This is a genomic window from uncultured Treponema sp. (assembly GCF_946187725.1).
In the GTDB taxonomy this organism is placed as follows: Bacteria; Spirochaetota; Spirochaetia; order Treponematales; family Treponemataceae; genus Treponema_D.
Genome location: NZ_CAMHSK010000006.1, coordinates 1 through 57,671, shown reverse-complemented (window position 1 = coordinate 57,671; position 57,671 = coordinate 1). Strand labels below are relative to the sequence as shown.

The following is a 57,671-nucleotide window of genomic DNA, read 5'->3' as shown; positions in this document are numbered from 1 at the left end:
AGTCCGTGTGAGAGTTTTTGCTTAAATCTGCCCCCGTAACGCCCCCGCATGTGGTCTCAAAGAAAGTTTCTTTTTGTGCGGATTTATCGCTTCGGGAAAGAAGTTCCTGTGCTGAAGCGACCAGAAATCCCGGAATCTTGAGCGATTTCGGTGAAAGAGTGTATGACTTTATCGATTCTTTGAATTCTTCCTGTTTGCTTTCGAACCACCACGCAAACATTTTCATTTTGCCGTCGGTCAGAATTTCGCTTTCGTCGTAGGCTTTGTCTGATTTTATTCCTGCTGAAAAAAGAATCCTGCTTCCTGAATATTCCGCTGGGGAAAGACGGCCTGAATGTGCGTGAAGGTTTTCTTCAAAAGTTGAGCCTTTTATATGCGTCTGAAAAGCGGGATAGCCCAAATCCAAACCAGCACAGAAAATCTCGTTTGCGCCAATGAAACGGGCAAAATCCCATGCCGTTGTGGAGACGGAGCCGCCGGCAATTAAAGCGCCCTTGCTCCCGATTTGCTTTTCGATGTACTGACCAAGCGGAAAAAGGGACGCGCACATGATGATTTCTTTGCATTGAAATCTGAAAACTGCCGGATAAGCGGCACTTTCTGTAATAAGAATGCTTGACGGTGATGAAAGCCCTGCGATGTGCCGCCAGGCGTAATACTGCGGGTCTGCCAGCACGATAAAATCGGGTTCAACCCCGGCACGCAGGCAGGCTCTCAAAGCCGTGTCAACTGCAATCAGAATTGCGCGCTTTTTGATTTTTGCCAAATGAGGCAGAAGTTCCTGTAATGTCGGCCCTGCCGCAAGAATCACGCATGGAAGGTCTTTTGGGCACGAATTTTTTAAAGCGGTTATGCCTCGTTTTTCGGCAAGAAAATGAAGGTTTCGGCAAGTGTTTTTGAGCCAGAGTTTTGAAAATTTTTCGAGCGTCGATGAATTGATTTCGACCTTGCGCTTATTACGCTCAATCAGTGAATGCAGGGCTTTGAAATAATCCGCTGAGTGCGCGGACTGTGAAGCGTTTTCGGAGATTGCGGTGTGATTGAGGCCACCCGTTTGTTCAATAAGGCTCACGACGGCATCAATCCCGGTGCCCAGTGCAATTATGAAATTTGCGTGCGAGAAGAGCGGCGACCAGTCAACGAGCGAAAGTGCGGTAAAAAAGTAGCGCGGGTCGCTTTCGATTAGGATGATTGTGTCGTTCGGAAAAAGTTTTGCGTATTCAATAGCGGTATAGCCTAGCCCGAATGAAAAAAAGGCCGTGGCATAGCAGTCTGAAATGGAAGATTTTGCCGCTTTTGCTGCCTGTTCTGCTTCGCGCAGCGGATTGTATGCCGAGTGAAGGAATTTCCCGCCGTCTTTTGCCGTGGGGATGCCTTGTTTTGATTGAAGAATTTCGATTGGAGCCACGAGATGCGGCGGAATGTCTTCTGGAATGTCACCTGCGTTTTGCAGAGAGAACATTTTGGCCAGTTCGGGAAATCGTTGCATGAAAAGAACGAGATTTTTATTCCAGATAGAGTTCAATTTCCATGTTCTCCGTGAGAGGTGTGCCAGCCGGCGGTTCCTGAAATTTGACCCAGCCGTCGCCGTTGATTTTAATTTTGATGTTTTTGTAGTCGAGAAGTGGAAGAAGCTGCCGTTTTGAAACACCACGGAAATCTGGAACGGAATCTCCGAGCACGATTGGCACTGTGCCCGCGATTGATACAGAGCCCGGATGTGCAAGACTTGAAGCGTTTCCTCGGCTCATGCCAAGCTGATCGACAATTACATCGGCTGCCTTTGCAATTACCGGGGCAACGATTCTGCCAGCGTAAGTTTCGCCCTTTGCTTTTTCAATTACGATGTAAAGAATGATTTCCGGGTCATTGATAGGGAAAATTGCCATACAGTTTGAAACGAAATCAGTCTTTGAGTAAGCACCTGTGGTTGGATCGGCCATCTGTGCGGTTCCCGTTTTGACACCGATGGAAACATCTTTGAGGTCTGCACGATGACCTGTACCGCTTGTGGCAACGGTCTCCATGCAGTCGAGGATGTAATCCGTGGTAGATTTTTGGAAAACCCTGTCGCGCAGGACTGGAGCGTGAGTGAATTCTTCGTGGCCTTCGTTGTCAGTGATTTTGCTGACAAAAGTGAGCTGAACTGGCACACCGCCATTTGCGATTGCCGTTGCCGCCTGAACCATTTGAATGGCACTGACCGTGATTTCCTGACCGATTGCGATTGTCGGTTTTGAGCGGGCTGACCACAGTCTGTCATTTGGACTTCGCAAAACACCCGGAGTTTCACCAGCGATTTCTGTTCCCGGTTTTTCTCCGAATCCGAGCTGATGAAGTTTTGCAAGGAATGGCTCAGAATCAATTTTTTCGCTCATTTGCGCAAGGGCGTCGTTACATGAGTATTTGAGTGCATCGCGTGCGGTTTCCCAGCCATGATGGTCAAGACAGGTGATTTTGATAGTTTCACGGCCAGTTTTTTTGGCATAAACACCGTCGCACAAAAAGATGTCTTGAGGTGTGATTGAGCCAGTGTCCAAAAATGAAGCGACTGAAAAAATCTTGAAAACTGAACCAGGTTCGTAGCTGTCACTTGCCGGCTTGTTCTTTAACTCTGTTTTTGAGGCACTTGAAAAGTCATTGAGATTTGCGGAAGGAAGGCTTATATAGGAAAGAACTTCACCAGTTTTTGCTTCTGCCGCAATCAGCATGAGAGATTCGGCCTGAGTGTCGTCCATTGCCTCGTGGGCAATTTTTTCAAGATTGGACTGAAGGTTTGCATCAATCGTGAGGTAAATGTTTTTGCCCTGGACTGCTTCACCGTTTTCGCCTGGTGGCGGAAGCAGGATGTCCTTCATGGAATATTCGATGCCGGCAAGCCCCTGTCCGTCTTTACCGACAAAGCCGATAAGCTGAGATGCAAGTTCATTTTCTGGATAGACACGCCCCTGCAGCCTGTCGAATTTTACAACAGCACCAAAGCCGTTTTTCTGACAGATTTTTCTTAATTTTTCGTAAGTGTTTGAATCAATCTGTTTTTTTATGTAAACAAAAGAAGAATTGTCTGATTTAGAGATAAGTTCGAAAATGTCTTTTTCACTTTCGTTGATGACTGGCGCGACAAGTTCGGCAAAAAAATCTTTGTTTTTGATTGACTGCGGAGACGCACCGAAATCATAGAATGCTGCCGGAACTGCGAGTGCCTTACCGTTCCTGTCAAGAATCGAACCGCGCTGAATTTCCTGCTTTTCAACGAGAGGAGCTGGCGGCTCTGTAAAAGCAAAAAAAGCGTATTCAATGACGGTGTAGACTGAAAAAAGAACAGCACAGACAATCAGAAAAATTAGAGGAGCTTTTTTGATATATCCGTTTACTTGCATAAAACCTTTCCCAAAATATTCCGCTCGGAGACAAAACCATAAGACCTTGAATCCACAGATACTGCGTGATTGTCACCAACTGCGAGAATGTAGCCTTCTGGCACGGATGAAGAATCTTTGAGATTGAGATACTGAATCTGACTCAAAGGAATCGAAAAATCCCCTGCCTGTAAAATATAATTATAATCGCTATCTCTTAAAATTTCTAGTTTATCTCCGCCCAGCGCAACGCATCTTTTTACGACTATCTTATTGTTATATAAGTAAATAACGACATCACCCGATTTTGGCTTTTTCCATTGAAGCAAAAGTTTGTCTCCGTAAGGCTCGCAAAGTCCGTAAGCGCATTTTGAAACAAAAAGCCGCTCACCGTCCTTGATGGCCGGAAACATGGATTCGCCGGAAACCGTAAGAATTTCAAAGACGAAGAGTTTGAGAAGAAGTCCGAAAAGAAGCCCGATGCAGACAATGAGACACAAAATTTTGTTCTGGCGGGAGAATTTGACCCGTTCTGGCAATAAATCTTTTTCCATAGTGATTTTCGACTGTGTTCCCAAAGGACACTTCGAATCTTCCTTAATTTACTAATTTACTAATTTACTACTTTTTTTCTTCCGATAAAAGATGTATGGAGATAATAAGTTTTGTCGGTTCTTCGGCTGCTGTAAAAAAGACATCGGTTGGAACAAACATAAATTTTCCTCGCTTGCCAAAGGTCTCAAAGAAAAAGGAATATCGTCCGCTCGTGACGAAAAGTTCACCGTCTTTTTCTTCATCATCTGTGGCCGTAAAAATTGAAAAAAGTCATTCCAGGACAGAACGACAGTTCGCTTATGTCGGAATTGCTAAAATCTTCTCCATGCTTGCCTGTCTTGCAGTTCTGATTCTTGTTCCGTATACGATTTTCAATCTTCTTTCATATCTGGATAATCACACTACCTCACTTTCTTACGATTCACTTTCTGCCTATGAATTTGAAACGCTCAATTCAGCAATGTCGCGCTTTGCAATGGACGGCACGCTGACTGATAATATAGATGAAAATGGCAATGTTCTTTCTGAAGACGGCTCAGTTTTGAGTGCAGCGAGTGTCGGCCTTGGAGAGACAGTAACTTTCCAGACTTACACGGTTAAAGCAGGGGATTCAATCAGCACGATTTCACGCAAATTCGGACTTTCAAACATTTCAACTTTGATTGCCGTGAATGACATTTCGAATGTGCGCACTCTTCGTTCAGGGCAGAAACTCAGGATTCCTTCAACTGACGGACTAGTTTATAAGGTTGTCGCAGGGGATTCGCTCAATTCTCTTTCTGTAAAATACCATGTCAGCGTTGAGGAAATTCTTGACGCAAATGATTTGGATTCGGACACGCTCACAAAGGGAATGGAACTCTTTATTCCGGGCGCAAAACTTGATTCAGCTTCACTCAAAAAGGCAATGGGCGAGCTTTTTGTCTATCCGATTACAGCTGCATGGCGGCTCACATCACGATTCGGACCGAGAAAGGACCCGTTTACAGGAGTTGCTTCAAATCACACTGGAATCGACATGGCGTGCCCGACAGGAACCCCGATTCGCGCGGCGATGAGCGGAAAAGTCGTTTATGTCGGCTGGTCAAACATCTTCGGAAATTATGTAATCATCAGTCATGGAAACGGATATCAGTCATTGTACGGTCACATGTCAAAAACTCTTGTAAAAAAAGGGCAGGGCGTGGATCAGAACACAAGGATTGGCCTTGTTGGCTCGACCGGATATTCGACAGGGCCGCACCTTCACTTTACGGTCTACAAAAACGGAAATCTTGTTGACCCGCTTTCTTTGCTGAAAAAATAAAAGAAGTGTGCTATAATATGCTTATGGATTTTGTTTGTATTTGTAATCATTGCGGAAAGACTATCGAGCGAAAATTCATTTATTGTCCCTGGTGCGGCAAGGAAAATGCTGAGCCGGGTGATGAATCCGTCCTTGAAAATGTTTTTAAGCAGCTTGAAGCACGGCAGTCTAACGACAGAATCAGCCGCGTCAAAAAAATCGAAAGCAAAATCGCCGAAATCGAAAAAGGTTTAAGGGAGTTAGGAATTAACAATTAGCTTTTAGCAATTTTGGCGCAAGCCTCTCGTAACGCCCTCCAATTTCTCTGCTAAGAATAGTGGTTATATAGATGAAAAAAAAGTTTGCGTGTTTATTATCATTTTTTCTCTTTCCGTTTTCCACTTTTCACTTTCTTTCTGCTCAAGTCAAATTTGAAAATCCTCAGATTAATGCGGAGGACAAGGTTCTTTTTACGGTGAGTCATAAACTTGGCGGCACGGTCTCTTATAAGACTCTTTTTCTTGCCGATGCGACTCAAACTGAATCTACCCGGATTTTAACTTGCTTTCCTGAGAGGATGGAGCTTCTTTCGGGCGGGGCGGTTCTTCAGGTTCGTAATCGTTACGGCATGGCGCGTTATTCGGTTGCTGATTCTACTTTGAGCTGGGTTAAGCGCGAAGAATCCATTCCTGCTGATGCAAAGGCGCTTTTACCGCAAGCGGTGAGTCCTGACGGAAAATGGGCCTGCTATGTCAAAAAGACTGACGCGGCTACAGGCAAGCTTTTCCTCAAAAATATGTCTACTCTCGAAGAATTTCTTCTTAATGACAAGTGTGATTTTGATTACGATGAAATTCCTGCAAAATGGGCGGGCGATGGCAGCGTTTTTGTTTACGAAAAAGGCGGAAATCTTTATTTTGGCGACCCCAAGGCGGTTTATCAAAAAGTTCAGATGGGTGAAGAATTCCGCAAAATCGGCGAGGGCACAATCAATTCTGTCTCATGGGCGAACGGGAAGTACCTCATCTACATAAACCGTGATTTGGTCTACAAAATCAGTGCGAAGGAACTTTATACACGCGGGCTTTATGCTCCAATGGTCGGAATCGGAATCGTAATCGGTCGGCTTCCACTTGGATTTGATGCGCGCAAGGACAGATTTTGGGTCAGTCCGCTCGTGAATCAAATCGTTACGGTTACATCAAATTCTGTCGTTTCAAGCTATCAGGTGAATGGAACGGCATCTTCTTATCTTACAAGCGTTTATTCTAAGCCTTTTAAGGATGTTTCGGGTTCTGCCGTTGATTATGATGTTTTTTTCTGCGGTGACGGGAGTCAGATTCTCTGGGTAAATTTAATCGGAATCAATGACGGTAAGCGTAATTCTACGGTTTACAGGCTTTCTCACGAGTTAAAAGAACTGAACCGCGTCGAAAATGCGACTCACCCAGTTCTTTCACCGGACGGTCGGAAAATTGCCTTTGCCTCTCAGAAATTTGCTTTTGTGTACGATTTGGGCGCGTGGATTGAATTGGGGCGGCTTGACGGCGAAAAGGTTCATTCTTTTGCCTGGAACGGTTCTTCGACTCTTTATGTGGGCGGCGAATCGACAGTGCGTGAATGGAATGCGGTTAGCGGCAAATTTCAAAAGGAAGGGAAGGTGCTCTTTTTGTCCGCTGCAGAAACCGCATTCTGGAAGCCAAAGGCAGAAAACATTATCTGTGCGCAAAGTGCAATCAACAAGGCCACATTTTATGACTATGATTATTTCAAAAATGTTTGGCAGGCAAGCACCGAAGATTCGCGCACTTCTTTTGAATTCATGAAAAAGGCGGAAGTTGAAGTTTATGCGGTTCAAAATGCTCATTACCGCGTTTACACAGGTCTGACCGACAATAAGCTTTACGATAATGCGCTTTATGTCAGGAATTTTGCTGGAACTGGCACTTCTTATGCTCTTTATCCAGAAACGGTCAAACCAAGCCCTGAGCGAAAAAGAGTGGCTCTCATATTCGATGCTTTGGACAGTGCGGACGGTCTTACTCATATCCTTTCTGTTCTGGCAAATTACGGCATAAAGGCGACCTTCTTTTTGAACGGTGAATTCATCCGCCGCTATCCAATGGAATGCAAGCAGATTATCGAAAGCGGTCATGACTGTGCTTCGATGTATTTTTCTGCTGCTGATTTGACGGAGAAGGGCTTTATCATTGACGAAGAATTCATTCGCCGTGGATTGGCCCGCAACGAAGATGAATTTTATGCTGCGACTGGGCGTGAACTTTCTTTGATGTGGCACGCTCCTTTTTACAAATCAAACTCTCAGATAAAAAAAGCCGGTGAATTGAGCGGATACAAGTACATTGAGGCTGGTCGGCTTGCACTTGATTCTTTCACTTTAGAAAAGGCTGCTGACGGCAAAAAATGGTATCTCGGTGCAAAAGATTTGGTCAAACTCTATGTTGATAATGCCACTCCAGACATGATTATTCCGATTAACATTGGTGTCACGGATGGAACGCGCACTGACTATCTTTACGAAAAACTTTCCCTCTTAATCGGAAATTTCCTTGATGAAGGATACGAATTCACTCTCGTGCGTAAATTGAAGTAAATGATGTGCAATAAGCCGTGTGCAAGCGTGATTGATTTGTGTTATAATGCCACTTATGGATATTTACGATGTAACTGACGACTTTATTGATGAAGAAACTAAGCGGGCAAAAAAGGATTCTGCATCGAGCAAAAAAAAGCCCGGAATAAAATATATCTCTGATTTTGACGATTTTTTTGAAAAGGCTGAGCGAGAAAAGAAATCTCCTTCTGAAGGCAAAAAAATCAGAAAATTCGAAAATCCCTTCAAAATCTTCATGCGGATGTCTCGTTTTGGCAAGACCTTCGTACTTTCTTCGTTGGGCGTGATTGTTTTTGCAATCCTGATTTGCGTTTTCATTTCTTATTCATCTGATTTTAAAAATACCGGAAATGTTAAGGCTCTTTCTCTTGAGCAGGAATCTGAACTTTCGGTGCTGCTTGATTCACTGTATCCAGAGCAGCGGACTTCAATCTTAAAGGAACTTCCTTATTCGGTTAACAAGGCGAATCTTGATGTTTGGGCTGGTGCGGCGATTCTTATTGATGCTTCAAACGGTTGCGTTCTTTTTGAGAAAAATGCCGATGAAATCATTCCTCCAGCTTCAATTGCCAAACTCTTCGTAATGTACATTGTTTTCAAGGATGTCGCGGACGGAAAAATCACCCTTGATGATGTGGTGACTCTTCCAGAACGAAGCTGGGCAATCAACATGCCGAAAGACGCTTCGCTCATGTTTTTGGGGCAGGGGCAGATTGTAACTCTCCGTGAACTTTTGAAGGGACTGGCCGTTGCTTCCGGTAACGATGCGGCACTTGCCGTTGCAGACTACATTTCCGGCAGCACAAAGGCTTTTGTCGAGCGAATGAATCAGGAATGTGCAGCACTTGGCCTTACTCATACACACTTTGTCGAGCCAAGCGGTTATGATGAAAACAATCTGACTACGGCACGCGAACTTGCCGCTTTCTGCTGTGAGTATATAAAAAGATTTCCTCAGTCTGTCGAAGAATTCCACAGTGCGCCGAGCATCCGTTATCCGCTCGAAAAAAATCTTCCGTCATGGCAAAAATCAAAAGGGGATTCAACTGCAATCTATCAGCGAAATACGAACCCGCTTCTGGGCGTAATGGAAGGCTGCGATGGAATCAAAACCGGTTTCATCTACGAAAGTCGCTACAATCTTGCTCTCACGGCAAAGCGAAACGGAGTGCGGTTCATTTCAATCACTATGAAAGGAACAGGAATCGGCTCAAAACAGGGAAATGCGGGCAGGGTCCACGACGGAACAGAAATGATGGAATGGGCTTTTTCAAATTTTGCTGATTTCAATCCGAGCGGAACCTTGCCTGAATTCTATGCGATTCCTGCAATCGGTTCAAAAAACACTGCCGGAAAATTCGTAAAACTGATTCCTGCCTGGAGCAGCACAATCACGGTTCCTCATGTTTCGGGGGAATCTGCAAGTGCTGATGCTCAGAGCGTAAAAGCAACTGTAAACATTCCGCGCTTCATTTATGGTGGAGTTGAAGCTGGCCGGCAGTACGGTCAAATTCAATACATGCTTGGTGATGTCGTGCTTGAAACAGTGCCTCTTGTTGCAGACAGAACTTATGAAAGGGCGGGCATTTTCGGTCAGGCTTTGGGTGCTCTCGTGAGCTGGCGACTTTAATAACTTCAGGTTTTTCTATATACTTCTCGTCATGGCACAGAATACAATCGGAACAATTTTTAAGGTAACAACTTTTGGAGAAAGCCACGGTGCGGGATTGGGCTGCATTGTTGACGGCGTTCCTTCTGGAATCAAAATCGACGAAAACAGGATTCAGGCCGCATTAGATAGACGAAAGCCAGGCCAGAGCTTTGGTGGTAAAAACAACGCTTCCGTTACTGCCCGAAAAGAAGACGACAAGGCTGAGCTTTTGAGCGGCATTTTCGAAGGCAAGAGCGAAGGCACTCCGATTGGAATTGTAATCCGTAATACAAGCCAACATTCAAAGGATTATGGAAATCTTGCGTACACATTCAGACCCGGACACGCTGATTTTGCTTTCCAGTCAAAATATGGATTCCGTGATTACAGGGGCGGTGGTCGTTCAAGTGGTCGGGAAACTGCGGCTCGTGTTGCGGCAGGTGCAATCGCGCTCCAGGTGCTCGAAAATCTTTGCAATATAAAGATTATGGCTTACACAGAGCGTGCGGCGGGCGTTTCAATCTCTAAGGTTGATTTTGCTCAAATTGAACAGAATGCCTTGCGTGCCCCGGATAATGAAGCCGCTGCCAAAATGAACGCAAAAATCGAAGAAATTCGTGCGAATAAAGACAGCGCAGGCGGCATAATTGCCTGTCGTGTGAGCGGCTTGCCGGCCGGTTTGGGAGAGCCTGTCTTTGGAAAACTTGATGCGGAACTTGCCAGGGCGATTTTGAGCGTTGGTGCCGTAAAAGGTATTGAATTTGGTGCAGGATTTTCTGCCGCTGATTCTACAGGCAGCAAAAATAATGACAAAATGCGTGTTGATTCAGAAGGAAAGCCTGTCTTTGAAACGAATAATGCGGGCGGAATCCTCGGTGGAATCTCAAACGGCAACGATATTTTCTTCCGTGTGGCAGTAAAGCCTGTGCCGAGCATTTTCCAGGAGCAGAAAACAATTTCCGTTGACGAAGCGGGCAAATACACTGACAGTGATTTGGTGATTGAAGGCCGCCATGATGTCTGCCTTTGTCCGAGAATCGTTCCTGTAATCGAAGCAATGACAGCAATTGTTCTTGCTGATTTGATGCTTCAGAATCGTGCAAGCAGAATATAGTTTTTTGGGGCGTTGCGAGGCCGTGAAAGCGCGATTTTTGCCCCGCAGAAGGGGTAGCCGATTCTTTAGATGAGGCGTAGGGGAAGACTTTCCCCTTACTTTTTCATTTCCCGTCTGATGAAAAAGAATGCCACGACCGCTGCCGTCAAGCCTGTGAGTCCGTTTGAAATGCACATTGCCATTCCCACGCCCGAAATGCCGACTTTTGCATACAGGGCGGGAATTTTCATAAAGAGCAGAAGAACCGGGATTCTATAAACAAAAAGCCTTGCTATGTTCAAAATCATGCTGATTTTTGTTTTCCCGAATCCATAGAGAAGCCCCATTACGCTCGAATTTACAGCAATTAAAATCGTGTCCAGTCGTTCCCAATAGTAAATCTGGTCAATTTCATGTGCGAATGCGGCGTTCCCTTTTGCAAATACTCCGATTATTGCGAGACGAAAAATCCCGGTCAGAATAAAAAATACAAGGGCATAACTCAGTGCAAGAATGAGCGTTCGGTAAAAAAAGGAAATCGCCCGCTTAACATTATTGTTTCCGATATTGTTTGAAATCAGGCTTGATTCAGCTTCCTGAAAACCGCCGATTGGATTGGTCGCAAGCCCGCAGATTCTGTCGCTTACCCCCAGTGCACCAACGACTGTCGTTCCCAAAGTCGCACATAGTGAGTTGACCAGTGTTTTTCCGAATGCAAAGATGAATTTCTCAAAAAAGACCGGGATGCTCAGATTCGCAAGCGGGGCGAGAAAATTCGACTTAAACTGGCAGCTTTTGAAACTCAGGCGGAAGGGATTGTTTTTTGAAGCAAGTTTGGCGACAGCAATCAGAGTGAGCGTAAAATGTGCCGTAATTGTTGCAAGGGGAAGAAAATAGATTCCGTTTTCGCGGTCTAAGATTCCCTTTTCTATCAATTGTATTGTCAGAATGTTGAGAGAGGTTTTGATTCCAAGAACGAGAAGATTTCCGAACATTATGATTTTTGTGCTTCCGCGTGATTTTTGGACTGCAAAAAAAATCGTGTTGATGAACTGGAAGATTACGCTGGTCACAACGAGGTCTGAATAAATTGTCCCCTGTAAAAGCAGTTCTTCTGGCATTTTTAAGAGCTGCAAAAGAGGGTACATGAGTGGAATTGTGAGGGCAAGAATTACAAGTGATATGATGATTGCAGAAAAGAAGAGCGTGCTTATCTGGCTTTTTACTTTTTCCATGTCGCCGCTTCCGAAAGAGCGTGCGACAAGAATACCGCCACCGATTGAAAGGGCACTCGCCACAGCCATAATCATTTTTTCGAGCTGGGCGACAAAACTCACTGTGGAAACCGTGTTCGCGCTCATGCTGGACGCGATAAAAGTGTCAATGAGCTGAAAAAATTGCCCCACGCAGGCGTAGAATACAAGTGGAAGCGAAATCGTAAGAATCGCCTTGAGCTGATTGCCGGAAAGCATCAGCTCGCGACGGCGAAGTTCTTTTTCAGAGATTGGAGCCGTATTTTTCATTGCCTAATTATAGAAGAAAAAGGCTCCGAAAATCTCTGTAAATTTTGCCGTGTTTTTGGATTATGTTGTTATCGAAGGATTTTTTCGCCTCGATCCATTGCCGTGAGACCGGTTTTACATAATTCAAGAATTCCGTATGGCTCAAGAAGGCGGATAAGGCTTGAAATTTTGTCTTCGCTACCAGTTGCTTCAACGATTACAGAATTTTGAGCGACATCGATGATGTGTGCACGGAAAATGTTACAAGTTTCGATGATGACCGCACGGTCTGTGCCTGAAGCTTTTACCTTGATGAGAGCCATTTCACGCTGAGTGGTGTTTTCTTTGTGGCAGTGGCTGATTGAAATTACTTCGACGAGCTTAGAAAGCTGTTTTTTTATCTGCTCAAGAACATATTCGTCACCCTGAACGACGATTGTCATTCGTGACTGTCCTGGATTTCCTGTTTCACATACTGTGAGAGAGTCAATGTTGAATCCGCGTCGGCTGAAGAGTCCTGAAACACGGCTCAAAACGCCTGCATGGTCTTCAACTAAAACTGAAAGTACATATTTTTTCATATGCGCGATTATAGCATATTTTAAATGTAGTTTCCATACCGCGATGAAAAGTCTCAGAAAATTTAAGTTTTTTGTTATAGCCGATTAACAAAAAATTCGCTATATTTATTCTATATTATAGGAGTTACAAAATGGCAAAAAATCTTACGCCAATGACATTGCTCTGCGGTTATCTCGGTGCTGGAAAAACCACATTGCTCAATAAAGTTCTTAACAATCAGGAAGGATACAAAGTCGCCGTAATTGTAAATGATATCGGTGAAGTCAATGTTGATGCACGGCTTATTGCTGCTGGTGCAAAAATCACTGATACAAGTGACATCGTTCCTCTTACAAATGGATGTATCTGCTGTACATTGAAGAGTGCACTCGCACAGAATATCGAAAATCTCATCAAAACTGGCAAATACGATTACATCATGATTGAAGCTTCTGGTGTCTGTGAGCCAATGCCAATTGCTCAGGAACTTGAACTTATCAAAAACGGCAAACTTGACAATGTTGTCGGTGTTGTTGATGCAGCCCGCCTTGTTGATGAATTTGCTGGCGGTGACAAACTTCTTGCAAAAGAGGCAATTGGCGAAGAAGACATTGAATCGCTTTTGGTTCAGCAGATTGAGTTCTGTTCAACTCTCGTTATCAACAAAAAGGACCTGGTTACAGAAGATCAGTTTAAGAAAGTCCGCAAGGTAATTGAAGTGCTTCATCCAGGCGTAAAAATCATCGAAACAAGTCACGGTGATGTTCCTGTAAGCGATATTCTTGCAACCGGCAGTTTTGATTTCGAAGGCGTTTATGCAAGTGCCGGCTGGTGTAAGCAGCTTGAAGAAGGCGAAATTGACGATGACGATGATGAAGAAGATGAGCACGAACATCATCATCACGATCATGATAATCCTGAGCACGGTGAAGAAGGTCATGTTTGTGACGAAGAATGTGAGCACCATCACCACGACCATGATGAACATGATGAGCACGGACATCATCACCATCATCATGAGCACAAGCACGATGGTGACAGCGGAGCCGATGAAGATGAATACGGAATCGGAACATTCATTTACTATCGCCGCAAGCCGTTTGACCGCCAGAAACTTGATGAATATGCAAACCGATGGCCAAAAAACATCATCCGCTGCAAAGGTCTTCTTTGGTTCAGTGATGAAGAAGAAATGGCTTATGTATTCGAAACCTCAGGCCGCCAGATTCAGGCCGGCTATTCTGGTCAGTGGATTGCCTGTGCGCCCAAAAAAGAGCAGGAAAAGATTCTTGCTACAAATCCTGAAATCAAAAAGGAATGGGATGAAAAAGTCGGCGACCGCATGGTAAAACTCTGCATCATCGGTCAGAACCTAGACAAAAAAGCCATCTCCGCCGACCTGGATGCTTGTCTGGCATAAAAATTATCGTCTCCTAGCGTATGCGCCCAAAGCATAGCTTTGGGCGAGACTCGCTTAAATCGCATCTCATGCGATTTAACGGCTTCGCCGCCGCTCGCTACATATGGAAGCCTTCGCCGAGGTAAATCTCGCGGGCTTCTGGGCTGTCGATGATTTCCTGTTTGGTGCCCTGAATCAAAATCTGACCGGTGCTTACGATAATGGCTCGGTCAGTAATTTCAAGCGTATCCCGGACATTGTGGTCTGTAATCAGAACGCCAATTCCTCTGTTCGCGAGCAATTTTATCATTCCTTTGATGTCGGCGACCGCAATCGGGTCAATTCCTGCGAATGGTTCGTCCAAAAGAAGAAATTTCGGTTCAATTGCGAGTGAGCGAGCAATTTCCGTTCTGCGGCGTTCTCCACCCGAAAGAGTGTAGGCGAGCTGCTTTCTGATTCTTCCAATCGCAAATTCTTCTATTAATTCTTCAAGTTTTTGTTTTTTTTCTTTTCGTGTCAAATCAGGACGGGTTTCCAGAATTGACCAGATGTTTTCTTCAACAGTGAGCTTTTTAAAAACACTTGGTTCCTGCGGCAGATAAGAAATTCCAAGTTGAGCACGCTTGAACATCGGCAGCGGAGTGATTCTCTTGTTATCCAGAAAAATTTCACCTGAAGTGGGCTTGTAGAAGCCGACAATCATGTAGAAACTTGTTGTTTTTCCGGCTCCGTTTGGCCCCAAAAGACCGAGAACTTCTCCTGTGTGCATCTGAAAATCAACACCCTGAACGACTTTCTTTTTACCGAACGACTTGTAAAGAGAACTGACTCTCAAGGTGTGATAAGGTTTTCCTTCAGAATCAACCGGTTCAGTTTCTTCTGAATCGAATGACTCGCTTTCAGTAGAATTATCCGGGGGCGTTACGGGGGCAGGGCCACCGTTAGAAGGGGTAGCGGAAAACGCGTCAGCGGTTGGAGCGAGGGGGAATGTCGCTTCGCTAACGAGTTTTGCGTCCGATTCTATTGATTGAGGTTCGCAAAACTCGCTTCCCCCTTCAAAAGTCTCTGTATTTTCAATTCCATCAATTTCTTCGTCGCTCATTCTTTCTTCACCTTATCGTTTTCAGTTTTTGATTCTTTGGTTTCAAGGGCTGATTTTTCGTTTTCTTCGGACTTTGAAGACTCAGCATTTTCTGTCTTTTCTTTTGCCTGTGCATCCTGATTAAGAATGTCCGTTATGGAAGGAAGTTCCGGCTTTTCGTCACCACCTTCTGATTTTTCTTCAGGCTGCTTTTCTTCGTCTTTTTTAGGCTCTTCTTTCTTTGAATCGGTGACAGTTCCGCTTACCCTGCCCGAAAGCGTGATTTCCTGCGATTCGAGGTTCAGCACGATTTCCTGGGCGCGGAAAGTATCATCGCCCTGAACGATTTTTGGGTTTCCGCTCATTTCAAGCATTTGAGCGGCTTTTCGGTAGATTGCAAATGCGGCCGTACAAGTGTTGTTTTTTTGTTTGAGGGTAACGCCAATCTGCATCGTGGCGATTTCTTTGTTCTGGTTGTATTCAATGATTTGCGAATCGATTGTGACATCGTTTTCAAGGTCAATCATGTGCACTGAATCTTCGAGGCGTGCCAGTTTTGTCTGCCTGTCGTAGCGCAATTTGCCGCAGGTGAAGTCCATTTTTGTCTCTGTGTTTTTGCCTTCGACGCTGCCTTCCGCTGTGATGTATCGAAAATCGTCGCCGTTCAGTATGATTGAGTCCGCTTTGATTTCCATTGTGCTGGTTTTTACGAAAGCATTCCCGATGAGTTTTGTGTCGTCATTTTTGCTTCCCGAAACGCCTGTCATGGAATCTGCCTGAAATTTAATTTCTTCGGAATGAACAAGCGGATTTGCGAGAATTAATGGAAATAAAATGCAAAATTTTGTGAGAAGATTTTTATTCATCTTCGGTTGATTCCTTTGTTTCAGTTTCTGTTTCTTCTGAATCACTTGTGTTAATTGTGCCGGAAACGCTGTCTGCAAAAGAAAAAGTTTTGCTTACTCCGCTTGCAGAAAATCCGTATCCTGACATTTCGATGTCTTTTTTAATCAGTTTGACTTCGCTGCTCTTTCCACTGGTGATTTGTTCGGTTTTTTTGTTGAAATTGAGAGAATCTGCGGAAATCTGCATGTCTTGTTTGGGCAGATTAAGCTGAATTTCGCCGTAGAGAGTGTAAATTTCTTTTTTGATGTTGGCCGAAATGAGCTGGCATGAACCGCTTGTTTCTTCTTTTCCTTCTGAATCGAAGGTTTCAAATTCTGCATTTTTGGCGAAAACTGAATTGTCGCTCTTGTATTGCTCCAGCTGCTCTGCTTTGAGGCTGACATTTTTTTTGCTGGATTCATATTTTGAATAGGTGGCGTTTTTGAAACTGAATTCTGGAATAGAATCTTCGGAATTTTCGCTTTTAAGATAGTTTAATGAGCATGAAAAAGAGAAAATTGTGAGAAAAATGATAAGAATTGAATATGAATTTTTCATCGTTTGCATTATGATTTTAACATTAAGATTTGTTTGTTTCAACGGAGGTTTTTTCAAGTTGATTCAGTCAATGTCGCACTTTTGAAGACAATCTTAATTTTTATTTTACAATTAAAGACTTAGGGTGTATAATACAGTTATGGCAGACTTATTAACCGATGCAGAATTTGATATGTTCCGAAAAGTCATTTATGACGAAAGCGGAATTACTTTCTCGGCAACAAACCGCTCAATTCTTGACAGTCGTTTGAAGGAAAAGCTGAGGGAAAAGCAACTTGACTCTATAGAAGAATATTATCGACTCGTCATGTCAAACAAAGAAGAGATGAAGATCATGCTCGACTCTGTTACGACAAACCTTACGAGATTTTTCCGTAATCAGCCTCATTTTGATGCACTTGTAAACTATGTAATTCCTCATGTTATTGAGAATAAGCGCAAAACGGGTGACACCACTATCCGAATCTGGAGTGCAGGCTGCTCAACGGGTGAAGAACCTTACACTATTGCAATGATTCTTGCTGATGTTCTTCCTCCGCCATATAAATTCCAGATTACAGCTTCTGATATCTCCCTCAAATGTCTCATGACTGGGCAGGCAGGTTTCTATCCTGAAGCCCGAATAACTGGAATTCCGCAAAAGTATCTCGACCGCTTCTTTACAAAGAACGAGCGCGGATATCAGGTCAAACGAGAGCTCATGCAGACCATCAAATTCGACTACCATAACTTGCGAAACGATTCTGGTGCGCGCAATCTTGATGTTGTTTTCTGCCGGAATGTTCTCATCTATTTTGATGAACCTGCACAAAAGAATGTAATCGACCGATTCTGGAATTCAATGGCTCCAAATTCATACCTGTTTATCGGTCATTCAGAAAGTCTGTTCGGTATGGAAACAAAATTCGAATTCTTGAAGACCGACTGGGCTTGTCTGTATCAAAAGCATGTCTAAGCTAGCCTTTTGATTTCAGGCTTTTAGGCAAATTGGGAGGAGATTAATGGAAGATATTTCTGTTGCTATATGTGATGACTCGGCGCTCATGCGCAATCTTATTTCTCGCGTAATTGATGAAACTGAAGGCCTTTCTGTTGCAGGAAAGGCTATGAACGGGCAGTTCCTTGTCGAAAAGCTGGCTTTGTTCAAGCCGGATGTCATCATTCTTGACATTGAAATGCCAGTAATGACCGGCGTTGAATTCCTCAAGTGGCGCAAACAGAATAAAATCGATATTCCTGTCATCATTCTTTCGAGTATCGCCGAAAAGGGTGCTGCTGTCACAATCGAGTGTCTTGAACTTGGTGCTGCTGATTTTATCACAAAACCGAACGGTTCTATCTCTGCCGACATCAGTTCTGTTTCAGACAGACTCATTGAACTTATTGCTTCTTACGGTGGCTCTTATGCTCGCCGTCACGGAAAGCAGGTTCGTGGCAGTGATTTCTTCTCAAATCTCGGTTCTGACCGTCTCGTTGAGCGAAAACTTGCATCAAAGATGGGTGCTGATAAGGCAAAAGAGTTCCTTGCAAGCACAGCGGCAAAACCTGCTGCTTCAGCTAGTGCTCTTTCGTCAGCTCCAGCAAAAGGTCCTGCTGTTATTGAGCCTCTGCGCAAACCTGGCAAAATCGAGGTCATTGCAATCGGTATTTCTACGGGTGGACCAAATGCCCTTCGTGATGTGTTTAAGATGATTGACCCGCATTTAAAGCAGCCAGTTCTTGTTGTTCAGCATATGCCGGCGGGTTTCACAAAAGAATTCGCCAATTCTCTCAATAAAATCTGTGCCCTCAATGTAAAAGAGGCAGAAGATAATGAGCCAATCGAAAGCGGAAACATCTACATCGCTCCGGGTAACTATCATATCTATGTTGAGCAGACCAATCTTGGCAAAAAGATGTTGCGTCTTTCACAGGAACCGCAGCGAAACGGTCACAGGCCTTCTGCAGATGTTCTTTTTGAATCAGTTGCCAAAATCTATCAGAACCGTGCTCTTGGCGTAATCATGACTGGCATGGGTAAAGATGGTGCTGTTGAGCTTGCCGAAATGCGAAAACAGGGTGCATGGACTTTGGGCCAGGATGAAGCGAGTGCAATCGTCTATGGAATGCCAAAAGTCGCATACGAACTGGGCGGTGTTCAAAAACAGGTTTCGCTCGAAAAAATGGCTGACGAAATCAGTAAGTTGGCAAGAGAAAACGCTTAAATCTTTGGTATTTTGAATCTTTTAAAATGAAAAGCGGGAGCAGGATTGATATTAATCTTGCCCCCGTTTTTTTTATTTGCTCAGAAGTCTGAAGCAGTGTAGTTTTGGATTGTAGACAACTCCGAATCCGTCTTCTTCGCTAGGTGCGCGTCCTTTGAGGAAGAAATCTTCAAGAAGTTTTACATAATATGCGGCAACTTTATCATCTGAATTTGCGACGGCAAGTTTGCAGAATTTATCATGTGCCTCTGCATATTCTTCACGGTCAAAGTTTTGCATTGCTTTTTCCCAGACAGCGACATATTCAAGAAGATTTTCGCTCGCTTCTGCCTTGAGTGAAAGCGGTTCGTAAAGCGTGAGCGGGGTCGTAACATTTACAACCTGGACTTTATCGAGTCTGCGGCACAGAATCTCTTCGCCCAGTTGTTTGTAAGTTGCTTCACTCACTAGAATACCGAAGGTGGAATACTGCTTGTTTACGCCTTCAAGACGGCTTGCAAGGTTTACATTGTTTCCCATCATTGTGTAATTCTTTTTATTTTCGCTTCCCATGTAGCCAGCAATCATTTCACCGGAGTTGATGCCAATTCGCGTAAAGATTTCCTTTCGGTTTTGAACCATGATTTTGAATGCAGAGTAAAGGGAATCGCTCATTCCGACTGGTTGTGGTCCATTAGCGATATTCCGGATTTCCTGATTCATAACCTTTTCTGCGGCCTTCATTTTGAGTGCAGCCTTTACCGCACGAGTGGCATGGTCATCCATTTTGAGCGGCGCACCTACAAGAGCGATAATAGCATCTCCCTCGTATTTGTCGATTGTGCCGCCTTCTGCCATGATTATGTCGCTCATTTTTGTGAGGTAATAATTGAGAAGCGCAACCAGTTCACTAGCCGTAAGAAGCTCAGAGAAAGAAGAGAACTTCTGGATATCAGTGAAGATTGCAGTCATCTCACGATTTTCACCGCCAAGCTTGAAACTGTCAGGATTTGCAACAATCTGATTAACGACATCTTTTGAAAGACACTGACTGAATGCATTCGTTATGAATTTTTTGTCTTTTGAAGCTGTAAGGAATCCAAGAACGATTACGGAAATGTATGCCAGAATTGAAGAGAAGAGCGGAACCGTTTCACCGACAAAGGTTCTTGTTATGATGTAATAGGCAAGCAGAATTCCAGTGCCGACAAAAATCATAATTAGCCCGATTATGACTTTTCCGACCGTCGATTTCATTTTTTTTGCGGCCAATACAAGAAGAGTCGTTAAAATCAGGGCATAAATGATTGAAATGTACGGCGGAATTTCACTTGTAAAGTCACCATTCAAAATCTGGTTGATTATAGTGTAGTGTACGCCGGGAAGAGGATACTGAGATTCGTACGGATTTACGCCGTAATCGGATGTGCTTGTTGCACAGGTTCCGATAATGCAGATTGCTGATGCAAGCTTGGGTCTTACCTCAGCACATAGATTTGTGTATTCTTCGATGTGTTCAGCTTCGCCCTCTTCTGCCATAGCGCGTTTAAGCTGTGCAATACGGTAAATGTCTCCCAGTGAGAGATAATTGTATTCATTGAACTGCATTTTCGGATATTTGAGGATAAATTTTCCGTCATTTCCGCGTGGAATCTGCAGGTCTTTTGTTTTACCGTCGATTTTGGCATTTTTGAGCGTAATCTTTCTATTTTCTACGATGATTTTGGGATTTCCAAGTTTTTGAAGAAGGGCAGGTAAGGTAAGCTGCATGTAGTACTGATCATCATATTTTGCGATTAAATTTACCCTGCGGTAGTAATTGTCGCTGTCAGGATCTGCATTTACAAATCCAGCTGCCTTTGCATGTTCAATAAAAATTGGAAGAGTCGGAACTACGCCTGTATATTCTTCAGTAACTTTGTCGTTTTTGATTTCAGCGTTTGGTAAAAGACCTTTTTGATCAAGAATGTTTTTTGATTCTTCATCAATGTCGCTGGTATAATCAAGCGTAAAGTTCAGGAAGGTAATGTCGGATTTTTTAAGGGCCTTTTCCATCTCCTCATCAGGAGAGAATATCTCGTCTTTCTCATTAACGCTTTTTCGTGCTTTGTCGATAAAACTCAAATCGAATACGATAGACTGTGCTCCCATTTCTTCCATAATGGAAATACAGTCTGCATAGACATCCCTTGTAAAAGGAAAAGAATCGATGGTTTCAATCGCGAAATCATCGATTCCTACCATAAGAACATCGTTTCGAATTTGAGTTGAAGGCAAAAATCTCTGAAACAAATCAGAAAATTTTGCCTCAAGATTCGTGAAGAGCAGGAGCGAACTTGCCGCCACACAGACAAGCGGAATGAGGAACGCAAATGTCTTTCGCTTAGTCATCAAGTTCGCCTTCTGCCATTACATCTGATGCACGAGAAGCAGCTGTTGCTGTGCCCTTGCCTTTTTTGGCTTGTGAACCTGAAATTCCGTTTTTTGTGGAAATTAAATCACCGAGGCTGGCCTTTTTGGGTGTGCGGAGCGTAATGTCCTTGCCGTCTGCAGTGACAACGAGTTTCGAATTTGTTCCTAGAGCGACGATTGCCGTGTCTGAAAGTGTCATGCCGCTTGTGACAGGCTTTTGTTTGCCTTTTTCACTTTCTGCGAATGTGACTTTTCCTGTGACGGTTTTGACCTCGTAATCAACAGCAAAGAGAACTGATGATGCGAGAAGTGCTGCGGCTGCCACGAATGCTAATTTTTTCATAAAATCCTCCTTTTAGACCTCATGTTTTCATGAATCTATTTTAAATATTTTAAAACTCGTTCAACAGATGGAAGCTCAATGTCCGCATCTGATTCAGGAACGCTGACTGCCTTGTAGTGCTGCCATGCTTCACTCAAAGGGTAAAGCTCGGCTTCACCTTTTTTGGCTGCGCTCTTCCATTGATTATAACCCGCTGTTCTGGCAATTTCAAAGTTATCCTGACAAACAGTTGCTTCAAGCGGAATCCATGCCTTTTCACCCTGAATGATGTAGCGCCCGTCCAGCAAGACTTTTGATGCCCGCTTTGAAGATACGCCAGAATCAATTGCCATGAAAATATGCCCTGGAACTGTGATGAATGCCGTTTGAATTCCAATTGATTCGAAAATTGCGCAGTTCAGAATAGAAAGGTCGTCGCAGTCGCCGCCAGAGTACAAAAGTGTCTGATAAGGGAACTGCAAAAAGTCAATTTCAAGTGTTTCGCCGGAAGAAAATGGACTTGTAGGGTCTTTTACATAGCTTACACCGTAGGCTTTTAAAGTGGCGAAAATTCCCCTTGCGTAATCAAGATTTTGTGTATAATCATTCTGGGGATTTTTAAGGATAATTGATTTTGCGAGTTTAGATATTTTGTTTGCCGCACCATCATGACTGCTCACAAAAGCGGCCGCCTTACGGTCATCGTTCCAGTTCATTGCGTTGCGGTTCAATGCCGTGAAGTCCAAAACCTGCTCGCTGGTAATTCGTTTGCCAAGAGAGCGGTAAGAGACGATGACTTTTCCTTCTGTTTTGTGTGCTGCAAGTGAAGAAAGAATTGTCTCGTTTATGAATGCCGTGAGCTCTGCTTCAAAGTATTCGTTGATTCCCACTTCTTCGATTTGTGCACAGATTTTTGGAAGCGTCATGTATTCAGGAATCAGAACAGAGACCGTGACATCGCTGATTTTATTTTCTTCGCCGTTAAAGAATACAAGTTTTCCGAAAGAATTTTCGTTGTAGAAGCTGTAGAAAACTGGGAAAATTGGCTCAATCGTGTTTTCATCCAGTTCAACGACTTTTTTTGCAAAGATTCCTTTTGTAAAGCTGTATTTTAGACTGACTCCCAAATCAATTCTGTTGGTAAAATCTTCCGGTTTATACTTGAACTTGCTGTAGCCCGCGAAAACTCCGAATTTCAGCTCAGGTAAAGCATAGAAATCAGCAAAAATCCGTCCGCCAAAAAGACTTCCCGACATGGATTCGGTGTTTTTTTCTTCGACTTTGGGGAAATTCCACATTCCTCCGTAAACCTGAAGGCCTGAAGCAAATCTGTCATGAAGCCTGCATTGATAAGTGAGTGCAAGGTCTCCGTAATAGAGCGGCGTATCATCGAGAGTGAGTGCCTTTATGTCAGCCACGCCCCCCTGAAAGCCAAATCCGATTTTATCGCGGCCACGGACAGTAAAAGGGTATGAGTCGAGGGAAACCGTGCCTGAAAAAGAATTGTCAAAATCCCCTGCGGTATGGAAATCAAGCTGCGGCATCAGGGCAATTTCAAAGTCCATTCCGAATGTTGGAAGAGAGAGCAAAAATGCGGAAAAAATCGTAGTGAGTTTTTTCATTTTTATTCTCCGACAAGAATTTGAATTTTCTTTTTTCCTGCCAGTGCAGTTCTATTTTCAGGTTCTTTTGCAAGGACTCTGTTGTACATGCTGAGCGCTGATTTGTAACTTTTCTGCGTTGTATAGACCATGGCCATGTTATTCCATGCTGCAATAGAATTTAGTTTCTGATATTCAGCGATTGCGTCATTGTACATTCCAGCGCGAACATAGGTGTCAGCGAGGTGTTTTGTATCTCCTGAACTGCGGAATTTTTTGATTAAAGTTGCCAAATCGTTATTTATATAGTAATTGATGTCTTCGTTGACAGCTTTAATGATTGCGTCTTTTGATGGATTTTTATAAGAACCTCTGTATCCTGAGAAAGTGACCGGAGGATATGCTTCCCAGGCTGCATGAACATCAACTAGTTCATAAGGAGATTCTGGATCTTTCTGCATTTTTTTAAGCTGTTTTGCGGCCTCAATTCGTGCCTGCGTAAAGCCTTTGCCGAAATTCTTCATGCTTAAACCAAGCCAGCTTGTGTTTTCGTCTGTAATGACATCGTTCCCTGTGAACTGATTGCCTTTTTTTTCTGGAGCAATGCCTGTGTCAACGAGAACGATAAAATCATCATCCATTGCAACAAAGCCCGTTCCGATTCCAAAACTTTCAAGGCATGAGCAGACAAGGATTCCCAAATCATCATAATCACCGCAAAGAAGGTTCAAAGTCTGCAACGGGTACTGAATTGAATCAATATCTTCTGTTGAACGGAAGGTCGTGTATGGCGTAACAGTGTCTTCGCTGTAGACGATTCCGGCGAGCCTTAATCCTTCCATGATAGCTGCCGCGTACTGAAACGGAGAGTTGATTCCGGCCTTTAGATTTGTGATTTCTGCACCCGCCATGTATTTTGCGGTTTCAAGAATCTCTGTTGCACCGTTATCGATAAAGCATGCAAGGGAAGCGCTGTCGCTCCACATAAAGCTGTTTCTATGTTTTACATCAAAAACAATGTTCTGTACTTCGGTTTTTCGTTTGCCAAGGAAAGTGTAGCTGATTACAAGTTCACCGTTGATTTTACCATCTTCGCTGTAACGCAAAATTTCCGGGCTGAAATCGGCATATACCGGAATCTCGACCTTGCTGTAGCGGTTTAATATAGAAAGAACTTCACATTCTTTTTCTGCGGAAGTGTATTTTCCTGCCCTGAATGAAATGTGGACATCTCGGACTTCTGCAGAACTGACATTACGGAGCGTCGCATAACCGAGCGGAACCTGACTGTACATTGATGCGTAGACCGGGAATGCCGCTGAGTCCTGCTCAAAGCTGACCCAGAAATCATCTGAGGATGCAGAGGAATTTGTGGAAAAATTAAACTTTGCGCTCAATCCTGCAAAATTTGAAGAAATGAATGGTGAGCCTTCGATTTTAAATGATTGGCAACCACCGACTGCGCTCATGACAAAGCCCGGCGTGAAGCGGAAGCCAAGCTCTCCAAAAGCACGGTAATATGTGCCGCGTGAATCACTTGTAACGCTTGGGGCATCAATCGAAATCTTTTGAATTCCGTATGAGCCGTTTGCACTTAAATAAAGGCGGGAAAAAGGATAATAATAAAGGCCGAGAGTCGCACCGCCCATTAAAATATCGTAATTTTTATCTAATGATTCTTCTTTGATTGAGTTGTAGCCGCCCTCAACACCCAAAGTCACAAAATTGAACAAATCAATGTCTGCGTTAAGAAAACCGCCGAATCCTGTTCCAAGATTCTCTTCTTTTGGAAAATTCATGACAGGGGTGAGCCTGAACGCAAAGTCCAGCGCGGAAATTTGCCCTGTAAGGGTAAGTGCAGCCAGACCTGCCAAAACAACTTTTTTCATATAAAAATGACTCCATTTATAATAGCTTATATTATAACGCAAAATTATATGTTTCGTCAGTTTTTCAAGATTTTTTTGGGATAAAAAAAAGGCCGCCTTCAAAAGGCAGCCTTGAAATGCTTAGCGTGCGTACTCAACGATTCGTGTTTCGCGAATCATTGTAAGTTTTATTCGGCCCGGATAGCGGATGTCAGTCTCAATCTGTTTGGCGATTTTCTGTGCCAAATCCTTGACTTCACCATCAGGGATTTTTTCGTTGTTGACCAAAATGCGAAGTTCGCGGCCAGCCTGAATTGCATAAGCCTTTTCGACACCGTTGAACTTTTCTGCAGTTTCTTCGAGGTTTTCAAGGCGTTTGACATAATTGTCAACTGTCTCGCGGCGGGCACCTGGTCGGGCTGCAGAAATAGCATCTGCAATCTGAACGATGACCGCTTCGAGAGTGGCAGCTTCGACATCGTTGTGGTGTGCAGCGATTGCATTGATGACTTTTGGATCTTCGCCCATTTTTCGTGCCATCTCTGCACCGACTTCTGCATGGTTCTGATCTGAATCGTTTTCTGCACCCTTACCGATGTCGTGAAGAAGGGCAGCTCTCTTTGCGAGCTCTTTATTTGCACCGACTTCTGCGGCAAGCAGGGATGCAATTTCTGCGACTTCTTTTGAATGGGTAAGCACATTCTGACCGTAGCTTGTACGGAAGTAAAGACGACCCAATGCACGAACTCCGTCCTGACTCATGTTGTGGATTCCAAGGTCAAACAGAACCTTTTCGCCCTCTTCATAAATCTTCTGCTGAATTTCGCGCGTAACCTTCTGAACGATTTCCTCAATGCGGGCCGGATGGATGCGTCCGTCCGTAACAAGTCGTTCAAGTGACTGCTTTGCGATTTCTTTTCGAACCGGATCGAAACAGCTGATTACAACTGCCTCTGGTGTGTCATCGATGATGATGTCTACACCGGTGAGCGTTTCGAGGGCACGGATGTTGCGGCCTTCACGCCCGATGATACGGCCTTTCATTTCATCGCCAGGCAATGAAACTGTAGTGACGGTCAAGTCACCTGTAGTCTCGGTTGCGATTCTCTGAATCGTGGAAACAAGAATTTCCTGAGCCTTTTTTTCGGCTGAAAGCTGTGCGTCCTGCTCAATTTTGTTCAAGAGTGCCTGAGCGTCATGGCGAGCGTCATTTTCGAGGTTTTTGATGATTAAATCTTTTGCTTCCTTTGCCGAAAGCCCCGAAATTCTCTCCAGTTCTGCCCGATACTGCTCTTCCTGAACCTGAAGCTGTTCTTCACGCTTCTTCATTGCATTGACGCGATCGTTGAATTCGAGTTCTTTTTTATCAAATTCTTCTGCCCGTTTGTCAATCAGCTCTTCTTTTTTACTAACTCGTGCTTCATACTTCTGTACTTCAGCGCGTCGTTCACGATCTTCCCGTTCCTGCTGTTTTCGTTCACGAATGATTTGATCTTTTGCTTCGAGCAAAATTTCTTTTTTCTGTGCTTCTGCTTCCTTTATTGCATCCTGTCTTAAGCGTTCAGCTTTTTGTTCTGACGCAGATAGTTGAAATCTGGCATAACACCATCGAATAATCCATCCAAGAACGATTCCTGCAACCGGGAGACCAATGAACTTAACTAAATCGTTCATTTTAGACTTCTCCTAGTTTTATGAAATCAAGTTCTTCTATGATACTATATAGCGTTAGTGTTGTCAAACTGAAAATTCTGGGGCTTGGGGCACTGTGACAGACTTTCTGCCCCAGGAGATGGGGGTGTGGGTAAAAGCGAAGCTTGAACCCCAGGGGGAAGGCTTTCCCCCTATGGAATTCTCTTCACAAAAGCACTAAAATCTGATTTAATTTTACCGACAATCTAATTAGGCAAACTTTATGGCAAATTCTTATGAAAAACCTGATTTCTGGTCTCAAAAAGCATTCTCCGAGGGTTATCCGGCCCGTTCAGTTTACAAGCTGCAGGAGATTGATGAGAAATTCGGCATGATTAAGAAGAATTACAAAGTGCTTGATTTGGGTGCGGCTCCAGGAAGCTGGACAACTTTTCTTCTCAGGCAGATGGACGGAAGCGGCAAGGTCGTTTCGTGCGATTTGAATCCGCTTTCAAAAAGTGTCAAAGGAGAAAATCTCGTCTTTATTCAGGGCGATTTACAGCAGAAGGAGATTTTTGACAAAATCAAGGCCGAAGGTCCTTTTGACCTCGTTGTCTGTGACGCAGCTCCGCTCACCACAGGAAACCGTGTTGTCGATACAGCCCGCTCTCAGGGGCTTGTGAAAATGGCAATCTGGTATGCGGAGACGATGCTGAAAACGGGCGGTAATTTTGCCGTGAAGATTTTTCAGAACGGGGACCAGCAGGCTCTGCTCAAAAAGATGCGTGAGGTTTTCACCAACGCGAAGGGATTTAAGCCTAAGGCATGTCGTTCTGAATCATTTGAAACTTACTTAATTGGGTTGGGTAAAAAGTAATGAAAAAGTTCTTTTGGATTGTTAAGAATAAACTTAAAGGCGTGTCTGTAAAAAATGCTGTTCAGTGCCTTTCAGTGACATTCGGTGTGTGTGCGCTTGTTCTTACCGGAACCGTTGTGTTTGCGAATCACTCTTCAAAGGCAGAAAATGGTCAGGGTGGATTTGAAAGTCCGACCATCCCTGTAAGCGAAGAAGTTCTTGATGGAATCGTGGAAGGTCAGGAAAATCCTTCTGGTACAGATGCAGAGCTTGTTTCTTTTGATGATTCATACAATCTTTCTTATTTCGCATATCGGGTTCGTTCAGGCGACATGATTGGCAAGATTGCAGAGACTTTCGATGTTACTTCTGACTCAATCATTTCTGTGAACAACATCCGCTCTTCAAGGCTTTTGCAGATTGGCTCATATCTCAAAATCCCGACTATGCCTGGAATCCTTTACACTGTAAAAAAAGACGGCGAAACTGTTGAGTCAATCGCCGAGAAATACAAGATTGATGTGGCTAAATGCTCATCTGTCAATCATCTGGCTGTAGGTGCTTCACTTACTGCCGGAACCATGGTTTTTGTTCCTGACGCAAAGCTTGACTGGGTAACCCGTCAGGAAATCAACGGTGACTTGTTCAGAAAACCGATTCACGCAAGATGGTACAAATCTTCAAGCTTCGGATGGCGTGCAAGTCCGTTTACTGGAGCACGCTCTTATCATTCTGGCGTTGACATGGCATGCCCTACAGGAACCAACATTTATGCGGCCCTTCCTGGCAAAGTCACTGCTACAGGCTACAATTCAACTTACGGAAACTATGTAATCGTGGCTCATCATTCCGGCTACAAAACGCTTTACGGACACATGAGCGCAATTCTTTGTCACAAAGGCAATTATGTCACTCAGGACACAAAAATCGGTCGCGTCGGAAGCACCGGCATGAGTACCGGACCGCACCTGCACTTTACCGTGTTCAAGAACGGCAAGCAAGTCAATCCAGAAAACTTGTGGAATTAACGGAAAGAATATGCTAGTACCCGCATCCTTGCGGGGCTTTTCTTTTTCACGGTTAATCCATGTTCATTTGGGGTTTGAAATCTACTTTCTTTATGAAAAAATCAATGTTCGTGCATACGAAGAGGGCACAGTAGACCGTTACCAGAACACCGAACATCACATTGAAAGTGATGGCGAAACTGGTGCGGTCTATTTTGTTCAGGAACAGACCGAAAATCACGAGCATCAGAATCATAAGAATCCCTGCGACAATCCATTTTGCCATTGAGACAGGTTTTGTGCTCATGTTGCTGAGGAATGTTTTGAGATTCATCGAATTCATCGGTCTGAGCGGGATTGCGGCGTATTTTTCGGCCAGTGTCAGATAATGAACCTGAGTCCTGCACTTCTTACATTTGAGAAGATGCAGAGTCACTCCTAGCGGCAGGCGTTCATATTTATCGAGCAAGAGAAAGGTCTCCATTGTCTTTTCGCATTTTTCATTCTTCATAATAACTCCTTAATCGTTCGCGCAGGATTTTCTTTGCACGGAAAATATGTGATTTGATTGTATTTACCGGCAAACCCGTAATCTCACTGATTTCTATATGGGAATTGTCGTAGAAAAAGTACAGTTCTACGCAGATGGCTTCATTTTCGCTCAGGTTTTTGACCGCCTCCCGTACGGCAAGCATGGTGATTTTCCTGATGTGATTTTTTTCGGGGCCGAATCCTTTGTATTCAAGCTGCTCTTCGTTTGAAATCGCAAGGTATTCTTTACGGCGGTTCTTTGCGTTCATGGCCGTGTTCAGTGCGATTGAAGTGAGCCATGTCGGAAAAGAAGAATCTCCTCGGAATTTTGAAAGATTCGTGTACGCCTTTATGAAAACTTCCTGTGCGAAATCCTCTGAATCCGTTTCATTCTTGAAAAAACTCATGCCAAGCGACATGACCCGCTTTTTATAGAAAGAAATAAGCTTTGAGAATGCTTTTTGATTTCCCGCAAGGCTTGATTTGATTAGAGCGTTATCCCGACGCCTAATTAACAGCTGTTCCAGATTCATTGTGCCAGTCGTACAGCTTGTAGAACATTAGAAGGCAGATGCCAGTTGTAAGAGGAATTAATCCGCCGAGAAGTGAAGGCGAAGCACCTGTCATGAGGGCAAAAAAGACTGACAGCATTGCTCCGATTCCAGTAAGCAAAAGCCCCGAAAGAAGGGTCATTGCCTTGTAGTTGAAGTTTGACTTGGGTTTTTCTCCAGTTTTAATCTGCTGCTTTTTTTCGTGATGAATCCAAAGAAGCGCAAAGAATATGATGATTCCCCCGATTGTGATTCCAACGATTGGAATTAGCGCGAGAATGACTTGAGCTGCAGGTGAAGTGATTTGTTCCATAATAATTCCTTTTATATGTTAGACACCGGATTTCATTTTTGGTTGCGCTAATCTAAAAAAAGATAGTCGTTAAAGTAGATTCCCGTGATTTTTCCGAGGACGAGGCTTTCATTGACTTTTTCTTTCAGTTCGGTCTTGATTTTTTCTTCGCCGAGCTGCATCAGTTCGTGCTTTGTATGATTCTGGAAATAATTCATCAGGATGGATTTTAAGTTCAGGTGCTTGCGGTCAAGTTCCTCATAGAAAGAATTGTCCGTGCCGTCGTATTCAAACCATGGAATCAGGACAATCACGCTTTTCTGCTGATTTTCATCTTCTTTTGTGAAGACTCTGATTTGGCCGATTTCGTTAAAGGCGGTCTTTGATGCGGCAACTGATTTGGGAAGCGGATCCTCATGACGAAGGCCTTCGCCTGGCCGGGCATTTTTGGTGCAGAGGGCGATTGCTGAAACCGCGATGATGAAGATTAAGATTCCGCCGATTATGGCAAGCAGGATTTTATTGATTTTGTTCATTTTGAACCTCCAGTTTTTAAGCGTTAGGCTATGGAGCCCCGAAGTACCGCGAAGCGGTATGAGCGTGAGCGAAGGGCGGAACAGCCGCCCCGAAGGGGAACGCCCAGTTTTACCAGTCTGAACCGAATTTTTTCTTGAAACCTGATTCAGCGGGTTCGTTTTCTTCTATTGGAAGAGCTTCTTCGCTGAACGGGGCAAGCAGGGCCGAAAGCCGCGGATTTTTCTTTAGCTCGCCGCCCTTGATTTTGATGTGAATTCCGTCGTCGAGCCAGTTTTCTTCGGTAATGATGCCGGTTTTTCTTGCTTCGTTTAAGAGGAACTGTTTTTCGAGCGGCAGGGTGAAGGGCATTTCCTTTCCCAAAAGCTCATCACAGATTTTTGCCGAAAGTTCTTCAAATCCTTCGTGTGTCTTTGCGCTGATTTTTACTGCTTCCGGGAAAAGTGCCGTCATTTTTGCAAGTTGCGCCGGATTTTCAGCGAGTTTGTCGATTTTGTTAAGCACGATGATTCGAGGCGTTTTATCAGCACCGATTTCTTCAAGGACTTTTACGACCGTGTTGTACTGGAATTCAGCCTTTTCATCACTGGCATCAAGCACAAGAAGAATCAAGTTCGCGCGCTGTGCTTCTTCGAGGGTTGATTTGAATGCATTTACGAGAGAGTGGGGCAGGTTCGAGATAAAACCAACGGTGTCTGTGAGCAGGATGTTTGCCGCAAACCCCTTTTCGCTTTCACTTGTTTTAATAGAAGATTTGAGCTGAAGTTTTCGCGTTGTGGGGTCGAGCGTGGCAAAAAGCTTGTCTTCGACGAAAACATCTGCTCCGGTGAGCGCATTTAATAGAGAAGATTTTCCTGCGTTCGTGTAGCCGGCAAGCGCACAGGTCGGCAGCGGGATTCTTTCACGGCGCTTTCGTTGAGTTTCACGGTCACGGACGACCTGTTCAAGTTCTTTTTTGAGCTGCTGAATCTTTTCGCGGATTTTACGGATGTCAAGTTCAAGCTGAGTTTCGCCTGAGCCTTTTGAACCGAAATTTCCGCCCCGCTGGCGTGCCATGTCACCGTAAGAGTGGGCGAGGCGCGGGCGTGCGTATTCCAGCTGTGCGAGCTGAACCTGCAGGACGGCTTCTTTTGTCTGTGCGCGCTGTGCAAAAATCCGTAAAATAACTTCCTGGCGGTCAATCACTGGAATCTTCGCAAGCTTTTCCCAGTTACGCTGCTTGCGCGGAGAAAGTTCAAAGTCAAAGATTATGATTTCGGCAGATAGCTCCTTTGCGAGCGCGGCGATTTCTTCTGCCTTGCCGCTTCCAATTCCATAAACAGGATTCTGTTCCATGCGGGCGAGAATCACTGAGCGGCAGATTTCATAGCCCAGGGTATCAACAAGGCCTTCAAGTTCAGAAATGTCAGCCTTTGGAGCGCCAATCAGCAAAGCCCTGATTTTTTTCTCTTCTTCTTCAGCGAGATTTATTAAATCCATGCAAAGAAATATAGCATAAAAACTTGCTTTTGTTGCAAAATTCGCCGAAAATATAAAGAAAACTTATGACTTCAGGCCAAAAGGTCGCTTTCAGTCTTTTGATTTCAGTGCTAGCATTTTGTGCATTTACGGTTGTTGCTTTTTCGGGGCTTTTTGACATCCTTGAAGTGAACTTCTATCAGCCGATTGTGCAGGAAATCAAGCAGAAGAAGATTGAAGAGATTGCGACTGCTCAAAACGAATATTTCAACATTCTCATGCAGCGATTTGATTCATTTTCCGTCGCTCCGGATGTAAAGTCGTATATTGAGCTAAAACCCGCCGAATCGGCACAGAAAAACCGTGAAAAACTCCGCTCTCAGCTTGTGACTTCTACCGCCGCCCTCACTGGAATGCGAATTATCGATGAGAACGGCAGAAATGTTTATTTCAGTACTTTCAGCACGGATCTTCTTTCTTCCAAAAAAGGCATTTCGTACCGTGATTACAACATGATTGACGAACTTCCGTACAATCAGGTCAGGGCAAAATCTCTGGATATAAACACGCAGGCCGAGCAGAAAGCCCGCATAATCATGGATTCTTCGCAGCGACGGCTGATTTTTTCTCTTCCTTTTTATAATTCTGAAAATTCCTTTGTCGGAAGCATTCTGTTCTACTGTGACGCGGCGAATTTCAGTCAGTTCCTGTTCAGGCGAAATTTGATTGACATAAACGGATTTGCCTCACTTCTGAGTGATTCTGCAAAAGACGGAAATATTGATGATGCTGGTGGCTTTGTCTTCGGTCTTCCGAATTATGGGCGCGAGTCAATTCAGGCACAGATTCTTAAAAAATGGCATGAAAACAGAGAATCTTTCTGGAAACTGGAGCCTGTTGAAAAAAGCGGGGATGAATCTGAATCTTCTGAGAAAGTGAATGAACCACCCCGCAAAAATGTTGATTTTTCTTCTATTTTTAACATTTTTGGCAAGAATGAAACAGATGCGCTTTGTGCGTTTTCATATGCTCACGAACGAAAGGATTTCGGTCACATAACGCTTTTGTACCCCGAAAGTGAATTGAAATTCTCTCCATACATGCGGATTTTGCTTCTGGCAACGGCCTTTGTCACTCTTTACCTTGCGATTTTCCTGATTCTCAGTTTCCGCCATGATGATATCGTCGTGATTCGTGACAGAGTTCGCCGTTACGAGAACGAATTTTTTGTTGCCTACAGAAATATGGGCGATGCGAAAAATCCAGCCTATCTTGCCGAGCAGAAAACTATCCTCGAAAAGCGGATTTTGAAAACACTTGGCCGAAAAGGCGAAAAGCACGCCGCCGAATTTAAATCGATTTTTGAAACCTACTGGCAGGAAATGCTGGTTACCTTCGGTGAAGTCGCGGATCACCGTTCAATCGGTGGAAATCCTGTCTCTGCAATCAATGCCGCCGAATTAAAGGAAATAGTCCGCTCGTCTCTCGAAGACATTCTTGAAGGCGGCACGATTCGTATAAAAGCAGATGCCGTGGAAAAATCAGCCACCAGAACCGAAAAGCGAGGTGAATCTGCCGAACCCGTCGAAGAAGTTGAGGAAGTTGAATCTGTAGAAGAAGTAGAGTCTGTAGAGGAATTTGAACCGGTTGAGGAAGTTGAACCTGTCGAGGAATCTGAGTCTGTAGAAGAAGCAGAATCCGTAGAGGAAATTGAACCTGTCGAGGAAGTTGAACCGGTTGAGGAAGTTGAACCTGCGGACGAGGTTGAGTCGGTTGAGGAAATAGAGCCGGTCGAAGAAATCTCTGATGCCGAAGTGCCATTTGTAGAAACCGAAGGCGATGAATTACCAGTAGAAGAGATTGAGGCGCTTGAAGAGGATGAAGCTGTAGAGGAAATTGAATCTGCGGAAGAAGTTGAATCCGTAGAGGAAATCGAACCGGTTGAGGAAGCTGAATCCGTAGAAGAGATTGAATCGGTTGAGGAAGTTGAACCTGTCGAGGAAATTGAACCGGTCGAGGAATCTGAGTCTGTAGAAGAAGCAGAATCCGTAGAGAAAATTGAACCGGTTGAGGAAGCTGAATCCGTAGAAGAGATTGAGGCACTTGAAGAGGATGAAGCTGTAGAGGAAATCGAACCGGTTGAGGAAGTTGAGTCTGTAGAGGAAATTGAACCGGTTGAGGAAGTTGCCCCTGCAGAAGAAATTGAGCCGGTTGAGGAAGTTGAACTTGCGGAAGAAGTTGAATCTGTCGAGGAAGTTGAATCCGTAGAAGAGATTGAGTCGGCAGAGGAAGCAGAGGCTGTCGAAGAAGTTGAATCGGTTGAGGAAGTTGAACCTATTGAGGAAGTTGAATCTGTCGAAGATGTTGAATCCGTAGAAGAAATTGAACCCGTCGAAGATGTTGAATCCGTAGAGGAAGTTGAACCTGTCGAGGAAGTTGAGTCTGTAGAGGAAATTGAACCGGTCGAGGAATCTGAGTCTGTAGAAGAAGCAGAATCCGTAGAGGAAATTGAACCCGTCGAGGAAGTAGAGCCTGTCGAAGAATCTGAATCCGTAGAGGAAATCGAATCTGTCGAAGAGCTGGAAGAACTTGATGACGCTGAGCCTGAGTCGGATGATAATGGTTTGAGCCGAAAACTTACGGCTTCTGAACAGCAGCATATCAAAATCTTTAAGGAAGCTTCGAAGACCATCGATGAAACTGACGGAAATCTTGAGGAGCTTGAGCTTTTCGATCCGACCAAGGCTGGAAATCCTCCTGAACCTGTTGATACGGAATATTTTGTGCCGCATGACTCGGATGAAGAGTCTGAGGAAGAGGAAGACGATGATTTTTATAGGGATGAAGTGCTTCTCGAAAAAATCGAGTTCGGTGTTCCGACTTCGGAGAGCCTTACTTTTGAGGCCGATGATGCCGTCGCGGATAATTTTGTCGCAGCTGCGTTAGATTTCTCTTCTTTGGATGAAGATGACAACGATGAAAGACTGTACGGGCCATTTGAGACCGTAGAGTATCTGCCAGAAGAAGATGGAACAGAGGATACCCATGAAGAAGTTGAATCCGTAGAGGAAATCGAGCCTGTTGAGGCAGTTGAACCTGAAGAAACTTACTCTGTTGAAGAAGTTGAGGAATTGACGGAAGAACTTCCTTTGGAAGAAGATGTTGAAACTGTAGAAGAAATAGAATCTGCTGAAGAAAGTGAAAAAAATGCCGAAATTTTAGAAGAGCTTCCTTCGCAAGATTCTTTGCCTGAGCAGGATGAGCCGACAGAGGATTTAGATGATGCGGTGGAAGTAGAAGCCCTCGAAGATTCGGAGGAGAATATGCCTTTTATGTTCACTAAATTTGCCGCTTCTCAAAATGCGAGTGTAGCGGAACTCTGCCCTGACACGCAGGATGCAATTGTTCAGGATTTGGACGGAACTTTCCGCGTTACAGACATGCCGACTTCAAACATGAATGTCGAACTTGATAGTGATTTTAAGAAGCTGGTTGACTCGATTCTGCGGTAGGCACGATGGACAGAAATTTTTTGATTCTTAATGCCGCTTATCTTGTCTTTGCACTGCCGCTTTCTTACATGGATTCACGCAAATTCAGAATTTCGCTGCCTTTGCTGCTTGCGGCTTCTGTTGCGATGATTTGTGTAAGATTTTTTGTTCTTCCGTCGCAGCCCATTCCGCTTGCCAAAAATCTTTTCTTTGCGCTTGCAAGTTCTTTTCTGCTTTATTTCTGCACTCGTGTTCTTACGGCACAAGGGCTCGGATTCGGAGACATCTATTTTGGTCTTTTCAGTGCCCTTTATACCGGATTTTACATGAATCTGATTGCCACGGTGTTTGCCGCTCTTCTTGGCGTTCTTTATTATCTTTTGCTTGCGGTCGTTCAGAAAATAAAAAAAAGCAGCTTCGTGCACAGACCGATTTTCGCGATTCCCTTTGTACCGTTCATCACTGCCGGTTCCGTGCTTTCAATGCTGCTTTTCTGGGTGATTGCCTGATTCTTTTGCTGATTATGCTTGTGAGTTGTTTACAAGCCCCTGCATCAGCTGAACCACAAGATAAATCTTTTTGTAGACTGTTACGCCGAGCTCTTTGATTGGAGTTTCGGCGAATCGTTCAACTTCTTTCCAGTTTGTGAGCAATTCCGGCCTCTGTTTCTGATAATCTTCGATGAGAAGCTTGGTGTTCTTGCCGAAAACGATAAGCTGCTTTGTGGTGTTGACGATGTATTCTCGCGCAAGATTGTTGCAGTCTTTTAATGTTGTCCTGATGATGTTTGCTGATTCCTTGTCGCGGTCTGCACGCGGAAGAAGTGTCTTGAGCTTTTTGCCGTATTCACCGTCTTCTTCAGAGAGTTTTTTGTCGAAAATCGAGATTTTTTCTGAGCTTTCGAGAATTGCATTGTATGCGTCACTCATTTCTGCAGAAAGAGCGCTTGTCGTCCATTTTCCGCGGATTAGAACCAAATCAGCATAGGCTCGCACATCCCGCTTTACATATTCGAGCAGGAAGTGTTTGAGGTAGTTGAGCGGCTTTGTATATTCGAAGGTGCCGAGATTCTTTTTGGCAAAATATGCGCTCTGGTCATCGGTGTAGTTCTGCAGTGAAGAAATGTTTGTCGTTCCGAAGATTTGATTGAGAAGACCGTCAACCTTTGAGTTCTTTTGTGCATTTTCGATTTTTTTGAGGGTCGCCTGCGCGTCGTTGCGAATCTTATCGATATATTCTTCGATTATGGTTTCATGCTTTTCTTCGTATTTGACTTCGTAGAGAGGGTCTTTTGTGATGAGCTGAATAATCATTTCGAAGACGCGTGATGCCCGGATTTGAGTGAGCCGAGCAATGACTTTTGCCCACTGAGCGGCCTTGATTGGCTCGTTTCCGCCACGCATAGCTTTTAACAGCTGCATTAAATCGGTCCAGTCGGCACCAAAAGGAAGTGCATAGAGAACGGCGAGGAAATCTTTGAGATCTTCGCTGATGTATGACGCATCGATTGTGTTGAATTTCGGGGCCTTTGAGAATTCATTTTCGCGGACTGTTGAATCGAATTTTTTTATGATGAAAAAGTAATCGAATGTACAGAAGGATTTGAAAGTTAGAAGTTTTTGATAGAGACCGTCAATCATCTGAATCTTTGACTGATCGAATTCATTTGAAAACTGAGATGAAGTTTCCTTGACTTTTGCCTTGAGCTGGTCGAAGGGCATTTTTTTGGATGCTTCGACGATTGCTTCTTCTGAAAGCTCTTCAACGCATTTTTTCTGGTTTTCTGAAAGACCGAAATTGATTGTAAAGGTCTTGTAGTAATTGGGATTCATCTGGCTGTTGAACAGCGTCTGACACTGAGAGAGTGCCTTGTACAAATCGAAGAAGAATTTGCCCATGAGGGGAAGTGCTTGATCGGAATTTGCTTTATAGAATTTGAATTTTGTTTTAGAAAGATTTTTTGCTATGTTTTTAAGATGCTTTTTTTTTGCTGCATCGGCATCTTTACCGCCGGCCAAAGAATTAAGCAGTTTCTGAAAGAAGGATTGTTTATTTGCCATGCTTTAAATATGCAGAATTCCAGATATAAAGTCAAATGCTTTCATATATGTTTAATGACAAATGTGTTTATTTTTGTTATTCTTTATATTAAAATTTTCTATAAAAATGAAATTATGGGGGGGTGAATTCTTTCGTTCCCTATGGAGGATTTTATGAAAAAAATTACGGGGGCAGTGCTTGTCTCTGCCTTGTTCAGTGCGGCTCTGTTTGCATACAACCCGCCCGCTGGCAGCCAGAATGTCTTGCGGCTCACGGAACCTCAGCTTATAACAGGCGCAAATTCCGTGGCTGGCGGTGGTGTTTTCGGTGCAACGCCTGCTTCAATAATCAATAACCCGGCTCTTACGGCATGGGAACAGCGAATCACTCTTGATGTCGCCGGAACCCTGTTCATCAACTCAAATACCGACGCTCCTTACGATTACTGCAATTCTCTTGGTGAAGCTTTCCAGGGGGGCATTTTGTTCCCTTCACGGTGGTGCGTTTCTACGCTTCTCTTCCAGGGCGTATGGACAAAGGCTTTCGACATGCCGATTGGTGACAACATCAGCTTTACGGCTGGAGTTGCAAAAGACATCACAGATCAGGTTTCTGTTGGTTTGAGCGGTAATTTCGGCCTCATTTACGGTGACCTCACAAAATCTGACTGGAGTGCGAGTGCCGCTTTGGGTGCTTACTACAATTTCGGAGACCTTTCTTTCCTTCAGAATCTCCGCTTTGGTTTTGCCCTCACTAACATTGGTAAAATGTATGACCGCAAAGAAGCAATGGGTATCAAAACTGCTAAAAAATACCGTGATTATGTTGATTCAGGTGATACAACAAGTCCTTTTGAGGCAGATGATGCAACTATGTGGCCGGGAATCTGTACTCCGCGCTTTGGTGTTGCCGCAAGTCTCTTAAAAAACGAAAGCATGGATTTAGGTCTTTCCCTTGATTTTGCGGCTCCTGGCTTCCAGGACTTCGCATTCGATGCTGGTGTTAATCTTCAGCTCTGGGACTTCCTTAAAATCAATTCTGCATGGGAATTTGACCTTCAGGAATTCTCTAACGATGCAAAGAATCTTCTTCCTTCAGTTGGCGTAAGTTTCAAATTCTTGTTCAAGTCAAGCAACGGTTCATATCTTGAGCGAAAAGGCTGGGCAGAAAGCGACATGACTGTTTCCGGAGCATGGAAGCAGCTTTATAAAAATGTGAATGCTGTCAGTGCGGGGGCTGTTATGAATCTCGGTCTTGCTGACACTAAAGCACCTGAAATCATCTTGTGGGGAGAAGAGTAAAAATGAAAAAAAGCGTACTTGTATTAGCTTGTGTCCTCGCATCGGCTGTAGCCTTTGCAGAAAAAGGAACTGTTTACATTTCTCCGAACAACGACGGTAAAAAGGATGTCCTTGAAGTTCCTTTCAAAATTAAAGAGCGACGATATGTAAAAGACTGGGCACTCATAATCGAAAACGAAAAGGGTGAAATCGTTCGTACAATCGGAAACAAAGAAAAGCGCGAAACAAAGATTACTTTCAAAACTTTCTGGAAGGCTCTCTTTACTCCGAAATCAGGAGTCACAATCCCTTCTTCTGTAATGTGGAACGGTATCATGGATTCCGGTGAAGTTGCTCCTGACGGAAACTATTTCTACTATGCAACTGCTACCGATGATAACGGCAACACTGCATCAACCAAAAAACTTTCTGTAGTGGTTGATAATACTCCACCGGAAGTTAATCTTGCACAGCCATCGTCTTCAGAAAAAATCTTCGGTGAAGGCTCAAAACCTGTTCTTGCAATCAAACAGAGCGGTTCTGAAGAAGATGAATGGAATGCAACTTTCACTGATGCGGCTGGTAATGTCGTTCGTTCTTACAAATGGACATCAAGCTCACCGCTCAGCTTCGAGTGGAACGGTTCTGATGACGCAGGTGCTCCGCTTCCTGACGGCGTTTATTCTTACAAAGTCACTGCTACTGACCGTGCAGGCAATGAATCTAATCTTGCCGCAATCTCAAACATCATTTACTCAGCTGACAAGCCGGCTACAAACATTTCAATCGCTGGAAGCAAATACTTCTCTCCGAACGGCAACGGCATCAACGATACAGTTTCATTCAATGTCAAAGTTCCGGTTCCAGATGCAAAATCTGTCAACAAACTTACTGAATGGGCTGTCAAAATCACTGACGCAAAAGGCAATGTCGTAAAAACCTTCGCAGGAAAGGACAATCCTCCTTCATCAATTACATTTGACGGAAAAGCCGATGACGGTTCAGAAGCTGCAGAAGGAAAATATCAGGCTGTCGTTACTGCAAAATACTCAAACGGTTTCGTTCCTGATGTTGTAAAATCTCCTGAATTCACTTTGGATAAAACACCGCCTGTCGCAAAAATCAAGGCAAGCGAAACAATTTTCTCTCCGGATGGCGACGGTCAGAAAGATGTTCTTCTTATCACACAGGATATCGCTTCTGATGCTGGTGCTCCTGTTGAAAACTGGATTGGTAAAATCATCAATTCAGAAGAAAAAACTGTCACAGAATTTGATTTCGGTTCATTCCCGCCGGACACTGTTGAATGGAATGGTCTTGATGATTCTGGTGTAATCGCTCCGGATGGAAAATACAAATATGTTCTTGCGGCAACAGATTCTGCAGGCAACTATTCAGAAAATTCAAGTTCTGAAATCACTCTTGATACACGGGCTGCTGAACTTTTGCTCTCTGTTTCTCCAACGGCATTCAATCCTGCTGGAAGCGACAAATCAAAAGCTTCTGTAAAATTCTCACCGATTGCAAAGGGTGCTGATGTAAACAAATACAGCCTCGAAATCAAAAACGAAAAGAACGAAACTGTATGGACTTCAAACGGCGCTTCTCTTCCGGCTTCAATTTCATGGAACGGCCTTGATTCAAACGGTTCTCGTTGTGATGACGGAAAGTATTACGCAAGCCTTTCAACAGAAACTTCAAACGGTAAAAATCCGAAGACTTCTTCACAGAAATTCGTGCTTGATACTGTTGCACCGAGCGTTTCTTTGAGCACTCCGTACACACTCTTCTCTCCGGACGGCGACAGCAAAAAAGACTCAATCAAAATCACTGCTGAAACTTCAAGCGAAGACAAATGGACAGCAAACATCCTTGATTCAAAGAATCAGGTTATCCGCACTTACAGCTGGCAGGGCAAGGTTCCTTCTTCTGTTGAATGGAATGGCACTGATCAGGCTGGAAACAAAGTTGCAGACGGCACATACAAGATTGTATTTGCTTCAGAAGATGCAGCCGGAAATAAGGGCAGTGCTGAAATCTCTAACATCGTAGTCGATACACGCGAGGCAAAAGCTTACATCACTGTTGAGAATGACGCATTCAGTCCGAACGGTGACGGCTTCCTTGAGACACAAAAACTTTCTCTCCGCCCTTCACTCAAAGACGGTGTTGAATCATGGAGCGTTTCAATCGTAACTCCTGAAGGCAAAACTGTTAAAACTTGGTCAGAAAAAGATCAGAACGACATGCCTGCCGAAATTACATGGAACGGTCTTGATTCAGAAGGCAAGGTTGCAGAAGGTGCATTCATTGCAAACCTCAAGATGCATTATGCAAAGGGTAACGAAGTTGATGTCAATTCTTCATTGTTCATCTGTTCTGTTACACCTCCACAGCTCACAGTCAAAACAGCACCTCAGTACTTCTCTCCAGATAACGATGGCGAGAACGATGATTTGTTCATCCAGCTTAAAGGCAATGATGTTGTTCCTCTCAAAAACTGGTCATTCCAGATTAAAGACCCGAACGGCAAGCCATTCTGGGGAACAAGCGGAAAATCTTCTATTACAGAGCGAATTATTTGGGACGGCCGCGGAAACAATGGTGAGCTTGTCCAGTCTGCAATGGATTATCCGTATGTATTCACAGTTACTGACACACTTGGAATGACAAGCACTGTCGAAGGTAAAATCGAAATCGATATTCTTGTTATCCGAGTCGGTGATGTGCTCAAAATGGCTGTTCCATCAATCATCTTCCGTCAGGATGCGGCTGACTTCAATGTTCAGGTCGTTGATGCTAACGGAAAGGTCACAAAACCTGGTATCACTCAGGCTCAGGCTTCAAACAACGAGCGAATTCTTAAACGAATCGCACAGATTCTCAACAAGTTCAAGAATTACACTGTTACGGTCGAAGGTCACGCAAATTCTGTCACAGGAACAGAAGAAGAAGAGACTACAAACAAACACGGTCTCGCTCTTGAACCGCTCTCTAAAGACCGAGCCGAATTCGTTAAGTCTAAGCTCAAGGGCTACGGCGTTGCGGGTGACAGACTTAGTGCAGTTGGTCGCGGTGGCCGCCAGCCGGTTGCTGCCCGTGGTGATAAAGACAATGCATGGAAGAACAGACGAGTTGAATTCATCCTCAACAAGTAGTTCTTTCAAAGTTCCGTCCGCTGATTCAAAATCAGTTTCGACGGAACTTGCTGAAAAACTGATTCAGCTGGCTCAGACTTATGAGACAGCTGATTTTCTCAAAAAAGACCCGTCTCAATTCATGCACCGTTTTTCAAAAGTGCGTGATGTTGAGGCGGTTGCTTTTATATCTGCAAACCTTGCTTTTGGCCGGCGCGATCAAATTCTTTCGCATGTTGAGCAGATTTTAACTGCTGCTGGTTCAAGTCCTGCCGAATGGATTCTTTCTCAAAAATACAATGATTTTTTCCCTGAAAATGAAGTTTCTTTCTATCGTATGTACACGAATCATGACATGAGGCTTTTCTTTGACGGATTGCGTGGAATCCTTGAAAACTCTGACACAATTGGGGATTTTTTTAAGAATCGATGGGAACAAGATTGCAGTTCCCGCTCTCAGACACAGGAAACTGCCTTCCTTCATCAGATTATTGCTTCGGCTTTCGACCCCAAATGCAAGCTGCTTCCTCATTCGAAAGACTCTGCGGCTAAAAAAGTGAACATGCTGCTTCGATGGCTTGTGCGCCTGGATTCTCCGGTTGATTTGGGATTGTGGACATGGTTTGAACCCAAAAATCTGCTTATGCCGCTCGACACGCATGTGATGCAGCAGTCAAATAATCTCGGTCTGATTTCTTCAAAGAGCGCGAACCTTCGTACTGCCATAGAACTGACAAAAAAAGTCGCCGAGGTTTTCCCCGACGACCCTGTAAAAGCTGACTTTGCATTATTTGGTTTAGGAGTCAGTTAAGCATTGTATTCAATAACGCTTCCGACCGCTGATTTTTCTGCATAAATTGAAGTTCGGCCACGGTATGGGTTCATCAGATTGATGTTGTTCAGCTGATTTTTGATTTTGCCCATCTGAGCCTGAAGAAGACTGCGGTTTCTTTCGTTCTGAGCGAGAACCTGTTTCTGAAGTGAAGCAAGGTCAAGCTGAAGCTGCTCCACGCTTGCGTTATCTGCAACAGGAACGCCCGGCATGATTGCATTGTACATTCCCTGCATCGGAACGATAACTTTCTGCAAACTTGCAAGATTTTTGACAATCTGATTTTCAAGTTCTGCATGAGCGGCAATCGAATCGCCGTCTTCTATTTCGATTTTTCCTTCCTGACTTTCAAGAACTGCAAGATATTCCCGGAATTTGTTGCGCTGCTGTTCAAGCAGTTTTCGGAATCTTTTAAGAATCGCAACGCGCTCGTCTAATTCTTCTTTTGAGAGTTCCTTTGCCATAAAATCTCCTTGCACTAGCCCGTGATGTTGAGGGCTCTTTGTGCCTGCGGAATTGAATCTGCCTGAGTCGTTGAAGCCGCAACTTCCCATGCAGAACAAAGCTGCTTTATCATGCCAAGAATGATTTTGAGTTTTTCCTTGTCATGGCTGATACTCACATTCAGAAGTTCCTTGTTGAAATAGACATAGAGTGACATTAGATTCTGTGCGATTTGTCCGCCTTTGTCCATATCCAATGAAACCTGAAGCTCACTGATGATTTCCTGTGCTTTCATGACATGCTTGCCGAAGTCTTCAATTTTTGAAGTCGGAAGTTTTTCGTCTGCATCGAAACATTTTAGGGCCGCAGTCATTTCTCGTTCAACTCCCTGATAGAGCATGACGACAAGTTTGCCCTGGCTGGCTGTTTTTACTGCGGTTGTCTGATAGGCTGCATATGGATTTCCAAATGCCATTTGTTTCCCTCCCGAAAACAGAGATTCCCTTTTATTTTCGGAATTTGACTTCACCACTTTAGTTTTTTATTCTATTTTCTTCTTTTCTATTCACTAAATGGCGATTTTTCTCTATATTATTATGAAGTATAAAGGGAATCTGGGAAAGCCTTCGTTTTTCTGATTTCCCATAATTTTGAGTTGAGAAGACAGATGGCTGAAAACAACGAAAATAAACGAAATGATGATAAAAAAAAGCTTGATAATGATCCGTACAATTTTTTCAAGCTTGACCCAAATTCTGGTGATGGAGATGACCCTGACCGCAACAAAAAACCGTTCAAATTTCCGTTCTTCACTTTGATGGTAGCGGTCGTTCTTATGCTGGCCTTCGTAAACACATTCCTTTTGCAGAAGACCGATGACGAACCTATTGATTATTCCGAATTCGTTCAGCTCGTAAAAGACGACAAGATTGTTAAGGTTGATTTTGAGGAAACAGGTTTTGTCGGCTATGGTGCAGAAGAATTTCCGACTTCACGCCTTGAGCAGGACAATTCGGTAATCAAACCGTTTTCTCTGGCTAAACGGCAGGTGCAGTCTCAGTTTTCAAACCGAAAGCACTACCGCACTACCGGTTATCTTTATCTTTCAGAGAATTTGATTCATCTTCTCGATGAAAAGGGCATTCCTTACAAATTTGTCAGAAAGCAGACTAGCATTTTCCTTCAGATTCTTTTCAATATTCTCCCTGTTCTGATTCTTGTGGGCGCTTATGTCTTTATTTTCAGAAAGATGGCTGGCGGAATGGGCGGTTTGGGCTCTGTCTTTGGCGGCGGAAATCGTTCCAAGGCAGTTGATGAAGGAAAGGTAAAAACTCGCTTTGCTGATGTTGCGGGTGTCGATGAGGCAAAAGATGAACTTGTCGAAGTCGTTGATTTCTTAAAGACTCCAAAAAAGTATACGGACATCGGTGGTAAAATTCCGAAAGGCGTTTTGCTTGTAGGTCCTCCGGGAACAGGTAAAACTTTGCTTGCGCGTGCTGTTGCTGGTGAAGCGGGAGTTCCTTTCTTCCGCATTTCTGGTTCTGATTTCGTTGAAATGTTCGTCGGCGTAGGTGCTTCACGCGTCCGTGATTTGTTCAAGCAGGCCCGCGAAAAGGCTCCTTGTATCATTTTTATTGATGAAATTGATGCCATCGGTAAGAGCCGAATGAACGGTTTTTCAAGCAATGATGAGCGCGAACAGACTTTGAACCAGCTTCTGGTTGAAATGGACGGTTTTGACAACGAAAAGGGATTGATTATTCTTGCGGCTACAAACCGTGCTGATGTCCTTGATCCGGCATTACTTCGTCCAGGCCGATTTGACCGTCAGGTTCCGGTTGAGCGTCCTGATGTAAAAGGTCGTGAGGCAATTCTTAAAATCCATGCAAAAAATGTCAAAATCGATGAAAGTGTTGATTTTGAATCTCTTGCTCATGGAACGGTCGGTTTTGCTGGTGCTGATTTGGCCAATGTGGTCAATGAAGCTGCTCTTCTCGCAGTTCGTAACGGCCACGATAAAGTTTCAATGACTGATTTTAACGAGGCAATTGATAAAGTCAGCATCGGTCTCAAAAAGAAGAGCCGCAAAGAAAATGAAAAAGAAATGAAGCTTGTTGCCGTCCATGAAACAGGTCATGCTTTGGTTGCGGCATTCACTCCGGACCACACGCCGGTCAATAAAATCACTGTTGTGCCGCGTTCAAATGGTGTCGGCGGATTTACGCAGTTCCGTGAAGAAAAAGAAGAAAAGCACTTCATGACGCGAAAAGACATGCTTAATGAGGTTGATTCTGCATTGGGCGGTCGTGCCGCAGAAGAAATCATCCTCGGTGATGTTTCAACTGGTGCTTCAAATGACATTGCCCGTGCCACAGACATAATCAAGCAGATGATTACTGATTACGGTATGAGCGAGCGCTTTAAGAACATGACTTTGGGTAAGGGCGTTTTGGGTAACCGGGGCGGTGAGCCTAATCTCGTGCGAGAATTCAGTGAGGAAACACAGAACTTCATCGATGAAGAAATTGCCCGTGTAATCAACGAGCGCTATGAGCATGTTCTTGCATTGCTGCGCGAAAAACGCTCTCTGCTCGAATACATTTCAACACGCTTGCTCGAAATTGAAACAATGGAAGCCAAAGAATTCAATGAAATCATTAAGGCTCACGAGCACTGTGAAGAGTTAAAAGAAAATGCGTCTGCACAGGCAGAAAATGCGGAAGCTGAATCTACTGTGACAGAAAATGTTGAATCAGAAAAAACTGTGTCAGAAAACGCAGAATCGGAGGCAAAAGAATGAAAAAATTGCTGGCAGTACATTTCGCTGTTCTTTTATCGCTTTTGTCATCATCTGTTTTTGCGCAGGGAATTCTTACTGCTTCTTCTTTCTTTAAGTCGGTCTCAGAAAACTATGCGACCGTCAAGGATTATGAGGCTGATTTGGACATCAAGGCCGGCAAAAACAATATGACCGGGCATGTCTCGTACAAGTCGCCCAATCTGCTCAGAATCGATTTTTCAAGTCCTGAAGAACAGGTCATCTGCTTTAACGGCGATTTGCTCACGATTTACCTTCCGGAAAGTGCGGCAATCTTAAATCAGAGCGTTGACAATTCTTCAAATAACGGTGCGAACCTTGCTACTGCACAGGGCCTTGCTCTTTTGGGTCGCTACTATTCACCGGCATACGAAACTGGCCAGGAAGCAGTGCCTCTCGAAGAGGGAAGTGAAGAACTTGTAGTAAATCTGATTTTGCGACGAAGAAACATGACAGAAGCATTCAGCACGATTAAAATGTCTGTTTCTCAGAGCACAATGCTAATCAGAAGAATAGAGGCAACTACGCCTCAGAATGAAGTTTTTACCTTTGATTTCAAAAATTACATTCTGAACAATGGAATTTCGGATCAACGCTTCATTTATGACCCGCCGACATCGGCAAACAATTACAACAATTTCCTGTTTTCGGAGTAAAAAATGGAAAGTTACGGAGCACTCTTAAAAAAGACTAGGGAAGAAAAAGGCATCGAATATGATGTGATTGCCAGAGAAACTTCCATCGCACAGGAATATCTTGCAGCTCTTGAAGAAGAAAATGCCGCAGTTTTTCCTGGAGAACCGTATCTTGTCGGATTCTTAAAAAATTACGCCGAGTATCTGGACATTGACTCTAATCATGTTTTGACTCTCTACAATGCAAAAAAGATTCAGGAGTCGCCGCCGCCGCTTGCATTGACGGCACGGGAAAGGCCTCGCTTTTTGGTTCCTCTTATCGTGACTTTGGGAGTGCTTGCTTTTGCCGCTCTTGTTGTAGTCCTCACGCTTTTCATAAAGGCAAAAATTGCTGAAAAAGCCGAAGATGAATCTGCTACACGGGGAACTGAGTTCAAAAAATATGAGCTCACGGAAAAACCCTTCTCGGGCAGACTTTTCAAAAGCGACCAGCTTATTATGGGAAGCGACAAGGGTAACATTTTCCTCACTGTTGCTGAAACCGAAGGTATTTTTGGTCTCGAAACTCCGGCAGGTGTTCAGTATGTAGAACTTTCCGAAGAAATGGAGCTTGATGTTGACGGAAATTCTGTTCCAGAGCTTATCGTTTATGTCTCTGATGTATCACAGAAAAATGCTGATCGTGGTGCAGAAGTCAAAATTATGCTCAAAAATTCTTCAAATATTGCGGTTGCTTCTCCAGACGAAAATCAAATTCCGAATGCAGAAGATTTGCCGAAAGAGCAGAACCGAATCGAAATCTTCTCAGACACAAGAGCTTATCCGTTCACAATCAATGCCTCATTCCGTGGCGGTTGTTTGTTCCGATACCGACCAGACCGAAAAGAAACTGTTGAAGATTACTTCGCAAGTGGCGACATCGTAAACATGACGGCAAGCAACGGAATCAGAATGTGGATTTCAAATGGAAATGCCGTCAAATTGCAGGTTGTCGCTAACAGCAAGACTTATGATTTGGTTGTTCAGCGTGCAGGTGAAGTTGTTGCTCAGGACATCAAGTGGATTAAAGACACAGATGGACGCTACAAGATTGTAATCGTAGATTTGGACTAGAATGAAATTTTTTATTGACCAGCATGGATGCGCCAAAAATCAGGTTGATGGCGAACTTATCATAAATCTTCTCAAAAAAAAGGATTGGGTTCAGACTTTTGAACCAACAGAAGCTGATCTAATCGTTGTCAATTCTTGTGGATTTATTGAATCTGCTAAAACCGAAAGCATTAACGCAGTAATGAGCGCAAGGCAAATGTACCCAAAAGCAAAGATTCTTCTGGCGGGCTGTCTTGCAGAGCGATATGCAAACGATTTAAAGGATGAACTTCTTGAAGCAGACGGCTTTTTCGGAAACGGTGATTTGAGCCAGATTTACAAGGTCATTGAACCACTGATGAAGGACGAACGGCCGGTGCTCGTTCCGGAGCAGAAAGGCGTTTGCTGTGGCGACAGAGATTTGCTGCTTTCATTCCCTGGTACCGCTTTCGTAAAAATCACTGAAGGCTGCAATAACCGCTGTTCATTCTGTGCAATTCCGATTATCCGTGGCAATTTACGAAGCCGAAAAGCCGCCGATATAATAGAAGAAATCAAACTTCTGGTTTCAAAAGGCGTTTATGAAATCAATCTGATTGGTCAGGATTTGGCCGCCTATGGCACAGGTGCCGATGACAATTGTTTTGGTGACGGAAGAACTTTCCTGCCGAACGGCACGCCTGGAAGTCAAATTTTGACGCAGATGGACGCAGATGAACGCAGATTAAATGATGATGGAAATAATATCCGCGTGAATCTGTGTGAATCCGCGTCTAATTCTGAATCAGGGCTTGCTCGCCTTATCAAAATGATTTCTGAAATCGAAGGAACTTTTGCAGTCCGTCTGCTTTACATTCATCCGGATCACTTTAATGAAGACATTCTTCCGGTTATGAAAGCTGATTCACGATTCCTGCATTATTTTGACATTCCTTTCCAGAGTGGCGATGATGAAATCATCAAAGCGATGAACCGGGTAGGCTCTCATCAAAAATATAAAGCGCTTATTGCAAAAATCCGCGAAACTTTCCCTGATGCCGCAATTCGAACCACTTTCCTTGCAGGCTTCCCTGGTGAAAGCGAGAGTTCTTTTGAAAACACAAAGACTTTCCTAAACGAGACTGCGACCGATTGGAGCGGCTGTTTTGCATATTCCAAAGAAGACGATACTCCCGCATATAGTTTTAAAAAACAGGTTCCTCATAAAACAGCCGAAAAACGCGCTTCGGAACTTGTTGAAATTCAGGCAGAAATCACTCGCGAAAGGCTCAAAACCCGCTGTGGTCAGGAATACGATATTCTGATTGAGGAAGTGCTTTCCGAGAGTCAGGAAAATCCTGATGAAGGACTTGCAATCGGCAGGGCATGGTTCCAGGCTCCAGAAGTTGACGGAAGCGTTGTCGTGCGTTATGACCGAAGTTCTGAATCAGAAAGCGAGGCTGTCAAAACAGGCCGTCTGGTTCGGGTAAAAATCGTTTCAAGCGGCGACGTTGATTTGAACGGTGACTTCGTGTGCGATTCACCTTTGAACGCTAAAATCAGCCGAAAAGACGACTTAAAATTCGCTCAGGATTTGTAGAATTTTTCTCCGTATTTGTTTTTTGATAATATTGTGTTATAATTTTAAATACTGCTTAAAATTGTTCACATTACAAAAACATATACGGAGACAAACATGAAAAAGTTCCACGCAAAAAATCTAAACAAAAACTTTCATTTGTATGGGGGGGGGTATTACTATGTATTGCCTTACCGCTTTTATTCCTTTCCTGCAATAACATTTTTGAGGGCGGAGATTTCAAGGAACAGCTTGATGCAGACATCGCTTTTGCCAAAGCCGCTTCCGTAACCGTTTTGGTTTCTTCTGACGAAGGCACTGGCTCAACTCTTCCTTCGGGCAATTATACTGCAAAGGTCGGTTATGATTTTGAACTTTCTTTCTCCGAGAATTCAAGCTACAGTTTTTCAAAATGGATTGCCGTTTCCAAAGAAAGCGGTGAAGAAATCGAAGGCGTAGAATTTGAAGACGCATATTCTGTCAAAACAAAGGCAAAAATCACCATCGATTCAAAAGACATCCGAATCAAGCCGTTGTGTGCAGAGCGACTGGCTTTTGCCGGCGAGCCAAGTCCAAAATACGAGCCGAATGGTGTAAGCCGCGACCGCTCAATCATCGTGGAATTCACTAAAGCCCCATCAAAATCAAGCTTTATTTTTAAGAACAGCGAAATCCCAAGCGGTGCAGAAGAAATCCTGGATGAAGACGATGACGAATATGAAATCTGGGCATACAAATATAACGGTCAGGTTTTCTTCAAGAACATCTCAATTACTTCGGACGGAATTTCAATCGCTGAGCACTTTCTTAGGCCAACAATCGAAGGAAAATTCCTCACAATTGCAGTCGATAAAAAGAATCAGATTGAATTTGAGGCAGGCGTATCTTATAAAACCGTAAGCGTTACAATTTCAAAAGATATTACAGATGAAAAAGGTGTTTCGATGAGTTCAGACAAATCATGGAGCTATCGAATCACGGAAGCAACCGATGAAAAGGCAACCGTAAACCTTACAAGTAATGCGACCGAAGGCACAGTTTATCTTGCCGGTTCAAAAGATTATTCAATCGGTCAGAAAATCACGCTTGGTTTCACCGAAAATCCAGATTATCAGTTTGTAAAATGGGAATATAATCCAAGCATAATCCGTGTTGCCGATGAAGACAGTGCTGATACAACGGCAACCGTAATGGAAAAAACAGATAATTTAAATGCTACTCAGATTAAAGCAATTTGTGCACCGCGACTTAGAGTTTCTGAATACAGCCCGGAAAAAACAAAGGTCGTAAGCAAGAATTCTTCTATTATATTGACTTTCAGTAACGATTTGCCGGACGATGAAGAAGGAATCGCACAGCTCGACAATATTACAATTACGGTCGGCGGCTTTCCTGTAAAATCAAGTTTCCTTGCACCGAGAGTGAGTGCAAATACAGTCACTTTTGCGGCCGACAAATCAAACATGATTGATGTGGCATCAGGCCAGACAAAGACCGTAACTGTCGCAATTCCGGCTGATTTCTATTATCTGAATGCAGACGGCAAAAAAATCTCGATTGGCGGAAAGGGATTCACTTTCGACTATAAAATCGACTCAAGCACAAACGAAAAAGCAACCGTAACCTTTACAGCGGCAAGCGGCTCTGGAAAACTTTCTTCTACGAGAGGTGAATATTCAATCGGGCAGGAAGGAACAATTTCCTTTGAATTGAACGAAGGCTGGCAGTTCAATGGCTGGACCATAAATGTTCATGAAGACAAAATCTCAATCGCAGACAAAACCGCTCTTTCAACAAAAATCGTTGCCTATGATGCAGTTCCTGCCGTGGTGAGCGCAAATGTCAGCGAAAAACTAGTAATAAGAGAAACAAGCCCTTCATCAGAAGGAACAAGCAAAAAGGATTCGGACATCGTAATCAAATTCAATAAGAATTTGGAGCCAAAGTGTGCCGAACTCCTTAACAAAATCCGTGTAAGTTCAGACGGAAACAGCCTCGACGCATATTACACGACCAGAACTCTTGACGGAAACACAATCACTCTTAAAAACACAGCAATGATTTCAGTTCCAAAGGGAAGCAAAAAAATCATCGCGGTAACAGTTCCGGAAGATTTGTATTATATCGATGGCGCAACAAAAATCAGCCTCAAAGAAAGCTCTTTTGATTTTACGGTCGACCACAGCACGAATGCAAAATTAAAAGCAAATTTCAGCGTCAAAAACGGTGAGGATGGGGCAGCCTTTTCACCGGCAACTGCCGCAGGAATCGTAAATCATAATAATTACGAAGAATTCAATATCGGCGAAGATGTTTCGATTTCTCATTCGATTGCTGAAGGATATCAGTTCTATGCCTGGGAAATCACTGATTCGGATGGAAATGTCGTCACAGATGCGGTTTCATTCAAAGATTCAAATTCATCATCGCAGGAGGCGGTAATCACTGCAAACAAGGCCGCAACACTTAACATTACGGCGATTTGTTACAAAAGACCGTCAATTTCAAAAGTCTCTCCGTATAATGAAAATGCTCTCACCGAATTCGCCAAAAACGAGCCGATTGTGCTCGAATTTGACCATGAAATAAATGCCGAAACAAAAGATGCAGTGCTCGTAACATATACCGCTTCAAATTTCAACAAGACCACATATTTTTCTACAAGCATTTCAAGTGACAACAAGACAGTCACTCTCTCACCTGCCAAAATGCTCCCGGTAAACAACTCGTTTGAAACCGTGACCGTAACAGTTCCACACGATAAGATTTACTACATGGCAGCCGACGGCAAAACAAAAATCACCGTTGCTGATGAAGATTTCAGCTGGTCGTACAGAGTAAACAGCTCGACAATGACAAAAACAAAAGTGCGTTTTGCGACAACAGATGCGGCAGTTACAGGAAGACAGATTAGCGTTAACGGCACATTCCATTCAAGCGGAACAAATCAGGAGATGAACATTGAGGAGTCTCTGAATCTTGAATTCCCGGCCGTAGCTGGCTATAAGTTTGCAGGCTGGAAAGTCGAATCTGCAACATCAGGCTACACGGTAAGCCCATCTGGCTATGTAACAAGCGGCACAATCACAGTAAAGAACGGAAGCGGCACAAAAACATATTTTACACTCACAATCGACAGCACAAATCCCGCCAAAGCCACAATTTTCTCAAATGACGCAGTCGGTTCAGGAACAAGCGGCTGGGGAATCAATATTTCAGCGAAGGATGTGTTGTTGCCTGCGATTACCGGGTTTACGCCGAATTCAAACAATGTAAATCCAAAAGATTCAACGATTACAATTGAATTCAACAAAAATCTTGATGTTGCATGTTCATCGCTTCTGAACAGAATCAAAATTACAATGGCTGGAAATGATGTCAGTGATTTCTTTGAAACTCGTTCATTGAGCGGAAATATAATCACGATTAAAAACACAAAACTTCTTGATGTTACTGGACTAAATACCAAAAAAACAATTACCGTTACGGTTCCAGCTATCTTCTATTATAAAGACGGTGATAATCCAATTTATATGGAAGAAGAATATTCTGGCCGTTATGAAATAGATTCGACATCAAGCAAAAAAGTTTCCGTTACTTATGAGGCCGATGGTGGAAATCTTAATGTAACAGACACTTCTTATAATCTCGGTGATGTAATTGATTTGAAATTTACCCCAACATCAGGTTATCAGTTTACAGGCTGGACAGTAAAAGATTCTGCCGGAGATGATATTGACGAATCAAAAATCAAAATAGCAGATCCTTCAGCTATCTCAACAAAAATGTATATTTATGAGCAGGTTGATAATGTAACGGTTAAGGCTGAATCATATCTTGTGCCTATAGTTCAGAGCGTGAAGTTGAATGGTACAGTTGACTTGTTTAGCGTAAATTCATTCAACAGTTACTCTAATATACATCTCAAATTTAACAAAGAAATAGACGCTGCATCGGAGATTTTATCACCGTCAGGCTCGATTACAATTACAAAGACTGGTAAGAATGGAATCCATTACGAAGAGTACTTTTATGAAAGATGGAAAAGTTCAACAGATTCCACAGAACTTATACTTATTCCAACAAGTTCGTTTAGAAATCTTGTGAAAAATGAAAATAACCAGCTGGCAATGACAATAACTTTGAATGCTAATGGAAAATCTATTACAGATAAAGATGGACATCCGCTGTGCCCAAGTGAAGAAATATACAATTCTCTGGCAATAAATTGTCTTGTTTCTGGCTCTCAGGAAACAAATCCTCCAGTTATTTCTGATATTCATCTCTATTCTACAAATGATACGAGTGCTCATTTTTATCGGGAACTCTCTAATCAACCTGAAAGTTCTTGGCAAAAAATTTTAAGATATTCAAATGGTTGGGGTACTTATAGTACGAACCATGTTTCTTCAGTGTATATTACTCTTTCAGGGTATGATTTGGAAAGCGGAATCAAAGAAGTTCAGGTAACAGAAACTTATAAGAAAGATAATGAAGGCGGTTATGTGGCTCAGGAAACAAGTTCAACTCGTTCATTTAGAATTGTAGATTCATATGACAACGATACCAATGGAAATACAGTGTATAATTATGCGTTCATATATGATTTTGACTCTGAACATACAACTGCAGATGGTCTGTTTAAACTTACGATAAGTCTTTGGGATAACGAGGGAAATAAAACTGAAAAAGATTATTATGTCATTAAAGACACTCAAAATAATGTGCGCTTAGATAAAATATTGATTTACACTAAAAATGATTTTCAAACAATAGTTCCTGTTTATAACAGTGAGAAAAATTGCTACGAGGCTGATTTCACTTTTTCAGAATTCCGAATTTATAGCGATAAGTTCTATAAGCATTATGGTACCACATATTTAAATACTTCACGCTATCTGACAGTTACTTTATATGAGGATGATGTTAATAAAGGTGAAGTGTTTAGTAGTAATATTGGGACAGACTACGATTTGAAAGACAGAATCAACACAGCACTTAGTAATATAAAGAGAGATATCGATAAAGACTATATATTAAGAGCTAAAGTAGAGCAGGAAAATGGTATCATTGAAGAACTGGAACTTCCTTTTTACAAAAGTACATACATTGCTGGACTAATGGGGCATAGTATTTATCTAGATGATAGGATAATAGTTACGGACCCGCGAGAAAATGATGAACCAATACTTTATTTTTCGACTGTTCCTAATCCTTCAAAAGATGAGATAAAACAATATTGGAAAGGAACTTCTGGACACGATCCTGATATCGATGGTGAAGGAACTTATTATTTGTTCCCTTGGGTTATTGCGCAATTAGGTAAAAAAGGTCATTTGGATTATGCTTTTAAGGACTATAGACCTTTATGTATTTCAAAACCATTTGCTTACTATAATGGTGTGACGGCACCTACAGATGACAGTATACAGTTTCCAACAATGACGCTGCCGGATTCAAGTTATGAAGCTGGTGAGGTCATATATGAACCTAATACTGGATACGCAACCTTTGATATCGATATTGAATATTCAGATGAAGATTATGATTATTCTCAGTATAGATATATTATTAGATTGGATGAAATCAGAGATAGAAATGACGCCAGTGAATGTTTTTATGATGGTAGAAATATCAGGGTAAAAACTGGTACTGTAAAGACTGTTTATCTTGTTGCTTTAGACTCGCAGGGAAATGAATGTGCAAAAAGTGACGAGCAGACTCTTGACTTGACTCTTGTTGATAATCAGCCTCCATTTATAACCGGAGGCATAAACAATCATGCGTCATTTAATGATTATAGAAATTATAGATTATTCCTACAAGCATGGGGATGGCTTAATGGAGAATATGATGCACGAAGAGAACCTTATGACATTAATGGTTTGTTAAAAAGGTCTCCTAATCCTAACCCAATTACTTGTTATGTGGTTCCTAAATCTTACGGTGTAAATCTGACTAAAGAGCAACTTGATGCTGGTGAATTCAATAAAACTATATCTACTCTAACAGATACATATTATAATGAAACTGCATATTTGACTATTCCATATGCTGGCCTTGATTTTGGAGATTATTATATATACTCATATCTTGAAGATAATTCTCCATTGAAAAATAATTATCTGAAAGTTGCACCTTATCTAATGAGATATTATATTGCAAATTATGTTCCGGAAGTCAGTTTTGAAACTGTTGAATCTGTAGACCAGATTAAGGTTTCTGCACAGCCTTATGGACGAATTCATCGTAGAACAGAATCATATCCTGTTGCTAACGAACTACAGAATGATGAACAGCATATTCATGGAAATTTTGTAAATATACAGAAACTTGCGGATAATTCATGGACTCCGTGTGTAGAATTTGATAGCCCTACTTATCAAAGATCAACAATTGCTCGAATGAAAGATGTGAATGGTACAGATAGTTTCTATGTTGGTAATATAGCTGCTGAAACAAGGTATTACTATTCTGTCGATTGCAGTGATTATGAAAACCAATTTATGCAAGTTATTGTAAATTATACTAGTACAGTTTGGTACGAAGGTTCTGGTTATGGAAGAAATAATTTTGAAATTGTTCAGAGTCAGCCACTCTATGTTTATCCAGATTATCTTCGTTACAAGGGCACTGCTAATGAAATCGTCTGCAATAATAAAAACTGGATAGTGGGAGCTAACGGTTACCAGATATTTACAGATAATCCAGTGTTTGTTCATACTATGTACTGTTCAAGAGACTTTAGTTCTGAGCTTTATGCTGAGCGTTTTGGAACTGCAACTACTGAACAATATATCCGTGAATGGGAAGCTAGAGCTCAGGAAACTGGTATTGTTACTTATACTGGTACAACAAACACAAGTTTTACCTATGGAAGTGATAATTATAAAGATATCCCAGACGGTTATTATTACACAACAATTGCACACTTCGCCGATGGAACAACTCTCATGGGCGAAGTAAAACAGAAGTAGCAATATTACAATATATTTTCACTCGGAATCATGCCAAAACCTTCTTTATGGAGCAGGCATGATTCCTGAAAATGTATCATGTCAAATGTCGAGTTTTGCAAATCCTCTGAAAGCCATAAAAACAAGCTCTACTCAGCAAATGCAAGACTCCAATTCCAACTTTGAAAAGAGCCGGACAGATTTTAAGTTAATTCGTGGTAGCAACCGCCTCTCGTGTAAGCTCCTCTTTGAGCGCAAGTATTTGTTCTAGAGGAATGGAAACCGCTTGTGCAATCTGCTCTGGAGTAAGAATATGCATGAGAATCAAGTTCTTCGCATTTGCGATGGCATTTTCTCGTGCACCTTCTATGCGGCCATCGTTTCGGAGTGTTTCATCGTAAGATTCCTGATCAAACTCTGTATAAATGTCATCCAAAATCTTCATGCGATTCTCCCGGAAAAATCCTTCAAGGAAGTCGCTTTTGATTGCGAAGTCAACGGCCTCATTAACTGCGCTGTCAAAACTCATTCCGCTCGAAAGATTTTCCTTTACTTGATTTACGAACTTACGATAATGATACAACGGCTCGCAGTTTTTTGAAAGACTTTCGTTGTGATTTTTGTTTATATTTATCACGGTTGCGGTCCATTCAAAATCTGCATCATAAGTTTCATCATCTTTTGAAGAACTGTCTTCTGTGATGAATGCGTCAGAGAGCCTATACTTGATGGTGTCCGCCTGTTCCGCGTCGCCATTATAAAACACGATGAACTGTGGAGCGGGGATTTTCACAAGCACGCTGCCGTAGAGGTTCTTTTTGTGCTTGTCGATGTACTGCTGGTACAATTGCGAGAAGTACAGCATTCCTCTGAGTGGCATGTTAGGATTCACTGTCGATTGATGTTCATACAGGCACATCTGCGAGTGAATCAGGAACGACAGGTCGTTTTTCATCGAGACATAAATCACATCTTCGAGCGTGGTGATTTCCAGGTCCTCGATGTTTGTGTGGTTTCTTCCGCTAAGCGCATTGTAGAGTGAAAGAAGCCAGCGTTTGCTTCGTTCATCCTTGCCGCCAAAAATCGTGCGGAAAAGGCTGTCGCGGTAAGTACGTTTCGGTTCTCGTTCGCGGGTTGAACTAACACGATTGCGTTTTTTATTTCGAAGTCGTTTTTTCATGACTTCCTCCAGATAAATAAGATGGGAGAAAGAAGAGATGAGTGCTCTCTCTCTTTCCAGTACACTTATTTATTTGAAAAAAAAGTCATGTTTCGGCAATGTCCACAGATAATAATTTGTTATAATTACAAGAAAGGCCGCATTGAAACCCGCAGTGCGGTGTTTTTTTATGAGAGTCGTTTGATTTCCTCAACAGAAAGCCCAACCCCTTGGGCAATTTGTTCTACAGGTAACCCCATTTGAAGAAAACGCCTTGCTGTTTCAAGAGCCATTTCGCGTTTACCTTCCGCAAGTCCAGCAGCTCTTCCGCGAGCTTCGCCCTCAGCAAGTCCATTATTGAACGCGTATTTTTCGCGGGAGATGCAGTCGTGGACAAATCTTTCGTAGCCGAACTGGT

General features: G+C 43.2%; 43 protein-coding genes (1 of these 43 running past the window's edge). 20 read left to right on the top strand and 23 right to left on the bottom strand.

The features are described 5' to 3' along the window. The 3 genes in view from Q0Q74_RS04045 to lepB are tightly spaced (each overlapping or abutting the next) and all read right to left on the bottom strand, a layout consistent with a single transcriptional unit that may run on beyond the window. Positions 1-1,525, bottom strand: the 5' portion of a protein-coding gene (locus Q0Q74_RS04045) for a 6-hydroxymethylpterin diphosphokinase MptE-like protein (RefSeq protein WP_294428775.1). Its footprint begins 473 nt before the window's first position; 1,525 of the gene's 1,998 nt are visible here — the first part of the coding sequence; its start codon is at positions 1,523-1,525; its stop codon lies off the left edge, out of view. Continuing rightward, positions 1,506-3,380, bottom strand: coding sequence for a penicillin-binding protein (locus tag Q0Q74_RS04040; RefSeq protein WP_294428773.1), 1,875 nt, complete (start codon positions 3,378-3,380; stop codon positions 1,506-1,508). The genes Q0Q74_RS04045 and Q0Q74_RS04040 overlap by 20 nt, the downstream gene beginning before the upstream one ends. Continuing rightward, positions 3,371-3,913, bottom strand: coding sequence for a signal peptidase I (gene lepB, locus Q0Q74_RS04035; RefSeq protein WP_294428771.1), 543 nt, complete (start codon positions 3,911-3,913; stop codon positions 3,371-3,373). Before lepB ends, Q0Q74_RS04040 begins: the two co-directional genes overlap by 10 nt. Before the next feature lie 95 nt (positions 3,914-4,008). Here lepB and Q0Q74_RS04030 point away from each other — a divergent pair, with 95 nt between their 5' ends. From Q0Q74_RS04030 to aroC, 5 genes are all read left to right on the top strand, one after another. Beyond that, entirely contained in the window at positions 4,009-5,220 is a 1,212-nt protein-coding gene (locus Q0Q74_RS04030) for a peptidoglycan DD-metalloendopeptidase family protein (protein ID WP_294428769.1), read from the top strand. Between the two features lie 23 nt (positions 5,221-5,243). Further along, complete coding sequence (locus Q0Q74_RS04025; protein ID WP_294428767.1) at positions 5,244-5,477, top strand: hypothetical protein; 234 nt, start codon at positions 5,244-5,246, stop codon at positions 5,475-5,477. A 71-nt stretch (positions 5,478-5,548) separates the two neighbouring features. Continuing rightward, on the top strand, positions 5,549-7,813 hold the full coding sequence (locus Q0Q74_RS04020; protein WP_294428765.1) for a polysaccharide deacetylase family protein: 2,265 nt from the start codon (positions 5,549-5,551) through the stop codon (positions 7,811-7,813). 55 nt (positions 7,814-7,868) lie between these two features. After that, a complete protein-coding gene (locus Q0Q74_RS04015) occupies positions 7,869-9,464 on the top strand; it encodes a D-alanyl-D-alanine carboxypeptidase family protein (protein ID WP_294428763.1) in 1,596 nt (531 codons plus the stop codon). A 31-nt stretch (positions 9,465-9,495) separates the two neighbouring features. Further along, positions 9,496-10,599, top strand: coding sequence for a chorismate synthase (aroC, locus tag Q0Q74_RS04010; RefSeq protein WP_294428762.1), 1,104 nt, complete (start codon positions 9,496-9,498; stop codon positions 10,597-10,599). Between the two features lie 95 nt (positions 10,600-10,694). On the opposite strand, the gene Q0Q74_RS04005 is transcribed toward aroC, so the two are convergent. Both Q0Q74_RS04005 and ilvN read right to left on the bottom strand, forming a co-directional pair. Beyond that, a complete protein-coding gene (locus Q0Q74_RS04005) occupies positions 10,695-12,101 on the bottom strand; it encodes an MATE family efflux transporter (RefSeq protein ID WP_294428760.1) in 1,407 nt (468 codons plus the stop codon). A 68-nt stretch (positions 12,102-12,169) separates the two neighbouring features. Further along, entirely contained in the window at positions 12,170-12,661 is a 492-nt protein-coding gene (ilvN, locus tag Q0Q74_RS04000; RefSeq protein WP_294428758.1) for an acetolactate synthase small subunit, read from the bottom strand. A gap of 131 nt (positions 12,662-12,792) precedes the next feature. Between ilvN and Q0Q74_RS03995 the strand changes: the two genes are divergently transcribed. Further along, positions 12,793-14,061 carry a GTP-binding protein gene (locus Q0Q74_RS03995; protein WP_294428756.1) on the top strand — a complete coding sequence of 423 codons (1,269 nt, stop codon included), beginning with the start codon at positions 12,793-12,795 and terminating at the stop codon, positions 14,059-14,061. Between the two features lie 97 nt (positions 14,062-14,158). On the opposite strand, the gene lptB is transcribed toward Q0Q74_RS03995, so the two are convergent. The 3 genes from lptB to lptC form a co-directional block, all read right to left on the bottom strand. Further along, a complete protein-coding gene (lptB, locus tag Q0Q74_RS03990) occupies positions 14,159-14,875 on the bottom strand; it encodes an LPS export ABC transporter ATP-binding protein (protein ID WP_294428887.1) in 717 nt (238 codons plus the stop codon). A 263-nt stretch (positions 14,876-15,138) separates the two neighbouring features. Then, the gene (locus tag Q0Q74_RS03985) at positions 15,139-15,987 is read right to left on the bottom strand and encodes an LptA/OstA family protein (RefSeq protein ID WP_294428754.1); all 849 of its coding nucleotides are present in this window, start codon (positions 15,985-15,987) and stop codon (positions 15,139-15,141) included. Next, positions 15,980-16,564, bottom strand: a complete 585-nt coding sequence (lptC, locus tag Q0Q74_RS03980; protein WP_294428752.1) for an LPS export ABC transporter periplasmic protein LptC — start codon at positions 16,562-16,564, stop codon at positions 15,980-15,982. The genes Q0Q74_RS03985 and lptC overlap by 8 nt, the downstream gene beginning before the upstream one ends. 139 nt (positions 16,565-16,703) lie before the next feature. Between lptC and Q0Q74_RS03975 the strand changes: the two genes are divergently transcribed. Then, positions 16,704-17,519 carry a protein-glutamate O-methyltransferase CheR gene (locus Q0Q74_RS03975; RefSeq protein WP_294428751.1) on the top strand — a complete coding sequence of 272 codons (816 nt, stop codon included), beginning with the start codon at positions 16,704-16,706 and terminating at the stop codon, positions 17,517-17,519. A 46-nt stretch (positions 17,520-17,565) separates the two neighbouring features. Further along, a complete protein-coding gene (locus Q0Q74_RS03970) occupies positions 17,566-18,768 on the top strand; it encodes a chemotaxis response regulator protein-glutamate methylesterase (RefSeq protein ID WP_294428749.1) in 1,203 nt (400 codons plus the stop codon). A 72-nt stretch (positions 18,769-18,840) separates the two neighbouring features. Here the strand turns inward: Q0Q74_RS03970 and Q0Q74_RS03965 are convergent, their stop codons facing one another. The 5 genes from Q0Q74_RS03965 to rny all read right to left on the bottom strand — a co-directional run bounded on the left by Q0Q74_RS03965 (position 18,841) and on the right by rny (position 26,624). After that, positions 18,841-21,138 carry an adenylate/guanylate cyclase domain-containing protein gene (locus Q0Q74_RS03965; RefSeq protein ID WP_294428747.1) on the bottom strand — a complete coding sequence of 766 codons (2,298 nt, stop codon included), beginning with the start codon at positions 21,136-21,138 and terminating at the stop codon, positions 18,841-18,843. Further along, positions 21,131-21,502, bottom strand: a complete 372-nt coding sequence (locus Q0Q74_RS03960; RefSeq protein WP_294428745.1) for a hypothetical protein — start codon at positions 21,500-21,502, stop codon at positions 21,131-21,133. Before Q0Q74_RS03960 ends, Q0Q74_RS03965 begins: the two co-directional genes overlap by 8 nt. A 35-nt stretch (positions 21,503-21,537) precedes the next feature. Next, the gene (locus Q0Q74_RS03955) at positions 21,538-23,103 is read right to left on the bottom strand and encodes a hypothetical protein (protein ID WP_294428743.1); all 1,566 of its coding nucleotides are present in this window, start codon (positions 23,101-23,103) and stop codon (positions 21,538-21,540) included. Between the two features lie 2 nt (positions 23,104-23,105). Then, positions 23,106-24,971, bottom strand: coding sequence for a hypothetical protein (locus Q0Q74_RS03950; RefSeq protein WP_294428742.1), 1,866 nt, complete (start codon positions 24,969-24,971; stop codon positions 23,106-23,108). 120 nt (positions 24,972-25,091) lie between these two features. Next, on the bottom strand, positions 25,092-26,624 hold the full coding sequence (rny, locus tag Q0Q74_RS03945) for a ribonuclease Y (protein WP_294428740.1): 1,533 nt from the start codon (positions 26,622-26,624) through the stop codon (positions 25,092-25,094). Between the two features lie 241 nt (positions 26,625-26,865). Between rny and Q0Q74_RS03940 the strand changes: the two genes are divergently transcribed. Then, on the top strand, positions 26,866-27,459 hold the full coding sequence (locus Q0Q74_RS03940; protein WP_294428739.1) for an RlmE family RNA methyltransferase: 594 nt from the start codon (positions 26,866-26,868) through the stop codon (positions 27,457-27,459). Next, entirely contained in the window at positions 27,459-28,466 is a 1,008-nt protein-coding gene (locus Q0Q74_RS03935) for a M23 family metallopeptidase (protein ID WP_294428736.1), read from the top strand. The genes Q0Q74_RS03940 and Q0Q74_RS03935 overlap by 1 nt, the downstream gene beginning before the upstream one ends. A gap of 52 nt (positions 28,467-28,518) precedes the next feature. Here Q0Q74_RS03935 and Q0Q74_RS03930 read toward each other — a convergent pair whose 3' ends face one another. From Q0Q74_RS03930 to hflX, 5 genes are all read right to left on the bottom strand, one after another. Then, positions 28,519-28,956, bottom strand: coding sequence for a hypothetical protein (locus tag Q0Q74_RS03930; protein ID WP_294428734.1), 438 nt, complete (start codon positions 28,954-28,956; stop codon positions 28,519-28,521). Beyond that, positions 28,946-29,509 carry a sigma-70 family RNA polymerase sigma factor gene (locus Q0Q74_RS03925; protein ID WP_294428732.1) on the bottom strand — a complete coding sequence of 188 codons (564 nt, stop codon included), beginning with the start codon at positions 29,507-29,509 and terminating at the stop codon, positions 28,946-28,948. The genes Q0Q74_RS03930 and Q0Q74_RS03925 overlap by 11 nt, the downstream gene beginning before the upstream one ends. After that, entirely contained in the window at positions 29,484-29,840 is a 357-nt protein-coding gene (locus tag Q0Q74_RS03920) for a hypothetical protein (RefSeq protein WP_294428730.1), read from the bottom strand. Before Q0Q74_RS03920 ends, Q0Q74_RS03925 begins: the two co-directional genes overlap by 26 nt. 47 nt (positions 29,841-29,887) lie before the next feature. Continuing rightward, entirely contained in the window at positions 29,888-30,355 is a 468-nt protein-coding gene (locus Q0Q74_RS03915) for a flagellar basal body-associated FliL family protein (protein WP_294428728.1), read from the bottom strand. Between the two features lie 109 nt (positions 30,356-30,464). Continuing rightward, positions 30,465-31,832, bottom strand: coding sequence for a GTPase HflX (hflX, locus tag Q0Q74_RS03910; protein WP_294428726.1), 1,368 nt, complete (start codon positions 31,830-31,832; stop codon positions 30,465-30,467). 65 nt (positions 31,833-31,897) lie between these two features. Between hflX and Q0Q74_RS03905 the strand changes: the two genes are divergently transcribed. Beyond that, entirely contained in the window at positions 31,898-35,323 is a 3,426-nt protein-coding gene (locus Q0Q74_RS03905) for a DUF4573 domain-containing protein (RefSeq protein ID WP_294428724.1), read from the top strand. Between the two features lie 5 nt (positions 35,324-35,328). After that, positions 35,329-35,811: a prepilin peptidase gene (locus Q0Q74_RS03900; protein WP_294428722.1), complete on the top strand. Its 483-nt coding sequence runs from the start codon at positions 35,329-35,331 to the stop codon at positions 35,809-35,811. A gap of 12 nt (positions 35,812-35,823) precedes the next feature. Here Q0Q74_RS03900 and Q0Q74_RS03895 read toward each other — a convergent pair whose 3' ends face one another. Next, complete coding sequence (locus Q0Q74_RS03895; protein ID WP_294428720.1) at positions 35,824-37,362, bottom strand: hypothetical protein; 1,539 nt, start codon at positions 37,360-37,362, stop codon at positions 35,824-35,826. Between the two features lie 153 nt (positions 37,363-37,515). Here Q0Q74_RS03895 and Q0Q74_RS03890 point away from each other — a divergent pair, with 153 nt between their 5' ends. Genes Q0Q74_RS03890 through Q0Q74_RS03880 form a run of 3 tightly spaced genes read left to right on the top strand, consistent with a single transcriptional unit; the run spans position 37,516 to position 42,570 of the window. Continuing rightward, the gene (locus Q0Q74_RS03890; RefSeq protein ID WP_294428719.1) at positions 37,516-38,643 is read left to right on the top strand and encodes a hypothetical protein; all 1,128 of its coding nucleotides are present in this window, start codon (positions 37,516-37,518) and stop codon (positions 38,641-38,643) included. 2 nt (positions 38,644-38,645) lie between these two features. Then, entirely contained in the window at positions 38,646-41,780 is a 3,135-nt protein-coding gene (locus tag Q0Q74_RS03885; protein WP_294428717.1) for a FlgD immunoglobulin-like domain containing protein, read from the top strand. Further along, entirely contained in the window at positions 41,737-42,570 is an 834-nt protein-coding gene (locus Q0Q74_RS03880) for a TIGR02757 family protein (protein ID WP_294428715.1), read from the top strand. Before Q0Q74_RS03885 ends, Q0Q74_RS03880 begins: the two co-directional genes overlap by 44 nt. On the opposite strand, the gene Q0Q74_RS03875 is transcribed toward Q0Q74_RS03880, so the two are convergent. Both Q0Q74_RS03875 and fliS read right to left on the bottom strand, forming a co-directional pair. After that, entirely contained in the window at positions 42,567-43,055 is a 489-nt protein-coding gene (locus Q0Q74_RS03875; RefSeq protein ID WP_294428713.1) for a flagellar biosynthesis protein FlgN, read from the bottom strand. The genes Q0Q74_RS03880 and Q0Q74_RS03875 overlap by 4 nt on opposite strands. A 14-nt stretch (positions 43,056-43,069) precedes the next feature. Continuing rightward, positions 43,070-43,510 carry a flagellar export chaperone FliS gene (gene fliS / locus Q0Q74_RS03870; RefSeq protein ID WP_294428711.1) on the bottom strand — a complete coding sequence of 147 codons (441 nt, stop codon included), beginning with the start codon at positions 43,508-43,510 and terminating at the stop codon, positions 43,070-43,072. A gap of 192 nt (positions 43,511-43,702) precedes the next feature. Here fliS and ftsH point away from each other — a divergent pair, with 192 nt between their 5' ends. The 5 genes from ftsH (at position 43,703) to Q0Q74_RS03845 (ending at position 56,115) form a co-directional block, all read left to right on the top strand. Further along, entirely contained in the window at positions 43,703-45,835 is a 2,133-nt protein-coding gene (gene ftsH, locus Q0Q74_RS03865; RefSeq protein WP_294428709.1) for an ATP-dependent zinc metalloprotease FtsH, read from the top strand. Continuing rightward, entirely contained in the window at positions 45,832-46,509 is a 678-nt protein-coding gene (locus tag Q0Q74_RS03860) for an outer-membrane lipoprotein carrier protein LolA (protein ID WP_294428705.1), read from the top strand. The genes ftsH and Q0Q74_RS03860 overlap by 4 nt, the downstream gene beginning before the upstream one ends. 3 nt (positions 46,510-46,512) lie before the next feature. Next, on the top strand, positions 46,513-47,601 hold the full coding sequence (locus Q0Q74_RS03855; RefSeq protein ID WP_294428704.1) for a helix-turn-helix domain-containing protein: 1,089 nt from the start codon (positions 46,513-46,515) through the stop codon (positions 47,599-47,601). 1 nt (position 47,602) lies between these two features. Then, the gene (locus tag Q0Q74_RS03850; RefSeq protein WP_294428702.1) at positions 47,603-49,159 is read left to right on the top strand and encodes a MiaB/RimO family radical SAM methylthiotransferase; all 1,557 of its coding nucleotides are present in this window, start codon (positions 47,603-47,605) and stop codon (positions 49,157-49,159) included. Positions 49,160-49,434: 275 nt separating this feature from the next. Then, positions 49,435-56,115, top strand: a complete 6,681-nt coding sequence (locus Q0Q74_RS03845) for an Ig-like domain-containing protein (protein WP_294428700.1) — start codon at positions 49,435-49,437, stop codon at positions 56,113-56,115. Between the two features lie 187 nt (positions 56,116-56,302). Here the strand turns inward: Q0Q74_RS03845 and Q0Q74_RS03840 are convergent, their stop codons facing one another. After that, positions 56,303-57,274, bottom strand: a complete 972-nt coding sequence (locus Q0Q74_RS03840; RefSeq protein ID WP_294428699.1) for an Rpn family recombination-promoting nuclease/putative transposase — start codon at positions 57,272-57,274, stop codon at positions 56,303-56,305. A gap of 167 nt (positions 57,275-57,441) precedes the next feature. Then, a partial coding sequence (locus tag Q0Q74_RS03835) for a hypothetical protein (RefSeq protein WP_367268324.1) occupies positions 57,442-57,671 on the bottom strand: 230 nt, incomplete at its 5' end.

What these genes read in the sequence shown, in the direction of transcription:
- Q0Q74_RS04040 (WP_294428773.1), bottom strand. Translation starts at nt 3,380, where the DNA reads ATGCAAGTAAACGGATATATCAAAAAAGCTCCTCTAATTTTTCTGATT.
- lepB (WP_294428771.1), bottom strand. Translation starts at nt 3,913, where the DNA reads ATGGAAAAAGATTTATTGCCAGAACGGGTCAAATTCTCCCGCCAGAAC.
- Q0Q74_RS04030 (WP_294428769.1), top strand. Translation starts at nt 4,009, where the DNA reads ATGGAGATAATAAGTTTTGTCGGTTCTTCGGCTGCTGTAAAAAAGACA.
- Q0Q74_RS04025 (WP_294428767.1), top strand. Translation starts at nt 5,244, where the DNA reads ATGGATTTTGTTTGTATTTGTAATCATTGCGGAAAGACTATCGAGCGA.
- Q0Q74_RS04020 (WP_294428765.1), top strand. Translation starts at nt 5,549, where the DNA reads ATGAAAAAAAAGTTTGCGTGTTTATTATCATTTTTTCTCTTTCCGTTT.
- Q0Q74_RS04015 (WP_294428763.1), top strand. Translation starts at nt 7,869, where the DNA reads ATGGATATTTACGATGTAACTGACGACTTTATTGATGAAGAAACTAAG.
- aroC (WP_294428762.1), top strand. Translation starts at nt 9,496, where the DNA reads ATGGCACAGAATACAATCGGAACAATTTTTAAGGTAACAACTTTTGGA.
- Q0Q74_RS04005 (WP_294428760.1), bottom strand. Translation starts at nt 12,101, where the DNA reads ATGAAAAATACGGCTCCAATCTCTGAAAAAGAACTTCGCCGTCGCGAG.
- ilvN (WP_294428758.1), bottom strand. Translation starts at nt 12,661, where the DNA reads ATGAAAAAATATGTACTTTCAGTTTTAGTTGAAGACCATGCAGGCGTT.
- Q0Q74_RS03995 (WP_294428756.1), top strand. Translation starts at nt 12,793, where the DNA reads ATGGCAAAAAATCTTACGCCAATGACATTGCTCTGCGGTTATCTCGGT.
- Q0Q74_RS03985 (WP_294428754.1), bottom strand. Translation starts at nt 15,987, where the DNA reads ATGAATAAAAATCTTCTCACAAAATTTTGCATTTTATTTCCATTAATT.
- lptC (WP_294428752.1), bottom strand. Translation starts at nt 16,564, where the DNA reads ATGAAAAATTCATATTCAATTCTTATCATTTTTCTCACAATTTTCTCT.
- Q0Q74_RS03975 (WP_294428751.1), top strand. Translation starts at nt 16,704, where the DNA reads ATGGCAGACTTATTAACCGATGCAGAATTTGATATGTTCCGAAAAGTC.
- Q0Q74_RS03970 (WP_294428749.1), top strand. Translation starts at nt 17,566, where the DNA reads ATGGAAGATATTTCTGTTGCTATATGTGATGACTCGGCGCTCATGCGC.
- Q0Q74_RS03965 (WP_294428747.1), bottom strand. Translation starts at nt 21,138, where the DNA reads ATGACTAAGCGAAAGACATTTGCGTTCCTCATTCCGCTTGTCTGTGTG.
- Q0Q74_RS03960 (WP_294428745.1), bottom strand. Translation starts at nt 21,502, where the DNA reads ATGAAAAAATTAGCATTCGTGGCAGCCGCAGCACTTCTCGCATCATCA.
- Q0Q74_RS03955 (WP_294428743.1), bottom strand. Translation starts at nt 23,103, where the DNA reads ATGAAAAAACTCACTACGATTTTTTCCGCATTTTTGCTCTCTCTTCCA.
- Q0Q74_RS03950 (WP_294428742.1), bottom strand. Translation starts at nt 24,971, where the DNA reads ATGAAAAAAGTTGTTTTGGCAGGTCTGGCTGCACTTACCCTTACAGGG.
- rny (WP_294428740.1), bottom strand. Translation starts at nt 26,624, where the DNA reads ATGAACGATTTAGTTAAGTTCATTGGTCTCCCGGTTGCAGGAATCGTT.
- Q0Q74_RS03940 (WP_294428739.1), top strand. Translation starts at nt 26,866, where the DNA reads ATGGCAAATTCTTATGAAAAACCTGATTTCTGGTCTCAAAAAGCATTC.
- Q0Q74_RS03935 (WP_294428736.1), top strand. Translation starts at nt 27,459, where the DNA reads ATGAAAAAGTTCTTTTGGATTGTTAAGAATAAACTTAAAGGCGTGTCT.
- Q0Q74_RS03930 (WP_294428734.1), bottom strand. Translation starts at nt 28,956, where the DNA reads ATGAAGAATGAAAAATGCGAAAAGACAATGGAGACCTTTCTCTTGCTC.
- Q0Q74_RS03925 (WP_294428732.1), bottom strand. Translation starts at nt 29,509, where the DNA reads ATGAATCTGGAACAGCTGTTAATTAGGCGTCGGGATAACGCTCTAATC.
- Q0Q74_RS03920 (WP_294428730.1), bottom strand. Translation starts at nt 29,840, where the DNA reads ATGGAACAAATCACTTCACCTGCAGCTCAAGTCATTCTCGCGCTAATT.
- Q0Q74_RS03915 (WP_294428728.1), bottom strand. Translation starts at nt 30,355, where the DNA reads ATGAACAAAATCAATAAAATCCTGCTTGCCATAATCGGCGGAATCTTA.
- hflX (WP_294428726.1), bottom strand. Translation starts at nt 31,832, where the DNA reads ATGGATTTAATAAATCTCGCTGAAGAAGAAGAGAAAAAAATCAGGGCT.
- Q0Q74_RS03905 (WP_294428724.1), top strand. Translation starts at nt 31,898, where the DNA reads ATGACTTCAGGCCAAAAGGTCGCTTTCAGTCTTTTGATTTCAGTGCTA.
- Q0Q74_RS03900 (WP_294428722.1), top strand. Translation starts at nt 35,329, where the DNA reads ATGGACAGAAATTTTTTGATTCTTAATGCCGCTTATCTTGTCTTTGCA.
- Q0Q74_RS03895 (WP_294428720.1), bottom strand. Translation starts at nt 37,362, where the DNA reads ATGGCAAATAAACAATCCTTCTTTCAGAAACTGCTTAATTCTTTGGCC.
- Q0Q74_RS03890 (WP_294428719.1), top strand. Translation starts at nt 37,516, where the DNA reads ATGAAAAAAATTACGGGGGCAGTGCTTGTCTCTGCCTTGTTCAGTGCG.
- Q0Q74_RS03885 (WP_294428717.1), top strand. Translation starts at nt 38,646, where the DNA reads ATGAAAAAAAGCGTACTTGTATTAGCTTGTGTCCTCGCATCGGCTGTA.
- Q0Q74_RS03880 (WP_294428715.1), top strand. Translation starts at nt 41,737, where the DNA reads ATGCATGGAAGAACAGACGAGTTGAATTCATCCTCAACAAGTAGTTCT.
- Q0Q74_RS03875 (WP_294428713.1), bottom strand. Translation starts at nt 43,055, where the DNA reads ATGGCAAAGGAACTCTCAAAAGAAGAATTAGACGAGCGCGTTGCGATT.
- fliS (WP_294428711.1), bottom strand. Translation starts at nt 43,510, where the DNA reads ATGGCATTTGGAAATCCATATGCAGCCTATCAGACAACCGCAGTAAAA.
- ftsH (WP_294428709.1), top strand. Translation starts at nt 43,703, where the DNA reads ATGGCTGAAAACAACGAAAATAAACGAAATGATGATAAAAAAAAGCTT.
- Q0Q74_RS03860 (WP_294428705.1), top strand. Translation starts at nt 45,832, where the DNA reads ATGAAAAAATTGCTGGCAGTACATTTCGCTGTTCTTTTATCGCTTTTG.
- Q0Q74_RS03855 (WP_294428704.1), top strand. Translation starts at nt 46,513, where the DNA reads ATGGAAAGTTACGGAGCACTCTTAAAAAAGACTAGGGAAGAAAAAGGC.
- Q0Q74_RS03850 (WP_294428702.1), top strand. Translation starts at nt 47,603, where the DNA reads ATGAAATTTTTTATTGACCAGCATGGATGCGCCAAAAATCAGGTTGAT.
- Q0Q74_RS03840 (WP_294428699.1), bottom strand. Translation starts at nt 57,274, where the DNA reads ATGAAAAAACGACTTCGAAATAAAAAACGCAATCGTGTTAGTTCAACC.